General features: G+C 61.9%; 55 protein-coding genes (2 of these 55 cut by a window edge). 31 read left to right on the top strand and 24 right to left on the bottom strand.

Going from position 1 to position 56,795, the window contains the following annotated elements; all coding sequences use genetic code 11:
• The 3 genes from FJ988_RS07480 to FJ988_RS07470 all read left to right on the top strand — a co-directional run.
• Positions 1-786: the 3' end of a VirD2 family relaxase/mobilization nuclease gene (locus FJ988_RS07480; protein ID WP_140816099.1), read on the top strand. 954 nt of this gene lie to the left of the window's left edge; the window shows 786 of its 1,740 coding nt (coding positions 955-1,740); its start codon lies off the left edge, out of view; the stop codon is at positions 784-786.
• 342 nt (positions 787-1,128) lie between these two features.
• Complete coding sequence (locus FJ988_RS07475) at positions 1,129-3,108, top strand: conjugal transfer protein TraG (RefSeq protein WP_140816098.1); 1,980 nt, start codon at positions 1,129-1,131, stop codon at positions 3,106-3,108.
• Positions 3,109-3,113: 5 nt separating this feature from the next.
• Positions 3,114-3,554 (top strand): CopG family transcriptional regulator, encoded by a 441-nt coding sequence (locus FJ988_RS07470; protein ID WP_140816172.1) that lies wholly within the window; start codon positions 3,114-3,116, stop codon positions 3,552-3,554.
• An 80-nt stretch (positions 3,555-3,634) separates the two neighbouring features.
• Here the strand turns inward: FJ988_RS07470 and ehuB are convergent, their stop codons facing one another.
• Positions 3,635-4,561 carry an ectoine/hydroxyectoine ABC transporter substrate-binding protein EhuB gene (gene ehuB / locus FJ988_RS07465; RefSeq protein ID WP_246688459.1) on the bottom strand — a complete coding sequence of 309 codons (927 nt, stop codon included), beginning with the start codon at positions 4,559-4,561 and terminating at the stop codon, positions 3,635-3,637.
• Positions 4,562-4,890: 329 nt separating this feature from the next.
• Entirely contained in the window at positions 4,891-6,294 is a 1,404-nt protein-coding gene (locus FJ988_RS07460; RefSeq protein WP_140816097.1) for a short-chain fatty acyl-CoA regulator family protein, read from the bottom strand.
• Between the two features lie 128 nt (positions 6,295-6,422).
• On the opposite strand from FJ988_RS07460, the gene FJ988_RS07455 reads away from it, so the two are divergent.
• The 3 genes from FJ988_RS07455 to prpB are packed head-to-tail and all read left to right on the top strand — an operon-like array spanning position 6,423 to position 10,023.
• A complete protein-coding gene (locus FJ988_RS07455; RefSeq protein WP_140816096.1) occupies positions 6,423-7,940 on the top strand; it encodes an MmgE/PrpD family protein in 1,518 nt (505 codons plus the stop codon).
• An 11-nt stretch (positions 7,941-7,951) separates the two neighbouring features.
• On the top strand, positions 7,952-9,112 hold the full coding sequence (gene prpC / locus FJ988_RS07450; protein WP_140816095.1) for a 2-methylcitrate synthase: 1,161 nt from the start codon (positions 7,952-7,954) through the stop codon (positions 9,110-9,112).
• Positions 9,113-9,120: 8 nt separating this feature from the next.
• Positions 9,121-10,023: a methylisocitrate lyase gene (gene prpB, locus FJ988_RS07445; protein WP_140816094.1), complete on the top strand. Its 903-nt coding sequence runs from the start codon at positions 9,121-9,123 to the stop codon at positions 10,021-10,023.
• A gap of 60 nt (positions 10,024-10,083) precedes the next feature.
• Here prpB and FJ988_RS07440 read toward each other — a convergent pair whose 3' ends face one another.
• Complete coding sequence (locus FJ988_RS07440) at positions 10,084-10,554, bottom strand: Lrp/AsnC family transcriptional regulator (RefSeq protein ID WP_140816170.1); 471 nt, start codon at positions 10,552-10,554, stop codon at positions 10,084-10,086.
• Positions 10,555-10,681: 127 nt separating this feature from the next.
• Here FJ988_RS07440 and FJ988_RS07435 point away from each other — a divergent pair, with 127 nt between their 5' ends.
• The 3 genes from FJ988_RS07435 (at position 10,682) to FJ988_RS07425 (ending at position 15,221) form a co-directional block, all read left to right on the top strand.
• Positions 10,682-13,078 carry a transketolase gene (locus tag FJ988_RS07435; RefSeq protein WP_140816093.1) on the top strand — a complete coding sequence of 799 codons (2,397 nt, stop codon included), beginning with the start codon at positions 10,682-10,684 and terminating at the stop codon, positions 13,076-13,078.
• A 137-nt stretch (positions 13,079-13,215) separates the two neighbouring features.
• Positions 13,216-14,154, top strand: coding sequence for a kinase (locus tag FJ988_RS07430; protein ID WP_140816092.1), 939 nt, complete (start codon positions 13,216-13,218; stop codon positions 14,152-14,154).
• Complete coding sequence (locus FJ988_RS07425) at positions 14,148-15,221, top strand: PLP-dependent cysteine synthase family protein (protein WP_140816091.1); 1,074 nt, start codon at positions 14,148-14,150, stop codon at positions 15,219-15,221. Before FJ988_RS07430 ends, FJ988_RS07425 begins: the two co-directional genes overlap by 7 nt.
• Here FJ988_RS07425 and FJ988_RS07420 read toward each other — a convergent pair.
• Positions 15,216-16,553: a threonine synthase gene (locus tag FJ988_RS07420; RefSeq protein WP_246688458.1), complete on the bottom strand. Its 1,338-nt coding sequence runs from the start codon at positions 16,551-16,553 to the stop codon at positions 15,216-15,218. The two genes, FJ988_RS07425 and FJ988_RS07420, sit on opposite strands and share 6 nt — an antisense overlap.
• Positions 16,554-16,680: 127 nt before the next feature.
• Between FJ988_RS07420 and FJ988_RS07415 the strand changes: the two genes are divergently transcribed.
• From FJ988_RS07415 to FJ988_RS07400, 4 genes are all read left to right on the top strand, one after another.
• Positions 16,681-16,947 carry a helix-turn-helix domain-containing protein gene (locus FJ988_RS07415; RefSeq protein WP_140816090.1) on the top strand — a complete coding sequence of 89 codons (267 nt, stop codon included), beginning with the start codon at positions 16,681-16,683 and terminating at the stop codon, positions 16,945-16,947.
• 168 nt (positions 16,948-17,115) lie between these two features.
• Positions 17,116-17,844 carry a LuxR family transcriptional regulator gene (locus FJ988_RS07410; protein WP_140816089.1) on the top strand — a complete coding sequence of 243 codons (729 nt, stop codon included), beginning with the start codon at positions 17,116-17,118 and terminating at the stop codon, positions 17,842-17,844.
• 65 nt (positions 17,845-17,909) lie between these two features.
• Positions 17,910-18,518 carry an acyl-homoserine-lactone synthase gene (locus tag FJ988_RS07405; protein ID WP_140816088.1) on the top strand — a complete coding sequence of 203 codons (609 nt, stop codon included), beginning with the start codon at positions 17,910-17,912 and terminating at the stop codon, positions 18,516-18,518.
• A 124-nt stretch (positions 18,519-18,642) separates the two neighbouring features.
• A complete protein-coding gene (locus tag FJ988_RS07400) occupies positions 18,643-19,341 on the top strand; it encodes a response regulator transcription factor (protein WP_140816087.1) in 699 nt (232 codons plus the stop codon).
• A gap of 63 nt (positions 19,342-19,404) precedes the next feature.
• Here the strand turns inward: FJ988_RS07400 and FJ988_RS07395 are convergent, their stop codons facing one another.
• The 6 genes from FJ988_RS07395 to FJ988_RS07370 all read right to left on the bottom strand — a co-directional run bounded on the left by FJ988_RS07395 (position 19,405) and on the right by FJ988_RS07370 (position 25,484).
• Complete coding sequence (locus FJ988_RS07395) at positions 19,405-20,181, bottom strand: amino acid ABC transporter ATP-binding protein (protein WP_140816086.1); 777 nt, start codon at positions 20,179-20,181, stop codon at positions 19,405-19,407.
• Entirely contained in the window at positions 20,181-20,840 is a 660-nt protein-coding gene (locus tag FJ988_RS07390) for an amino acid ABC transporter permease (RefSeq protein WP_140816085.1), read from the bottom strand. The genes FJ988_RS07395 and FJ988_RS07390 overlap by 1 nt, the downstream gene beginning before the upstream one ends.
• 14 nt (positions 20,841-20,854) lie before the next feature.
• Complete coding sequence (locus FJ988_RS07385; RefSeq protein ID WP_140816084.1) at positions 20,855-21,490, bottom strand: amino acid ABC transporter permease; 636 nt, start codon at positions 21,488-21,490, stop codon at positions 20,855-20,857.
• A 430-nt stretch (positions 21,491-21,920) separates the two neighbouring features.
• Positions 21,921-22,754 carry an alpha/beta hydrolase gene (locus FJ988_RS07380; RefSeq protein ID WP_348644302.1) on the bottom strand — a complete coding sequence of 278 codons (834 nt, stop codon included), beginning with the start codon at positions 22,752-22,754 and terminating at the stop codon, positions 21,921-21,923.
• A complete protein-coding gene (locus FJ988_RS07375; protein ID WP_140816083.1) occupies positions 22,754-24,241 on the bottom strand; it encodes an NAD-dependent succinate-semialdehyde dehydrogenase in 1,488 nt (495 codons plus the stop codon). Before FJ988_RS07375 ends, FJ988_RS07380 begins: the two co-directional genes overlap by 1 nt.
• A gap of 25 nt (positions 24,242-24,266) precedes the next feature.
• A complete protein-coding gene (locus FJ988_RS07370; protein ID WP_140816082.1) occupies positions 24,267-25,484 on the bottom strand; it encodes an iron-containing alcohol dehydrogenase in 1,218 nt (405 codons plus the stop codon).
• 162 nt (positions 25,485-25,646) lie between these two features.
• Here FJ988_RS07370 and FJ988_RS07365 point away from each other — a divergent pair, with 162 nt between their 5' ends.
• From FJ988_RS07365 to FJ988_RS07345, 5 genes are all read left to right on the top strand, one after another.
• Positions 25,647-26,345, top strand: coding sequence for a GntR family transcriptional regulator (locus FJ988_RS07365; RefSeq protein ID WP_140816081.1), 699 nt, complete (start codon positions 25,647-25,649; stop codon positions 26,343-26,345).
• 8 nt (positions 26,346-26,353) lie between these two features.
• Positions 26,354-27,910 (top strand): sugar ABC transporter ATP-binding protein, encoded by a 1,557-nt coding sequence (locus FJ988_RS07360; protein ID WP_140816080.1) that lies wholly within the window; start codon positions 26,354-26,356, stop codon positions 27,908-27,910.
• Positions 27,907-28,899, top strand: a complete 993-nt coding sequence (locus tag FJ988_RS07355) for an ABC transporter permease (RefSeq protein WP_140816079.1) — start codon at positions 27,907-27,909, stop codon at positions 28,897-28,899. The genes FJ988_RS07360 and FJ988_RS07355 overlap by 4 nt, the downstream gene beginning before the upstream one ends.
• Before the next feature lie 60 nt (positions 28,900-28,959).
• Positions 28,960-29,910 carry a substrate-binding domain-containing protein gene (locus tag FJ988_RS07350; protein ID WP_140816078.1) on the top strand — a complete coding sequence of 317 codons (951 nt, stop codon included), beginning with the start codon at positions 28,960-28,962 and terminating at the stop codon, positions 29,908-29,910.
• Positions 29,911-29,976: 66 nt separating this feature from the next.
• Positions 29,977-30,570, top strand: coding sequence for a DJ-1/PfpI family protein (locus tag FJ988_RS07345; RefSeq protein WP_140816077.1), 594 nt, complete (start codon positions 29,977-29,979; stop codon positions 30,568-30,570).
• Between the two features lie 153 nt (positions 30,571-30,723).
• Here the strand turns inward: FJ988_RS07345 and FJ988_RS07340 are convergent, their stop codons facing one another.
• The 4 genes from FJ988_RS07340 to FJ988_RS07325 all read right to left on the bottom strand — a co-directional run bounded on the left by FJ988_RS07340 (position 30,724) and on the right by FJ988_RS07325 (position 34,611).
• Positions 30,724-31,749 carry a zinc-binding alcohol dehydrogenase family protein gene (locus FJ988_RS07340; protein WP_140816076.1) on the bottom strand — a complete coding sequence of 342 codons (1,026 nt, stop codon included), beginning with the start codon at positions 31,747-31,749 and terminating at the stop codon, positions 30,724-30,726.
• A gap of 137 nt (positions 31,750-31,886) precedes the next feature.
• Positions 31,887-32,765 (bottom strand): sugar ABC transporter substrate-binding protein, encoded by an 879-nt coding sequence (locus FJ988_RS07335; protein ID WP_140816075.1) that lies wholly within the window; start codon positions 32,763-32,765, stop codon positions 31,887-31,889.
• A gap of 128 nt (positions 32,766-32,893) precedes the next feature.
• Positions 32,894-33,682 (bottom strand): ATP-binding cassette domain-containing protein, encoded by a 789-nt coding sequence (locus FJ988_RS07330; RefSeq protein WP_140816074.1) that lies wholly within the window; start codon positions 33,680-33,682, stop codon positions 32,894-32,896.
• On the bottom strand, positions 33,679-34,611 hold the full coding sequence (locus tag FJ988_RS07325) for an ABC transporter permease (protein ID WP_348644304.1): 933 nt from the start codon (positions 34,609-34,611) through the stop codon (positions 33,679-33,681). Before FJ988_RS07325 ends, FJ988_RS07330 begins: the two co-directional genes overlap by 4 nt.
• Before the next feature lie 282 nt (positions 34,612-34,893).
• Between FJ988_RS07325 and FJ988_RS07320 the strand changes: the two genes are divergently transcribed.
• Positions 34,894-35,802 carry a GntR family transcriptional regulator gene (locus FJ988_RS07320; protein WP_140816073.1) on the top strand — a complete coding sequence of 303 codons (909 nt, stop codon included), beginning with the start codon at positions 34,894-34,896 and terminating at the stop codon, positions 35,800-35,802.
• 23 nt (positions 35,803-35,825) lie between these two features.
• Here FJ988_RS07320 and FJ988_RS07315 read toward each other — a convergent pair whose 3' ends face one another.
• The 6 genes from FJ988_RS07315 to FJ988_RS07290 form a co-directional block, all read right to left on the bottom strand.
• Positions 35,826-36,560, bottom strand: a complete 735-nt coding sequence (locus FJ988_RS07315) for a ribonuclease activity regulator RraA (protein ID WP_140816072.1) — start codon at positions 36,558-36,560, stop codon at positions 35,826-35,828.
• Positions 36,561-36,584: 24 nt separating this feature from the next.
• The gene (locus FJ988_RS07310; RefSeq protein WP_140816071.1) at positions 36,585-37,748 is read right to left on the bottom strand and encodes a mandelate racemase/muconate lactonizing enzyme family protein; all 1,164 of its coding nucleotides are present in this window, start codon (positions 37,746-37,748) and stop codon (positions 36,585-36,587) included.
• Positions 37,749-37,779: 31 nt separating this feature from the next.
• The gene (locus FJ988_RS07305) at positions 37,780-38,877 is read right to left on the bottom strand and encodes an ABC transporter ATP-binding protein (RefSeq protein ID WP_140816070.1); all 1,098 of its coding nucleotides are present in this window, start codon (positions 38,875-38,877) and stop codon (positions 37,780-37,782) included.
• A 9-nt stretch (positions 38,878-38,886) separates the two neighbouring features.
• Positions 38,887-39,777 (bottom strand): carbohydrate ABC transporter permease, encoded by an 891-nt coding sequence (locus FJ988_RS07300; protein WP_140816069.1) that lies wholly within the window; start codon positions 39,775-39,777, stop codon positions 38,887-38,889.
• Entirely contained in the window at positions 39,774-40,730 is a 957-nt protein-coding gene (locus FJ988_RS07295) for a carbohydrate ABC transporter permease (RefSeq protein WP_140816068.1), read from the bottom strand. Before FJ988_RS07295 ends, FJ988_RS07300 begins: the two co-directional genes overlap by 4 nt.
• Positions 40,731-40,807: 77 nt before the next feature.
• Entirely contained in the window at positions 40,808-42,289 is a 1,482-nt protein-coding gene (locus tag FJ988_RS07290; protein WP_140816067.1) for a sugar ABC transporter substrate-binding protein, read from the bottom strand.
• Positions 42,290-42,500: 211 nt separating this feature from the next.
• Here FJ988_RS07290 and FJ988_RS07285 point away from each other — a divergent pair, with 211 nt between their 5' ends.
• The 6 genes from FJ988_RS07285 (at position 42,501) to FJ988_RS30765 (ending at position 47,959) form a co-directional block, all read left to right on the top strand.
• Positions 42,501-43,211 carry a GntR family transcriptional regulator gene (locus FJ988_RS07285; RefSeq protein WP_140816066.1) on the top strand — a complete coding sequence of 237 codons (711 nt, stop codon included), beginning with the start codon at positions 42,501-42,503 and terminating at the stop codon, positions 43,209-43,211.
• 46 nt (positions 43,212-43,257) lie between these two features.
• Positions 43,258-44,424 carry a mandelate racemase/muconate lactonizing enzyme family protein gene (locus tag FJ988_RS07280; RefSeq protein ID WP_140816065.1) on the top strand — a complete coding sequence of 389 codons (1,167 nt, stop codon included), beginning with the start codon at positions 43,258-43,260 and terminating at the stop codon, positions 44,422-44,424.
• A gap of 64 nt (positions 44,425-44,488) precedes the next feature.
• Complete coding sequence (locus FJ988_RS07275; protein ID WP_140816064.1) at positions 44,489-45,847, top strand: mandelate racemase/muconate lactonizing enzyme family protein; 1,359 nt, start codon at positions 44,489-44,491, stop codon at positions 45,845-45,847.
• 103 nt (positions 45,848-45,950) lie between these two features.
• Positions 45,951-46,277, top strand: a complete 327-nt coding sequence (locus FJ988_RS07270; protein WP_140816063.1) for an NIPSNAP family protein — start codon at positions 45,951-45,953, stop codon at positions 46,275-46,277.
• Positions 46,278-46,286: 9 nt separating this feature from the next.
• Complete coding sequence (locus FJ988_RS07265; protein ID WP_140816062.1) at positions 46,287-47,486, top strand: mandelate racemase/muconate lactonizing enzyme family protein; 1,200 nt, start codon at positions 46,287-46,289, stop codon at positions 47,484-47,486.
• 302 nt (positions 47,487-47,788) lie between these two features.
• Positions 47,789-47,959: a hypothetical protein gene (locus FJ988_RS30765; RefSeq protein ID WP_181183449.1), complete on the top strand. Its 171-nt coding sequence runs from the start codon at positions 47,789-47,791 to the stop codon at positions 47,957-47,959.
• A 51-nt stretch (positions 47,960-48,010) separates the two neighbouring features.
• On the opposite strand, the gene FJ988_RS07260 is transcribed toward FJ988_RS30765, so the two are convergent.
• Together FJ988_RS07260 and FJ988_RS07255 are read right to left on the bottom strand one after the other, a co-directional pair.
• Positions 48,011-48,235 (bottom strand): hypothetical protein, encoded by a 225-nt coding sequence (locus FJ988_RS07260; protein ID WP_140816061.1) that lies wholly within the window; start codon positions 48,233-48,235, stop codon positions 48,011-48,013.
• A gap of 81 nt (positions 48,236-48,316) precedes the next feature.
• A complete protein-coding gene (locus FJ988_RS07255) occupies positions 48,317-48,562 on the bottom strand; it encodes a hypothetical protein (protein WP_140816060.1) in 246 nt (81 codons plus the stop codon).
• Positions 48,563-49,167: 605 nt separating this feature from the next.
• On the opposite strand from FJ988_RS07255, the gene FJ988_RS07250 reads away from it, so the two are divergent.
• Positions 49,168-51,255 (top strand): ABC transporter ATP-binding protein/permease, encoded by a 2,088-nt coding sequence (locus tag FJ988_RS07250; protein ID WP_140816059.1) that lies wholly within the window; start codon positions 49,168-49,170, stop codon positions 51,253-51,255.
• Positions 51,256-51,687: 432 nt separating this feature from the next.
• Here the strand turns inward: FJ988_RS07250 and FJ988_RS07245 are convergent, their stop codons facing one another.
• The gene (locus FJ988_RS07245; RefSeq protein ID WP_140816058.1) at positions 51,688-51,912 is read right to left on the bottom strand and encodes a hypothetical protein; all 225 of its coding nucleotides are present in this window, start codon (positions 51,910-51,912) and stop codon (positions 51,688-51,690) included.
• A gap of 184 nt (positions 51,913-52,096) precedes the next feature.
• Positions 52,097-52,477 (bottom strand): 4-fold beta flower protein, encoded by a 381-nt coding sequence (locus FJ988_RS31550; protein ID WP_140816057.1) that lies wholly within the window; start codon positions 52,475-52,477, stop codon positions 52,097-52,099.
• Between the two features lie 162 nt (positions 52,478-52,639).
• On the opposite strand from FJ988_RS31550, the gene FJ988_RS07235 reads away from it, so the two are divergent.
• The 5 genes from FJ988_RS07235 to trbE all read left to right on the top strand — a co-directional run.
• Positions 52,640-52,978 (top strand): hypothetical protein, encoded by a 339-nt coding sequence (locus tag FJ988_RS07235; protein WP_140816056.1) that lies wholly within the window; start codon positions 52,640-52,642, stop codon positions 52,976-52,978.
• 178 nt (positions 52,979-53,156) lie between these two features.
• Positions 53,157-54,140 carry a P-type conjugative transfer ATPase TrbB gene (trbB, locus tag FJ988_RS07230; protein ID WP_140816055.1) on the top strand — a complete coding sequence of 328 codons (984 nt, stop codon included), beginning with the start codon at positions 53,157-53,159 and terminating at the stop codon, positions 54,138-54,140.
• The gene (locus tag FJ988_RS07225; protein WP_140816054.1) at positions 54,137-54,469 is read left to right on the top strand and encodes a TrbC/VirB2 family protein; all 333 of its coding nucleotides are present in this window, start codon (positions 54,137-54,139) and stop codon (positions 54,467-54,469) included. Before trbB ends, FJ988_RS07225 begins: the two co-directional genes overlap by 4 nt.
• Positions 54,469-54,750, top strand: a complete 282-nt coding sequence (locus FJ988_RS07220; protein ID WP_140816053.1) for a VirB3 family type IV secretion system protein — start codon at positions 54,469-54,471, stop codon at positions 54,748-54,750. The genes FJ988_RS07225 and FJ988_RS07220 overlap by 1 nt, the downstream gene beginning before the upstream one ends.
• A 10-nt stretch (positions 54,751-54,760) precedes the next feature.
• On the top strand, positions 54,761-56,795 hold the 5' portion of the coding sequence (gene trbE / locus FJ988_RS07215; protein ID WP_140816052.1) for a conjugal transfer protein TrbE. Its footprint extends 416 nt past the window's final position; only the first 2,035 of its 2,451 coding nucleotides appear in the window; its start codon is at positions 54,761-54,763; its stop codon lies off the right edge, out of view.

Below are 56,795 nucleotides of genomic sequence, written 5' to 3'. Positions count from 1 at the left end.
AAGCGCATGCACCGCGCATTCTCGGCCCGCGACATCGAGCGTGCGAGCACCTGCTATGTGCTGGCCGCGGAGAACCTTGATCAGACGATTGTCGGCCGTCTGATCGAGCGCGGACTGGATGACGAACTCAAGGGCACGGCCTACGCGGTCATCGACGGCGTCGACGGCCGCTGTCATCACGTGAGGCTCTCCGATCTCGAGGCGGCGGGCGACGGCGCGCCGGGCTCGATCGTTGAGCTGCGCAAATTCGAGGACGCTCAGGGACGGCGGCGGCTGGCGCTTGCCGTGCGCTGCGATCTCAACATCGACGCTCAGGTCGTTGCACAGGGAGCGACCTGGCTCGACCGGCAGGCGCTCGCCCGTCCCGCGGCGGTTCTTTCCGATGCCGGCTTCGGCGCCGAGGTGCGCCAGGCGCTTGATCGGCGCGCCGGGCATCTGGTCGGACTGGGATTGGCGGAGCAGCGCCCGGGTAGGACCGTCTTTGCCGGCAACTTGATTGACACGCTCCGCCAAAGGGAACTCGACGCGCTCGGAACCCGCCTCGCGGCCGAGACAGGTCAGCCATTCAACCGTGCCGGTAGAGGCGAGTTCGTGTCGGGCACCTACAGGCAGCGCTTTGCGCTTGCGTCCGGGCGTTTCGCGATGATCGATGACGGCCTCGGTTTCCAGCTCGTTCCATGGACTCCGTCGCTCGAGAAGCATCTCGGCCAACATGTCAGCGGCGGCACTCGCGGCGACGGTGGTGTCGATTGGAGCTTTGCCCGCAAGCGCGGGCTAGGTCTCTAGCCGCTACGAAGCCTTCGTCACGGCGCGCGTATAAATGTAGGTATACGCAAATGCGTATAGAAGACGGATATACGCAATCGCGTATGAAGCGTGCCACTCAGGTTCCAATCCAAGGCAATAGCAAGCGCTGTCCTGCCATTCTCGGATCGAAGCAAGGTGCGGTGCCGTCCTCGCCCTCAAGCCTGACGAGAGCTTGACTGGCATGCGTGCGCTCGCGCACCAGGGATGCTGGGCTGCCGATCCTTTGTCTTCCTCGCCGACAGCGCGACGCAACGCGATCGGTGAGAGCCTGCTGTTGAATCTCGCATCACCTTGCTGGCCTCTCGGCGCGAGGAGATACGAATGTCGGGAACGAAAGTCCTCTGGGGGCAGATCCTCGCTGTCTTCCTGATCGTCCTCCTCACGACCTGGGGATCGACGCAATGGTCGGCGTGGCAGCTGGGATATCAGGTGGGGCTGGGCACGCCTTGGTTCGTCATCGGCGGCATGCCGGTCTATTACCCGCCTGCCATCTTCTGGTGGTGGTATTTCTATGATGCCTATGCGTCTGGCATCTTTGCGCGCGGCGGCCTCATCGCCGCCTCGGGCGGCTTCATCGCGATCGCTGTGGCGATCGGCATGTCGCTGTGGCGTGCCCGCGAGGCGAAGAAGGTCGAGACCTACGGCTCCGCCCGCTGGGCAGACAAGAGTGAAGTGCAGGCGGCTGGCCTGCTCTGCCGCGACGGCGTGGTTCTGGGGCGGTATGGGGCTCACTACCTTCGCCATGATGGGCCTGAGCATGTGCTGTGCTTTGCGCCGACGCGTTCGGGAAAGGGCGTCGGCCTTGTCGTGCCTTCTCTGCTTACCTGGCCTGGCTCTGCGATCGTCCATGACATCAAAGGCGAGAACTGGCGCCTCACCGCCGGTTTCCGTGCCCGCCACGGCCGGATTCTGCTGTTTGATCCGACAAATGCCAGATCGGACGCTTACAACCCTTTGCTTGAGGTTCGCCGCGGGGAATGGGAAGTCCGCGACGTGCAGAATATCGCCGATATCCTGGTTGATCCCGAAGGCTCGCTTGAACGGCGCAACCATTGGGAAAAGACCAGCCACGCGCTCCTGGTCGGCGCGATCTTGCATGTGCTTTATGCCGGAATGGACAAGACCCTTGCCGGCGTCGCGGCATTCCTGTCCGATCCGAGGCGGCCGATCGAATCGACCCTGGCAACGATGATGACAACGCCGCATCTGGGGGAGGGCGGTCCGCACCCGGTCATCGCCAGCGCGGCCCGTGAGTTGTTGAACAAGTCCGACAACGAACGCTCCGGCGTACTCTCGACGGCGATGTCCTTTCTTGGACTTTATCGCGATCCGGTGGTTGCCGAGGTGACCCGCGCCTGCGACTGGCGCATCGCCGATCTGGTCGCCGATTCTCATCCGGCGACGCTTTATCTCGTTATTCCACCCTCCGACATCAGTCGCACCAAGCCACTGATCCGTCTCATTCTCAACCAGATCGGCCGCCGCTTGACCGAGGATCTGCAGGGGAGGGCGGATCGCCATCGATTGCTTCTGATGCTGGATGAGTTTCCGGCGCTCGGACGGCTCGATTTCTTCGAATCCGCGCTCGCTTTCATGGCCGGCTATGGGCTGAAGAGCTTCCTGATCGCTCAGTCTCTCAATCAGATCGAGAAGGCCTACGGGCCGAACAATTCGATTCTCGATAACTGCCATGTGCGCGTCAGTTTCGCGACAAATGACGAGCGCACCGCCAAACGAGTCTCCGACGCGCTTGGTACGGCAACCGAGCTGAAGGCGATGAAGAACTATGCCGGTCACCGGCTCTCGCCTTGGCTCGGGCATCTCATGGTTTCACGCTCGGAGACGGCGCGGCCCTTGCTGACGCCCGGAGAGGTCATGCAGCTGCCGGCTGGCGACGAGATCGTCATGCTGGCCGGCACGCCACCGATCCGGGCGAAGAAGGCGCGCTATTTCGAAGACCCGCGCCTGCGAGAGCGCATCATGCCGCCTCCCGCTCCCAAGGAGCGGACCGATCCGAAACCTGATGATTGGACCGCGCTTCCTCTGCCACTACCGCTGTCCGGGACGGCTGTCGCGACCTGCGGTTCGGTCACCCGGCAGGAATCGACCGAGTCCGAGCTGCGGCGTCAGCCCGAGCTCGATCCCCCGATTGTGGCCGAGCCGCCGCTCATCAACGAATTCGAGATCGACGCGCCTGACGAGACGGATGACCTCGCTGCAAGCAGCAACCGGATGGCTCGCATCGTGCGGGGCGTGGCGCGCCAGATCGCGCTCGATCCCGACGATGGCATGGAGCTGTGACGGCTGTGACGGCACGAAAGAAAAAGGTGCAGATTTCCGTCTATCTCGATCCTGCCGTGATGGCGGCGCTGCTCGAATATGCTGCCCGGCGCGATCACTCACAATCGCTCGTCGCCGAAGCGGCGATCGCGTCGTTCCTCTCGCCCGATGCCGACGCGCATCGCGAGGCGGCGATCTCCAGACGCCTCGACCGGATCGACCGCCGGATCGCTCGACTGGAGCGCGACGTCGGCATCGCGATTGAAACGCTGGCGGTGTTCGTCCGCTTCTGGCTCGCGACCACGCCTGCCTTGCCGGAGCCGATGGCCCAGGCGGCGCGCGCCAAGGCGAGCGAGCGCTACGAGGCCTTCATATCCGCGCTTGGCAGGCGGCTGGCGAAGGGACCAGCCTTGCGGCAGGAAATCCCCGAAGACGTCGTGCCGCCCAGCGATGCGGAGCGGCACTGATCTGCAGTGCGTATCGGTGGATGGAAGGCGCCGCCCCCATTGGCCCGGCACCACCCCCTCTGTCGGCGCGCCCTGCTTGGTCAGTTGGCGGCTCCGCACAGTTGCGACGTCGTCAATCCTGGCGGCACGTTCTCCGTCGCGCCAAATCCGTACTTCGCCATGATGGTGGCGATCGTGCCGTTCGCCATGACCTTCGCCAGACCCTGATTATAGAGGTCGCGCAGATCGCTATCGTCCTTCCTGAACGCGATGGCGATGTAGCTGATCGACGTCTCGCTCGTCGTGAACGGGCTGGCGCGCTCAAGGTCGGGGCTCTTGTTTCCGCTGAGCAGCCCGATCACCGTCGGGGAAGAGAACACCGCGGCGTCGATGCGGCCGGCGCGCAATGCCGCGATGTTGGTTTCGATATCGGGAAACTGCAGGATTCGGTCCTGCGGAACGCCCTCGGTGATGGCATTCTGAATGACGTTGCTGCCGCGGCCGCCGCCCATGATCACGTCGGACTTTTTGGCGAGATCCCCATAGCTGTGTATCGCCTTGGGGTTACCGGCAAGCACGATCGCCGCGTCGTCGGACCTCAGGTCGGGAGCGCCGAAGGCGACCTGCTTGCAACGCGCTGGCGTTATCGACAAGCCGGATGCCACGGCATCGAAGCGGCCGGCCATCAGGCCCGGGATCAAGGCACCAAATTCAGTGACCTCGAAGTCGACCTGCTTGACGCCGAGACCGGCGAACGCGGCTCTCAGGAGATCCGGGTGCCAGCCGAGCAACTCGCCAGTTCCCTCCTTCTTGTAGCCCCATGGCGCACGGTTATGGATGCCGATGACGATCCGGCCTTCCTTCAAGACGCGTTCCTTTGTGGTTTCCGCCGTTGCCGGCAGCACGGTTCCGACAAGTGCAGCATAGGCGATGCATGCAAGGCCAATGGCGGCCGAGCGGGCTCGAAATTTCATCGGTGTAATCCTCCCATGGGATTGAGTTGCGCGCAGGCGTTCCGCCGCAGCCACGCGACGCTAAGGTCGAAAGTACCGGTTCGTCAATATAGATGTACAAAATATGTACTTAATATTGCAATCAAGTAGTTGAGAGGCTCTCACTCGCGGCAACGAGGCGAATACGCCTGTTCGGCTGCCATTGGGTCAACGCGGGTGCCCCGACCTCGCTGCAGAAGTGGCCACGATGAACGCCGGAGAATCCCGGCCGATCAGACGGGCAAGCTGTTGGAGCGCTTGAGCTGGCCAAGCCCCTGTCCTCCTGCCAGTCCAGGATTATGTCACGGCAAAGGGATCGAACGCGCGAGTCCGCCGTTTCGTCGTCCGGCCGGCACTTGGCGTGCTCAGGCGATCTGGTAGGGCACGGCCTCGCGACGCTGCCGGTCGACGGTGATCTTGTGCGTCAGGGGTGGCACGGACCGATGGACGCAATCCGAGCGAATGCAGATCCGGCACGAAATCCCGATCGGATCGAAGCCGGCGCGACTGGTTATGTCGAGCCCGTCGGCATAGACGAAGTCGCCGGCATGGGCAATCTCGCAGCCGAGTGCGATGGCGTAGCGACGCCGTGCGGCGTTGAAGCCGCCGCCAGATTTGGTGAGTTCGGTCGCCACCGACAAATAGCGCACGCCGTCGGGGGTTTCGGCGAGCTGGCGGAGGAAGCGGCCGGGGCTTTCAAAGGCCTGGTGTACATTCCAAAGCGGACAGGCGCCGCCAAACCGCGCAAATTGCAGCTTGGCCGCGCTGTGGCGCTTGGTGATGTTGCCCGCGCGGTCGATGCGGGCAAAGAAGACGGGCACGCCCTTCGAGCCCGGCCGCTGCAACGTGCTCAGCCGATGGGCTACCTGCTCGATGGAGGCGCCGAAGCGCGCGGCGAGCAGTTCAAGATCATGACGCAGTTCCTTGGCGGCCGAAAGGAACCTCTGGTAGGGCAGCGTCAGCGCGCCGGCGAAATAGTTGCAAAGACCGACCCTGCATATCTCGAAAGCGCCGGGCGAACGGAAATCCGCCCGGCCTGCGATGCGATCGGCCTCGTCGCCGGCTTCGATCTCGGCGACCTGGAAGGCGATCTGGAAGTTGCGGGTCGCTGCCGGCAGATAGGGGTTGAGATAGAGCACCTTTGCCATGGGATCGAAGCGCCGAATGAGGTCCGGCTCCGTGGCGCGGGCGATGCGGACGCCATGCTCGCGCTCGAGATGTTGGCTCAAGGCAGCGCCGGTCTCGCGATCGGCAATGCCGATCTTGGCGGCCAGCCGCTCGGCCGCTGTGTCCAGGTCGTGGATGTAGTTGTCGACGAAATGGAAGAAGTCGCGCACTTCCTCATAAGGTGACGGCTCGGCCGCGGCGTGCGCCGCAGAGGCGTCGAAGGAGGCCAACTGCTCGCTGCTTCGGCGATAAGCCTGGTGGCAAGAGATCAGCGCCTTTGCCAGCCCGGGAGCGTTCCCGGCGATCAACTTCATTTCCTGCAAATTGGGCGCATAGCCTTCGAACAGCGGATCGGCCAGGGCTTCAATCAACGCCGACAGCAGCCTGTCTCCCTCGCCTTGCGAGAGCTCGGCCAGGTCGATCTGAAACTTGTCCGCCAAAGCCAGCAGGACGGAAGCGGAAACCGGGCGCTGATTGTTTTCGATCTGGTTGAGATAGCTGGTCGAAATGCCAAGCCGCTCGGCAAACTGAAGCTGCGTCAGCCCGATGGACTGGCGAAGCTCGCGGATCTTGCGGCCGAGATAGAGCTTTGGCAGAGCCATGTTCGCACTTTCGCAAAATGCATTTTGCAAATTCATAACTTACACATCCGCGCCTTTTCAAGCATTCCGGCTGGCCACGTGAACCGCCTAGATAGCCCTCGTGAAACCCAGCCGAGGAATACCGTCCCGTGAATTCGCATAACGTCCGCACCTACAAGTCCGCCGAGAAGCTGGCCCGGGAAGACCAGCTTGCCTGGAAAATCGCGGAGGTCGCGGCCGACGACGTCCCGCTGGACGACGATGTCGTTGAAATGATCGGCAATCGCATCATCGACAACGCGGCCGTGGCTGCCGCTTCGCTCGCCCGTCATCCCGTGGCGAGCGCCAGGGCGCAGGCAATGGCCCATCCGCTTGCGCCGGGAGCAACGGTGTTCGGTCTGGCTTCAGGTAATCGGGTCTCGCCAGAATGGGCCGCCTGGGCAAATGGCGTCGCCGTGCGCGAGCTCGATTTTCACGACACCTTCCTAGCCGCCGACTATTCTCATCCCGCAGACAACATCCCGGCGATCCTCGCCGTGGCGCAGCATTGCGGCCTGTCGGGAGCGCAACTGGCGAAGGGCATCGCCACCGGCTACGAAATCCAGGTCGATCTGGTGAAGGGCATCTGCCTCCACGAACACAAGATCGACCACATCGCGCATCTCGGCCCGGCGGCCGCGGCCGGCATCGGAACGGCGCTCGGCCTGCCGGTCGAAACCATCTATCAGGCCGTGCAGCAGGCGCTGCATGTGACGACCACGACGCGGCAGTCGCGCAAGGGCGAGATCTCGAGCTGGAAGGCTTATGCGCCAGCCTTCGCCGGCAAGATGGCCGTGGAAGCAGTCGACCGCGTCATGCGTGGCGAACGCGCGCCATCGCCGGCCTGGGAGGGCGAGGATGGCTTCATCGCCTGGCTGCTTTCGGGCCCGGCGGCGCAATACACAGTGCCCCTGCCGGCGAAGGGTCAACCGAAGCGGGCGATCATGGACACCTACACCAAGGAGCATTCGGCCGAATATCAGAGCCAGGCCCTGATCGACCTCGCGCGCCGCATGAGCCCAAGGATCGGCGATCTCTCCCTGGTCAGCGATATCGTCATCCAGACCAGCCATCACACCCACCACGTGATCGGCACCGGCGCCAACGATCCGCAAAAACTGGATCCAGGATCGAGCCGCGAAACGCTCGATCATTCGATCATGTACATTTTCGCCGTCGCGCTGGAGGATCGCGGCTGGCACCATGAGGGCTCCTACATGCCGGAGCGCGCGAACCACCCCGAAACGATTGCGCTCTGGCACAAGATCCGGACTGTTGAAGACCCGATCTGGACGCGGCGCTACCACAGCCACGATCCGCGCGAGAAGGCGTTCGGCGGGCGCGTTGTCGTCACGCTCGAAAATGGCAGGGTCATCGAGGACGAACTGGCGATTGCCGATGCGCATCCGCTTGGCGCGCGTCCTTTTGCACGGGCGGACTATATCGGCAAGTTCTGTACCCTTGCCGAGTGCATCGTGACGGCCGCCGAGCAGGAACGCTTCATCGCCGCGGTCGAGCGACTGCCGGCACTGCGGCCGGACGAACTTGCCGGGCTCACATTCGCCGTCGATCCGGCAAGGCTCGGCGAGCGGGCGACGCGCGGTATTTTCGACTGGAAGCGTGGTTGAGGGAGGACGAGATGACCGCACCCAAGAAATCCGTCGCGCTCTCCGGCGTCGTGGCCGGCAACACGGCCCTTTGCACGGTCGGGCGGACCGGCAATGATCTGCATTATCGCGGCTACGATATTCTCGATGTCGCCGACGCCTGCGAATTCGAGGAGATAGCTCATCTCCTGGTGCATGGAACGCTGCCGACCGTGGCCGAGCTCGGCCGCTACAAGGCGAAGCTCAAAGCGCTTCGCGGGCTGCCGCAAGCCGTGAGACAGGTGCTCGAACTGCTACCCGCCGCGACCCATCCCATGGACGTGCTGCGCTCCGGCGTGTCCGCCCTCGGCTGCGTGTTGCCGGAAGCCCGGGAACACGGCCATGCCGGCGCGCGCGACATCGCCGACCGGCTGACAGCCTCGCTCGGCTCGATGCTGCTCTACTGGCATCACTTCGCCCTGAACGGCCGGCGCATCGAGGTCGAGACCGACGACGATTCGATCGGCGGCCACTTCCTTCACCTGCTTCATGGAATTCCACCGAAGGCGGCCCATGTGAAGGCGATGCATGTGTCGCTCATCCTCTATGCCGAACATGAATTCAATGCGTCGACCTTTGCCGCGCGCACGATCGCGAGCACCGGCTCCGACTTCTACTCTTCGATGACCGGCGCGATCGGCGCCTTGCGCGGCCCCAGGCATGGCGGCGCGAACGAGTTCGCCTTCGAGATCCAGAAGCGCTATGCCGATGCGGATGAGGCGGAGGCGGACATCCGTCGCCGCATCGAGGCGAAGGAGGTCGTCATCGGCTTCGGCCACCCGGTCTATACGATGTCCGATCCGCGCAACGAGGTGATCAAGAAGGTGGCCCATTCGCTGTCGGTCGGGACAGGTTCGAGCAGGATGTTCGATATCGCCAAGCGCATCGAGGCGACGATGGCCGAAACGAGGAAGATGTTCGCCAATCTCGACTGGTTCAGCGCCGTCTCCTACCACCTTATGGGTGTGCCGACCGCGATGTTCACGCCGCTGTTCGTCATTGCCCGCAGCTCAGGCTGGGCCGCGCACATCATCGAACAGAGGCAGGACAACAAGATCATCCGTCCATCCGCGAACTATGTCGGCCCCGACAATCTCCAATTCATTCCGATTGAGCGGCGCGGAGATGCATATGCCGTCCATGAGGCTGCTTGAGGAAGACCATGTCGTACCTTTCAGCTTCCGCTCTTCCGGTGACGCCGGCCGGCGAGCGTTTTCGGGCGCTGCTCGAACGTGGAGGGATTCTGCAACTCCCCGGCGCCCACAATGGCATGGCCGCGTTGCAGGCGAAGTCAGCGGGTTTTGACGGACTCTACCTGTCTGGCGCTGCCATGACCGCCTCGATGGGTATTCCCGATCTTGGCATCATTACGGTCGATGAGGTCGCCTTCTTCATCCGCCAGATCGTTCGCGCCTCAGACTTGCCACTGCTCGTCGACGGCGACACCGGCTACGGCGAAGCGCTCAACGTCATGCACATGGTGCGGACCTTCGAGGATGCCGGCGCGGGCGCGGTGCATATCGAGGATCAGCTCCTGCCCAAGAAATGCGGCCACCTCAACGACAAGAAGCTGGCCGACGCGCATGATATGGCCGCCAAGGTGGCGGCGGCCGCGAAGGCGCGGCGGCATCTCTACCTGATCGCGCGCACCGATGCCGCCGCAAGCGAAGGCCTGGACGGCGCGGTGGCCAGGGCGAAGCTCTATATGGCGGCCGGCGCCGATGCGATCTTTCCGGAGGCATTGACGACGGCCGAGATGTTGCGTGCGTTTGCGGCGCGCATCCCGGGCGTTCCGCTGCTGGCCAACATGACGGAATTCGGCCGCACGCCCTTCTTCACCGTGAAAGAGTTCGAGGAGATGGGCTATCATATGGTGATCTGGCCGGTGTCATCGTTGCGGGTTGCCAACAAGGCCCAGGAAAAGCTCTATGCCGCCATCAGGCGCGACGGCGGCACGCAGAACATGGTCGAGGCCATGCAAACGCGGGCGGAGCTCTATGCGACCATCGACCTTAACGGCTACGAGGCGCTCGACGCCTCGATCGTGGCGAGCGTAGTGCCTTAAGCAGGGGCCGTCACGTGCATCTTCTCGGACATGCCATACGCCGCGCCACGCGGCAGCGACCTATTCTATCGGCAGCGGTTGGGCATGCTTGACCTGTCCCAGCGCAAAGCTCGATTCAATCGAGGCGACGCCTTCCAGACGGGTGAGGGTGCGTTTCAGGAAGGCTTCGTAGGCCTCCAGATCCTTGACGACGATGCGCAAGAGATAGTCCCGCTGGCCCGTCATCAGGTAGCATTCGACGATCTCCGGCCAGCGCTGGACCGCCTTGGCGAACCGATCCAGTTCCTCCTCCCGCTGGCGCTCGAGCTTGATCGACGCAAAGACGCTGATCGGCAACCCGACTTTGACCTGGTCGACGACGGCCACATAGCTCATTATCACCCCGGTCGCTTCCAAATTGCGGACCCTGCGGGCGCATGGGGAGGGCGATAATCCCACTTCCTCGCTCAATTGCTCGCTCGTCGCGTGGGCGTTGGACTGGAGGATGGTCAGGATTTTTCGGTCGATGTCGTCGATCGGAGATTTTGACATGCTTGGGCCCAATTCGGCAAATTCTTGGCCCTTATAGCTAAATCAGGTTCACAAAACAGCTCAAATTGAGCGAAATCGCTTCTGGCGATCCTGTACGGTCGTGATGGTCTCAATGAGGACAGCGATCATGGACAGAGAAGAGTTGGAACTGCTGGCAGCGCTGGAGAAGAAGGTGCTGTGGTTGTCGACCTGGACCATCCACAACGCCAATCACATCCGCGCCAACGAGGACGGGCTGAAGGTCGGCGGCCACCAGTCGTCGTCGGCGTCGCTGGCGACGATCATGACAGCGCTCTACTTCTCGATCCTGCGCCCCGAAGACAGGGTGGCGGTCAAGCCGCATGCCAGCCCGGTCTTCCATGCGATCCAATATTTGTTCGGCAATCAGAGCCGCGAAAACCTGCAGAATTTTCGCGGCTACAAGGGCGCGCAATCCTATCCGTCGCGTACCAAGGACGCCGACGACGTCGACTTCTCGACCGGCTCCGTCGGGCTCGGGGTTGCCCAGACGCTGTTTGCCTCGCTTGTCCAGGATTACCTGCACACCAAGGAACTGGCCGCTTCTCTGCCGCACGGAAAGATGATTGCCCTGATCGGCGATGCCGAGATGGATGAGGGCAATATCTTCGAGGCGCTCCTCGAAGGATGGAAGCAAGGCCTGCGCAATACGTGGTGGATCGTCGACTATAACCGGCAAAGCCTCGACGCCGTCGTGCGCGAAGGCTTGTGGGAACGGTTCGAGTCGCTGTTCAGGAATTTCGGCTGGGACGTCGTGGTCGTCAAATATGGCCACCTTCTGCAAGCAGCCTTCTCAGAACCGGGCGGCGAGGCGCTCAGGCAGTGGATCGAAGGCTGTTCAAACCAGCTTTATTCCGCGCTGACCTATCAGGGCGGCGCGGCCTGGAGAAAGCGCCTGCTCGACGACATCGGCGACCAGAGCGCCGTGTCCAGGCTCATCGAAACCCGCAGCGACCAGGAGCTGACGCGGCTGATGACCAATCTGGGCGGCCACGACCTGGCGACGCTGACCGATGCCTTCGAAAAGGCGCGAACGCATGACCGGCCGGTCTGCTTCATTGCCTACACCATCAAGGGCTTCGGCCTGCCGCTCGCGGGCCATAAGGACAATCATGCCGGGCTGATGACGACGGCGCAGGTCGAGGCGTTGCGGGCCGCGCACGGCGTGCGGCCCGGCAAGGAGTGGGAGCCGTTCGAAGGCCTTTCCCAGGCCTCGCGTCTTGCCGACTTTGTTCGCAATGCGCCGTTCAACGTCACGGGCAGAAGGCGCTACGCATCGGGGCATGTCGATGTGCCGGCGGAGTTGAATGTGCCTCTTCAGGCGCAGATGTCGACGCAGCAAGGCTTCGGCCTTGTGATGCACGAGATCGGCAAACAGGATAGCGAATTCGCGCGGCGCGTCGTCACGACCTCGCCGGACGTCACGGTGTCGACCAATCTCGGCGCCTGGGTCAATCGCCGCGGGCTGTTTGCGCGCAGCGAGATGGCGGACCTTTTCCGCAAAGAGCGCATCCCGTCCACCTTCAACTGGGATTTCTCGCCCAAGGGCCAGCACATCGAACTCGGCATCGCCGAAATGAATCTCTTCATCATGCTTTCGGCGCTAGGCCTGTCCCACTCGGTCTTCGGCGAGCGCCTGCTGCCGGTCGGAACGCTCTATGATCCGTTCATCGAGCGAGGGCTCGATGCTTTGAACTACGCCTGCTACCAGGACGCCCGCTTCATCGTCGTCGCGACACCTTCGGGCGTAACGCTGGCGCCGGAAGGCGGCGCCCACCAGTCGATCGCGACGCCGCTGATCGGCATGGCGCAGGACGGGCTGGCGACTTTCGAACCGGCTTTCGTCGACGAACTCGCAACGATCATGCGGTTCTCCTTCGATTATATGCAGCGCTCGGGGGAGACCGAGCCCAACGAAGTGACCTGGCTGCGGGACGCCATGGGCGGTTCGGTCTATCTCAGGCTTTCCACGCGCTCGATCGAACAGCTCAACCGCAAGATCGGACCGCAGCTCTCCCAGGACATTGTCAATGGCGGCTACTGGATGCGCGCGCCCGGCCCGAACGCGGAGGTTGTGGTGGTCTATACCGGCGCCGTCGCTCCGGAGGCGATCGAGGCGGTCGGCCTGATGGGCGAGGACAGGCGCGATGTCGGCCTGCTCGCCGTTACCTCGGCCGATCGGCTCAACGCCGGATGGACTGCGGCCCAGCGCGCGCGGGAGCGCGGCCTGGTCCAGGCAAGAGGCCATATCGAGCGCCTGCTCGAGCAGGTGCCGGCGCATTGCACTTTGATCACGGTGGTGGACGGGCATCCTGCAACGCTGGCGTGGATGGGATCGGTACATGGCCACCGCACCCGAGCGCTTGGTGTCGAACATTTCGGGCAAACCGGCACGATTGCCGATCTATATCGGCACTACGGCATCGATGCTCAGGGTATTGCACGCGCGGCGCAGACGATCTCCGGCGGCAGGCCGATCAGGCATCTGGGGGTTGTGGCCGCGTAAGCGGATTGCCTTGCCGAGGTCGAACTCGTGACGCCGCGGGATCGCAGTCTGGTTGTCAATACCGGAATTCCTTGAGGGTCCCTGCCGATCGTCGGCGCCATCTTCCCGCTTAGCGAGAAAGCGTGGGGGAGGTGGAAATGGCCGAGGCCGGCAATCTCATGAGCCGTGCAGCGTTGCGATCGTCGGTTGGGACGGCGATGGCGATCGCGCATCACGGCGAACTCATCCAGGGCGTCTTCAAAGATAATGACGGGCGCCTCCATCGCGGGCTCGTGACGCTGCCGATTACCGGCTTGCGATCGGAGGCGAGCTTTGCCAGGAGCGACGGCGACGCGGTCGTCGTCCACCCTGATCATAAGGCCAAAGCGTCGGCGGCCGCGCGCCTCACGCTTGATTTCCTGAACGTCGCTGGCGGCGGCGAGCTGACACTTGAAAGCGCAATTCCCGTAGGGCACGGCTACGGGTCATCGACGGCTGACGTCGTCGCTTCCATTCGCGCTGTCGCCGCGGCGGTCGACATCCCTTTGCGGCCCTCGAGCATCGCACGTCTGGCCGTTGCCGCCGAGCGCGCCAGCGACGCGATCGCCTTCGACGAGCATGCAGTGCTGTTCGCGCAGCGGGAAGGCACGGTGATCGAGAATTTCGGCGGCTCGCTGCCGCCGCTGCTTCTGATCGGCTGCAAGGCGAACGGCGGTATCCCGGTCGACACATTGCAACTGCCGCCTGCGCGCTATGACAGCGCCGAGATCCAGGAATTCGGCGTGCTTCGTGCGATGGTCGCGCGCGCGGTTCGCCTTCAGGATCCCTATCTCCTCGGACGCGCCGCCTCTGCCAGTGCAGTGATCAGTCAACGACACTTGCCCAAACACGGCTTCGAGGAGGTTGCCGAAATCGCCCGGCGCGCCGGGGCGTGCGGGGTTCAGGTCGCGCATAGCGGCTCCTTACTCGGCCTGATCTTCGATCTTTTCGCATCGAATCTGAAGCGACGGGCAGCACTTGTCGCGCAGCAGATAAGGCGCGCCGGCTTCAAGGATGTCGAAGTTCATCTGGTCAATGCGGAGGGCTGGACATGGTGACGTTCGACGTGGACTATTTCAGGGACCTTGAGACCCCGCGCCTTGCGCGCCTGGCGCCGAATCTGGTGGCCGCCGCCTTTCCGTTGATGAAACTGATGCCGGCCCGCTTCATCCTGGATCGCGCAGCCGCGAATGGCGAATTGAAGGCAGGTTCACATATTGTCGAGACGACGTCCGGCACATTCGGCATGGCGGTGGCGCTCCTCGCGGCGGCGCGCGGCTATCGCCTGACACTCGTTACCGCTTCGACACTGATCGATGCCAGGTACAAAGCCCGTCTGGAGCGCATCGGCGCCACGGTCATCGCACTCGACGACCCGCGCGGCGACGGCAACCAGCCTGGCCGGCTTGAGCGCCTCCAGGAAATCCTGGTCAAGGAGCCGGACGGGTTTTGGACCCGCCAATACGACAGTCCGGGTAACTGGCTCGCCTATGCACGGCTGGCCGAACTTTTCATCCGGGCATTGGGCAAGGTTGACTGCCTGGTCGGCTGCGTCGGCACCGGCGGCTCGCTATGCGGCACCGCTTCCTTCTTGCGATCTGTCTTTCCGCATCTGACGGTGTTTGCCGTCGATACCCATCGCAGCATTTTGTTCGGGCAGCCTGTCGGCAAGCGCATGCTGCGGGGTCTGGGCAACAGCGTTCTGCCGAAGAACGTCAGGCATCAGCTTGTCGACGAGATTCACTGGGTTGGCGCTTATCCGGCCTATAGGACCGCGCACCGTTTGCTGCGCGAGCACGGTCTCTTCATGGGTCCGACCAGCGGCGCCGCCGCCTTGGTGGCGCGCTGGGTAGCAACGACGCTTCCGGACGCGCAGGTGGCGGTCATCATGCCTGACGAAGGCCATCGCCATGTCGAGACCGTCTACAATAACGAATGGCTCGGCGGGCTGCCTGGCTGGCCCTGCAAGGAAATATCCGAGCCGAGGACGTTGACGACCATTGCACCGGCCGCGGAGACGCAATGGACGCGTTTTCTCTGGTTGCGTCGCAGTCTCGACGATGTGCTGAAAGCCCAAGCCGCAGGTGAGGTGCCATCGGCCGTCGGCGCGGCGGAAAATCTATGACGCGAGGTCCAGCCCGCTCTGGTCGAGCCAGCGCCAGGCGTCGCCCGTCGTCTCGAAGATCTGATCGTGTTCGTTCGAGCCAGCGGACCGATCAAGGTCCTTGAGACCGCTGGCGGTCACGACGGCCACGACCCGGTCGGAGCCACGGACGATACCTTGGTTCTTCAATTTCGATATCGCGATCAGCGGCGTGACCGAGGCCAGCTCGGCAAAGATCCCTTCTTCGCGGGCAAGGCGTTCCTGCATCGCGATCAGACCGTGATTGTTGACGGGAACGGCGTGCCCGCCGGATTCGCGCAGAGCCTTCAGCGCCTGGAAGGTGCTGCGCGGCGTGCCGATGGATACGGCAATGCTGTCGAAGAGCATCTTGCGTTCACTCAAAGAATCGGCGCCGCTGGCCAGTGCTTCCGCCAATGAGCCATGCACCTCCGCCGCGACCAGACGCGGCAGGCGCGCGATCGCCCCTTGCGCGAACAGCTCGCAAAAGCCCGCCCACACGCCGGACAACGCATCGCCATAGCAAACCGGCAGGACGCACCAATCCGGCGCCGCGCCATCCGATTGCTCGACGATCTCGTAGGCGATCGTCTTGTAACCCTCGATGCCGAGTGGATGGCTGCCGACGACCGGACCGTGATAAGGCGAGGCGATGAACCAGTCGTAGCGGGCCGCCGCCTGTTCGAGCAGCGACCATCGATCCATCTTGCTGGCCAAGGGCAGGACGGTCGCGCCATATTTGCGGATCTGCGCCAGCATCGCGCCGGCGGAGCCCGCGAAAGTGGTGACGACGCATTTCAACCCGGCTCGGGCAGCGTAGGCTGCCAGCGAGGCGCCGGCGTTGCCTGAAGAGGCGGTCGCGACGATCCTGGCGCCATTCGCGCGCGCCACGCTGACGGCGACGGTCGAGAAACGGTCCTTGTGTGACCATGTCGGGTTTCGGCCCTCGTCCTTGATTGCAAGGTTCGGAACGCCGAGGAACGCGCCGATACGCGGCGCAGCAAGCAAAGGTGTCAGACCCTCGCCGAGGCTTACCGCCTCCGATTCCGTGCAAGGCAGCATATGTGCAAAGCGCCATAGCGAGCGCGAGCTGGTCGCGCCGGCGAGGGCGAGGAGCTGCGGGGTTGCATAGACCGGCCGAAGATTTGCCGGCGCGATTTCCCGACACCGCGCGCATCCTTTTGAGTCGATGGTGACATCCGCTGGGTAGGAAGTGCTGCATCGAATGCAGGCGAATCCCAGTGGCCGGCTTGTGTCCGTGCCGGGTCGGTTTTGCTCGCCTGATGGATGCGCGGACATGTCCTGCGCGAGGTCGCGAAACGGCCGGCTCGCCATGGCTATTCCTTACCCAGGAAACGATGAAATCGCTGGTTGTTTCAAACAGCCAACAGCCCCGCTGTCAATGCGGAATGTGCACTATAGTGTGTCGCACTAAAGTGAGCGTCGTAGCATCCGTGAGGGGATGAAACTTCGCGGCGTTTTCGGTCTGAACGTGCAGCGGCTTCGGAGGGAGAGAAACCTCTCCCAGGAGCAGTTGTCCTTCGTTTCGGGCCGGTCGCGGGCTTATATCAGCAGCGTCGAAGCCGGACGACGCAACGCCACGCTGGACACAGTCGAAATCCTGGCCAAGGCATTGAATGTCGAGCCGAAAGAGTTGGTCTCGACAAACGCGGCAAACCGGCAAGCTATTCGGGTGACGAAACAGGCCGCGCCCAAGTCGGCCGACTGAAACCAAATCTTGGTGAACGCAGTACTGATGCGATTTTCACTTATCTCGTCTTTGTGATAGGGGATTGACTCCTTCAGTGTACATTCGGAGTTCTGCCTATTGAAGGTGGGGTCTGGACACTCATAGGTTGTCGCGCGGGTAGGGCCTGGCTGTAGTCGAGGTCTGCCAATGGAGAAGGAAGTTGTTCTTGATCTCTTCGCGGCGATCGTGAGGATCGAGGCCGCGCGATCGGCCGATGCAATCCTTCAGGAGTTCCGCTCGGCCCTGGCACGCTATGGATTGCGCAGTTTTCTGATCACGGGCCTGCCGGTGCCGCATGACGCGGACTGGCAGCGTGAGATCCTGGGCGATGGTTGGCCCCCCGAGTGGTATCGTCGCTACGTGTTGCAAGATCACTTTTTGCACGATCCTTGCGTTGCACAATGCCGGCACTCGCCGGAGCCTTTTCTGTGGCGTGAGCTTCCTGCGGCAAAGCTCGTCGCACGCGCGCAACTTGTCATGGACGAGGCCGCCGAGTTCGGGATGAAGGAAGGCATCTGCGTCCCCATTCATGTGCCGCTGGCAGGTCCCAGTGTCGTCACCGCGGCGGGCGACCGAATCGAAGTCCCGCCAAGCGCCATGCCCTTCATCGAGACCCTTTGCGTGCATACGTTTCGCAGTCTCGCGGGGCGGGGTACGCCCAGCGATAGCGATGAGCCGACGCCCTTGACGGCGCGCGAGCGCGAACTCCTAGAATGGAGCGCGCAGGGCAAAAACACCGATGACATTGCCTGTATCCTCGGCGTTACCAGGAATACGGTCGAAAGCCATCAGCGAAACATTCGAGGGAAGCTCGACGCGATCAATGTCGCGCACGCAATCGTCAAGGCGCTGCGACGGCAAGAAATCCAGATTTAGCAATACCTGAATACCGTCATACGTACGGCAAATCCGTTTTCCTACGACCTCCGCATGGAGGCGTCATGGTTCACATGCATTTGGTCACTTGGGATAACAGGAAGCACTACAGGAAGGTTCTGGAGCGCTATTTTCGGATACGATACGACATCTACGTCAAGCAGAGACGATGGCGCGCCGTCGCGCGTCCCATCAACGTCGAGATCGACGCCTTCGACAACGAGCACGCGCTTTATGTTCTGGCGCTTGACACCAATGGAAAAGTCGTTGGCGGATCTCGCCTCGTTCCGACGCTGCAGCCGCATCTTATGAGCGAAGTGTTTCCGGTTCTCGCCGGTGGCAGCCCTCCGAGAGCGGCCGACATTTTCGAATGGACGCGCTTTTTCATCATCCCATCGCTTCGCACCCCGGGTGGCTCATCGCCGGTGGCGGGCTTCGTTCTTTGCGGCCTTCTCGAGACCGCGCAAAGCCTGGGCATCCGACAGATCAGCGTGGTGTGCGAGACATTCTGGCCAAAACGCCTGCGCGCGCTTGGCTGGACACTGACCGAGCTCGGCGACGTTCTCGAACATCCCGACGGCGACATCATCGCGCTGCTGATAGATGTTACGCCCGATGCTGTCGAACTGACGCGCCGCGCTTACGGCATCAGTGGCCCGATACTCGCCGAATAAATCTAGGCTCATAACCGGGCACTTGCGGGAAGCCCGCCGGGCTGTGACCCTCAGGGTATATTGTCATCGCGCCCATTTGCGCGGTAGTCAGCCCTATGATGTGTCGAACCCGGTCGATGGACTCATGAAGCCGCTGGTCCTGATCTCCTCGAAGGAACCGGATTTTTTCCTGGTTTTCGGGCATATACTTTCGGTGGCTGGTTTCGAAACACAGCTGATCACCGCAGACCGGGAGATCGCACGTGCCATCGCCGCGGCAGGCCCGCTTGCCGTAATCGTCGACTGCCATCCAGGCGACCGCGCAGCGGTCAAGCAATGCGCTTGGTTGAAGTCGACCGCCGCCACCAATGGCACGCCGATCGTAAGTCTGGTTGCGCCGCATTCGGGCAAGCTGCATCTGGACCTGATCAAGGCTGGCGTCGACGAGATATTTTCGCGGCCGTTCGCCCCCGAACAGCTTCTGGCCTGGCTGCATGGCAAAGCGGGCCTTGCGAAGCGGTCGCGCGAAACGGAATCGGGCGAGCTGGTTCAGGGGGATTTCCGGCTGGAGCGACAGACCCACCGGGCATTCTTCAAGCAAAAAGAAATCGCGATGCCTCCGATCGAGTTCAAGCTCTTGCGCAGCCTTCTTGCGCAGCCTGGCAAGGTTTTCAGCCGCGAGGAACTCGTCGCGAGCGCATGGCCCGAACATGCCGCCGCGACCGACATACGGGGCGTCGACGTTCATATAGCCAGGTTGCGCAAGAGGCTTCGCGCATCCGTGGGAAGCGATGTGATCCGAACGGTCCGCTCGGCCGGCTACGCGTTCGCGCCCGAGTGGTAACCTGCTCGGCGATGCGGCAACGCGCACCCGCGCGCCGATGGCTGGCGGGACCGACGCATCCGTTCAATGTCTCAGGACAGTATCCAGGAACAATCGGGCGCGTGGGTGAGCGGTCCCAGAGAAAAAGCCCTTGGAAGAGGCCTGCTCGACGATGCGGCCTTCGTCCATGAAAACGATCTCGTCCGCGACTTCGCGTGCGAAACCCATTTCATGCGTCACGCAGACCATGGTCACGCCGGTTCTCGCGAGCGCGATCATGACGTCGAGGACTTCCTTGATCATTTCCGGATCGAGCGCCGAAGTGGGTTCGTCGAACAGCATGACGCGGGGATTGAGGCAAAGGGCGCGTGCGATGGCCACTCTTTGCTGTTGGCCGCCCGAGAGCTGAGCCGGGTAGGCCTTCGCCTTTTCGGGGATGCGCACCGCTGTCAGATGCCGCATGGCGATTTCCTCAGCCTCTCGTGCCGGTTTCAGGAGAACCCGGCGCAGCGCCAGCGTGCAGTTGGCGAGCACGGTCAGGTGCGGAAAGAGATTGAAACCCTGGAACACCATGCCTGTCTGCCGGCGCGCTTTTGCGGTCTCGCGGGTGTTTTTTCCCAAGCTTGTCGCTTCGTATTCGATCTTTCCCTTCTGGAAGGCCTCGAGCCCGTTGATGCAGCGGATCAGGGTCGATTTGCCGGAGCCGGACGGTCCGCAAACGACGATGCGTGCGCCAGCTCTTATCGTCAGGTCGATGTCTTTCAGGACGTGCACCGCGCCGAACCACTTGTTGAGACCGTGGATCCTGACATGAGGCATGCTTTGGTCTGCCGAGAGTGGATGTGGGGCTTGAGCGAGCATCAGCGACGTCCCGCCGCAAGGAGGCGCTGCTCGACGCGCTTCACGCCATAGGCAACGATCAGCGCCAGGCCAAGAAACAGAATGCCGGCGACCGTCAGCGGCTCGGCGTAACGATAGGTCTCGGAGGCGATGTCGAACGCGCGTCCCAGCATTTCGGGGACGGCCAGGATCGCGAGGTAGGGCGTCGCCTTGAGGATCGAAACAAGGTAGTTGCCGAGCGGCGCGGCGACGTTGCGCAACATCTGCGGCGCGATGACGAAAACGACCGTGTCGCGGCGGTTGAGCGACAAGGCTCGCGCTGCTTCCTGCTGGCCCTTCGGAATCGCATCGATGCCCGCTTTGAACACCTCCGCCAGGTAACCGCTGTAGTACAGGCTCAGTCCCAATATGCCGACCGTCATGGCGCCGAGCCGGATCCCGTAGAAGGGCATGACGAAATAGAGGAAATAGAGCCAGGCCAGCACAGGCGTCGAGCGGATGAAATCGATCAGGAAGCGGACGGCGAGGCCGGGCGCACCGCCCCCGCGTCGGATCATCTCCAACGTGAAGCCGAGCGCAGAAGCACCCAGGCAACTCAAGACAGTTGCGAGGAGGGTGGTCCCGAGCGCCTCCATGATGGTCGGGATGGTCGACAGTGCGAAATCGAGATTGAATCCCACGCGGCGCTCCTCTTTCAGGATTGTATCCGCGCCTCGAGCCAGCGGCCGGCGAGCGCGATCGGATAACAGACGACGAAGAACGCGAGCAGCAGCGCCGAATAGATCGCGACCGGGTCGTAGTTGGTCTGCGCGATTTCCTTGGCGCGGAAGGTCATGTCTGTCAGCGTCACCAGCGAGACAAGGGACGTCGCCTTGACCAGCTGGATAAGGTTGTTGATGAAGGTCGGGCCCATGGCGATCAGCGCTTGCGGTAGCTCGATCAGGAGCAGAATTGCCAGGCGCGAGAGGCCGAGCGCCATGCCTGCCTCGCGTTGGCCGGCGGGAAGGGACTGCAGCCCGGCGCGGACCGCCTGGCTGGCGTAGCCACCAGTGTTCAGGCCGAGCACCAATGCGCTGACGGTCAGGGCCGATAGCGTGATCCCCATGACCGGCAGCACGTAGTAGAAGACGAAAAGCAGGACGACAACGGCTGAGCTGCGCCAGAATTCGATAATGGCGGTCACCAGAAAGCGCGTCATGCCGGTGGTCAGGAACTGCGCGACGCCGAAGACGAGCGCGAAGGGAACCGCAAAAACCAGGCCATAAGCCGTGACCTGCGCGGTGGTACCCAGCCCCTGAAGAATACCCAGCCAGATGTTGAATGTGCTCACCGGGCGCCACCCCTCCTAGGAGAGGCGTACGGCGAGGATAGCAGCATCATGTTGCGCCGGGAAATCGCGCTCCCCACGGACCTCATGGCAATTCTCCGCGCCGTGAAACAACTATCGCATGGACAGCCACGCGATCGAGGATTTTTCATAAACCTGGTGGGAGTCGCCTGTCAATAAAGATGTACAAATTATTGCAATAGTTCATGCCTGCAAAACATCTCGGGCTGCCATACGCCTTATTGGCGACTAGCATAATCGTTTTTTTCCAATGTGTTGCGAGGTGATATGCCGAAGTTGGCTCAAGAAGTTGATCTTCGCCGCGAGCCGGCCGCGCCGCATCGGGCTTGCGCGGGAGCGGCTGCGTTGCAGCTGATGCCGGCCTTAGGATCAGCCCAGATCATTCCCGAAGGCTGCGGCATCAACGGCTCGTCTAAACCCTGCCGATACCATGCAGGCTAGACAGCAACGCCTCTGCTTCGGTGCCGACCAACCCGAGGTCACGGACGCTGCTCATGTGGTTGGTCGCCGCGAGGTTGGTGCGAGAGACGACGAGCCCCTGTTGTTCGAGTCTGTCTGCGAAACTTGCAGCTTGGTCGTGAAAGGGTGGCGTTTCCTCGGCCCCGACCGCAAGCTCGACATGCACCGTTGGATCGAAGCTGTGATTGATCGGGGAGAACCGCTCCACCTCTTCGTCGGTGATCGCGATCTCTGGAGCTAGAAACGATGTCTGCAACGGCCTCAGATCGTAAATGCCGCCGAGCAGGAGCGCTCCCTTGATGCCTGATGGTCGGCTCCTATCGTCGAAAAGCATCGTCGCGAGATGCGCGCCGGCTGAATGGCCGCTGACGGTCAACATGCCGGGATCGCCGCCGTGGCTCGCAATGTGTTGATCAACCCAAAGCCTGGCGCGGCGTATCTGGTCGACGATGGCAGCCATCCTCACCGCCGGCATCAGCGCGTAGCCCAGGATGACCGCAATCGCTCCTGCCTTGGTCACAGTCTCGGCGACATAGGAATAATCCTTCCTTGAGAACATGCGCCAGTAGCCGCCGTGAATGAAGACGTGCACCGGCAGGCGATTGCGTTTGCCTTGAGGGAAAAACAGGTCGAGGGTTTCGGTGTGGTCCAGCCCATAGGAGACGTCGGCGATCATCGCAATTCTCTCCCTAGTCTCAGCGCTTCTGCGGCGGATCTCGGCCACAATGTCATCGAATTCGGGCACGTGGTCGCGCGTGCGGAATGGGTCTTTTTCCATCTCTCTCATCAGATCTTCACGGCGATGTATTTCGCCTCCATGAACTCGGCTATGCCGTGCTTCTGGCCGCCCTCACGCCCAAGCCCGCTCTGCTTGACCCCGCCGAAAGGTGCGGCGGGGTCCGACATCAAGCCTCGATTCAGCGCGATCATGCCGGATTCGACCTTGGACGCCACGCGCATGCCCTTTGCAAGGTCGCGCGTGTAGATGTACGCGGCAAGGCCATATTCGGTATCGTTCGCCGTTGCGATGATCTCAGCCTCATGTACGAATCGGCTCACAGGTGCCACGGGGCCGAATATCTCCTCATGCGCCATGTCGGCGTCGGTCGGTACGTCGCTCAGCACCGTCGGCGGATAGAAAAATCCTCTGCCGTCGGCTATGGCGCCGCCGCACAGAACCTTCGCGCCACGGGCAACCGCGTCCTGCACAAGCCGATCGATCTTGGCCACGGCCTTGCTAGTGATCATCGGTCCGCATTCGGTCTCACTGTCCGTGCCTGGGCCGACAGTGAGCGCGGCCATACGTTTACGCAGGCCCTCAACGAACTGATCGTGGATGCCCGCCTGCGCGTAGAGCCGATTGGCGGCCGTGCAGGCCTCGCCGGCGTTGCGCATCTTCGCAACCATGGCGCCGTCGAGCGCCGCTTCCAGATCGGCGTCGTCGAAGACGATGAAAGGCGCGTTGCCGCCAAGCTCCATCGAACAGGAGATGACGTGTTTCGCCGCCTCGGCAAGAAGCATGCGGCCAACGCCGGTCGAGCCGGTGAAGGAGAGCTTGCGCACGCGCGCATCGGCCAGCATGGCTGCTGTCACCGGCCCGGGGCTTGAGGTGGTGATGACGTTGACGACGCCAGGCGGCACACCCGCTTCGTCATAGAGGGCGGCAAGCGCATAGGCAGTCAGCGGCGTTTCGCTGGCGGGCTTCAGGATCACTGTGCAGCCGGCAGCGAGCGCAGGCGCGATCTTGCGCGTCGCCATTGCAGCGGGGAAATTCCACGGCGTTATCAAAACGCAGATGCCGATCGGCTGATAGTCGACCACGATCCGGTTTGTTCCGGACGGCGCAGTGCCAAACTCGCCGCTGATGCGAACCGCTTCCTCCGCGTTCCAGCGGAAGAACTCGGCCGCATAGGCGACTTCGCCGCGCGCATCGCGGAGCGCCTTGCCGTTCTCAAGGGAAATCAACGCTGCCAGTGTCTCTGCTCGCTCGGTCATCAACTCGAAGCAGCGCCGCAGGATCTCGGATCGCCTGCGCGGCGGGGTCTCGCGCCATCCTGTCGCCGCCGACGCTGCCGCCTCGACCGCGGCTGCAGCATCGGCGAGCGTGGCGTCGGGAACGGCGGCGATCACCGCCTCGGTCGATGGGTCGATCACTTCGATGACGCGGCCGTCGGAGGACGGGTGCCATTGTCCGCCGATATAGAGTCCATGCGAAAACGCGGCATATTCAGTCATGTCGGAATCCTGGTCGAATAGGTCTATCGAAATGTTCATGGGCTTGGGCTCCACCCTCACATCGTCACACGGACGTATCGCCGCCATAGGCAGCTCTCACCAGACGCTGCATCGCGGGCAGGTCGAATTGCCGGGGATTGTTCTTGATCAAGCGGTCGATTCCGAGCGCCTGTTCCGCCGTCCAGTCGATCCTGTCCTCGGGAAGGCCGAGGTCTGCCAGCGTCCGCGTGATGCCGATCGCGTTGAACAGCCTCGCGACTTCCCTGATGGTCGCATCTGCCAGTTGATCGGTGGAACGGTCCTGTTGCGGCAGGCCAAGAGCGATCCCGATCTCGGCAATCTCCGGCGTTGCCGAGGGCAAGTTGTAGCGCATCACGTAAGGCAGCATCGTTGCGACGCCCGCGCCATGCGGTGTGTGCGTGAGCGCGCCGACAGGATATTGCACGGCATGGGCAGCCGCTGTTCCCGCGGTTCCAAATGCGCAGCCCGCGGCCAGCGCGCCCATCATGACATCGGCGCGCGCCTGCTCGTTCGACCCGTCGCGATAGGCTGTTTCGAGGCTGCGGCCCAAATGCCTGATGGCAAGCAGCGCGAAATGATCGGTCAGTGCGCTCTTGCCGACAAAGACATGGCGTTGCGGCAGATCGGCATCGGCACCGCGTTTTGCCGCCGTGAAGGCTTCGATCGCGTGCGTCAGCGCGTCGGCGCCGGCGATAGCCGTCAGGGAGGGCGGGCATGTCGCCGTCAAATCAGGGTCGCATAGCGCAACCGCGGCGATGAGATGCGGGCTGGAGATTCCGACCTTGAGCGTCCGTTCCGGGTCGGAGATGACGGCGACGGGGGTTACCTCGGAGCCCGTGCCGGCGGTGGTCGGCACCGCGATGAGAGGAAGGGTAGGGCCGGGCACCTTGAACTCACCATAATAGTCCTGGAGCCTGCCGCCATGGGTGAGCAGCAGCCCGGCGCATTTGGCCATATCGAGGCAACTGCCGCCTCCGATCCCGATCACCATATCAGGCTTGAAACTCTGCGCTTCAGCGACGCAGGCGCCGACACTCTCGCGGGGCACATCGGGCAAGGTTCGGTCGTAGACGAGCGTTTCGACCTGGGCAGCTTTCAGTCCATTTAGGATTTCGATGAACTCCGAGGTCTTGGTGAGGCGCTCGTCGGTGCAGATGAAGGCACGCCGGCCATATCGGGCCGCGATGGCAGGCAGCGCGTGGCGCTGGCCCTTGCCGAAAAGAATTTCACGCGGCAGGCGCGCGGCTGCAAACAGGGTCATGGGTAGAGATCTCTCATCGATTTGCTAGTGCGGGTTGTGTTCGAGCACGGCCTGGGATGTCCTAGGCCAGTTCGTTCGTATCCTCTATAAAATCGTATAGGATATAGTATTGAATTCGCCGGAGCATCGTGTTAGGGCTTGCTCCTGTCAAGAGGCAAAAAGATGCAAGACCCCGATCTGACCTTGGACAACGAAGCCCGCCCTAGCGGCCGCATCCAGCGTGCCAACAGTCTGGCTGGCGATGTGTACGAGGCGATCTTCGCGCAGTTGATGTCTCTGAAGATTCCACCTGGTTCGCGCATAACAGTAGACAATCTGGTTCGCGAATTCGATGTCTCGCACACGCCCATCCGCGAAGCCCTCGGCCGGCTGGAGGGTGAAGGGTTGGTGGTGAAGACTCATCTGATCGGCTACCGGGCAGCACCGCAGATCACGCGACGTCGCTTCGACGAACTTTATGAATTGCGCCTTTTGTTGGAGCCGGCCGCCGCCGCGAAGGCCACGGCGGTGCTGGATGAAGAGCGTCTTGCGACCCTTCGTGAAGCAGCCGGCGTGATGGCGCGGGGCGTGGGCAAAGACGAGCGCCTTCGCTATTCCAACTTCGCGCGACAGGACGCGATCTTTCACGACAAGATCATGGAGTTCGCGCAGAACGAGCTCATCCGCGAGACGCTGAACCATCAGCATACGCACTTCCACATCTTCCGCCTGATGTATCACTCGCGGGTCACCGAAGAAGCGCTGGACGAGCACGAGGCAATCCTCGCCGCTTTCGTTGCCGGCGACGCGCACGCCGCCGATAAGGCGATGCAAGTGCACATTGAGAATTCGCGGGACCGGCTCCTGCCTGCCTTCGAGTAAAGATTTCCATGTCCATCGTCGCTCGCATTGACAGAGAACGCGGTGTTGCGCCGGCCACCCCCGTGCTTCGGGCCGAAGGCGTTTCCAAGCGATACGGTACGGTAACCGTATTGTCGGATGTCACGCTCGACATTCTGCCCGGCGAAATCCATGCGATCATAGGCGAGAACGGAGCCGGCAAGTCGACTTTCATGCGGCTGCTTTCCGGCTATATCGAGCCGACTGAAGGCACGTTGGCCATGGCCGGACATCAGGTGCGGTTCGCCAGGCCGGATCAGGCCCAGGCCGCCGGTATTGCCTTGGTTCACCAGGAAATCCTGCTGGCCGATGCGCTGACCGTCACCGACAATCTATTTCTCGGTCGCGAACTCACAAAGGGCGGCATCGTAGATGATGCCCGCATGCGCCTGGTTGCTGCGGCAAAGCTTGCGGAACTGGGTTGCGAGGTGCCGGCCACTTCTCTGATACGCGACATTTCGCTGGCCGATCGCCAAATGGTGCAGATAGCCCGGGCGCTGCTAGACGAACACCGCGTTGTCATCTTCGACGAGCCGACGGCGGTGCTCACAGGTGGCGAGGTCGAGCGGCTGCTCGCCATCATCTTCGAACTCAAGGCACGTGGCATCGCGGTCCTCTACATCAGCCATCGGCTCGACGAGGTGCAGCGGCTGGCGGATAAGGTCACCGTGCTGCGTGACGGCAAGATGGTTGGCACCCATCCGGGCCACACGCTGAGCCAGATCGACATGGCGCGGCTGATGGTGGGGCGAGAGCTCAACGCACTTTACCCTCAAAAGCAGGCGACGCGCACAAGCGAGCCGATGCTGAGCGTCCTCAACGCCGTGGTTCCGGGCTTTGTCCAGGATGTGTCGTTCACCGTGCACAAAGGCGAGATTCTCGGCTTCGCCGGGATGATCGGTGCCGGACGAACGGAACTGTTCGAGGGGATTCTGGGCCTCCGGCCGGGAATGGCAACGATCGAACTCAACGGGGTTCCGATGCGGGTTCACTCCCAGCGCGAAGCGATGGACGCGGGCATCGGTTACCTGACCGAGGACCGCAAGGGCAAAGGCCTGCTTCTGCAGGAACGACTTGGGCCGAACCTCACTTTGTCAGCGCTCGCCAGCTTCCATCCCGGCCTGGTTCTGAAGCGCGCTCGCGAAGCCGATGCCCTGACGCGGGCGGTCTCCAGCTTTGACATCAGGCTGAAGAGCCTTGCCGCCAAGGCCGGTCAGCTATCCGGTGGCAACCAGCAGAAACTGCTGCTTGCCAAGGTGCTTCTGACCGCTCCGAGCGTCGTCATCATCGACGAGCCGACCCGCGGCATCGACATCGCAAACAAGGCGCAGATCTACGGCTTTATCCAGGATCTCGTGAAGCAGGGAAAAGCCTGCATCGTCATCTCTTCGGAGATGCAGGAGCTTGTGGGCATTTGCGACCGCATCATCGTCATGCGGGAAGGCAGGATCAGCGGCGAAGTCTCGGGCGAAACGATGACCGAGAGCAACATCGCGCTGCTCGCGACCAGCGAGCGGGCGCAGCTCGCCGAAGGAGGAACAAAGTGACAGCGCTTACCCAGTCCACGGCGCCGCGCAGCGAACGGCGCTACCAGTTCTCATGGGCCGATGCGGGTCCGTTCCTCGCACTTGGGGCGCTGCTGGTTCTGGGCTTCCTGATCAATCAGGACTTCCTCTCCGCGACGAACCTCAGCAATGTGATCACGCGCAGTGCCTATGTCGCCATCATCGCCGTCGGCGCCACGTTCGTGATCTCGTCGGGTGGCCTGGACCTGTCCGTGGGCTCGATGGTGGCCTTCATTGCCGGCATCACCATCATGTTCATGAATGTGATGGCGCCAACCCTCGGCCTCTGGGCGATTCCGGCCGGCATGGCCATCGCGGTTCTCGCCGGGTTGTTGTGCGGCCTGGCGAACGGCCTGATCGTTACGGTGGGAAAGATCGAGCCGTTCATCGCCACGCTCGGCACCATGGGCATATTCCGGGCGCTGATCACCTATCTGACCAATGGCGGCACGATCCCCATCGACAAGTCGCTGCGCGAAGCATACCGGCCGGTTTACTTCGGAACCCTGGGCGGTGTTCCCATCCCAATTCTGATTTCCGCCGTCGTCGCAGTGCTTGGCGCCTTCGTTCTCTACAAGACCAAATACGGGCGCAAATGCGCCGCCGTCGGCGCCAACGAGGACGTGGCGCGCTACTCGGGCATTTCCGTCATCAAGACGCGCACCATCGCCTATGTCATTCAGGGAGCGTGCGTCGCCATTGCGGCCATCTGCTACGTACCCCGGCTCGGCGCCGCCACGGTCACGACAGGACAGCTTTGGGAATTGCAGGTCATCACCGCCGTCGTCATCGGCGGAACCGCGCTGCGCGGCGGCAAAGGGCGCATCTGGGGCACGATTGCCGGCGCGGTGATCCTCGAACTTATCGCCAATTTGATGGTGCTGTCGGACTTCGTCTCCGAATACCTCGTCGCCGCTGTGCAGGGCGTGATCATCATCATCGCCATGCTCGTGCAGCGCTTCTCGAAATAGCTCGTCTCTGGACCGGGCGGGCGCCTGTGCTTGATTGGTCCTCATCCCTGGGAGGTTGTAATGTTTAATAGAAAATGGGTTGCGGCTGTGGCCGTCGGCGGCTTGATGGTCGCCGGCCAGGCGCTGGCGGCAGACAAAAAGGTGGTCGCCGTGTCGATCCCGGCGGCAGACCACGGCTGGACGGCTGGCGTGGTCTATCACGCCCAGGCCGCCGCCAAGGAGATCAACGCTGCCTTCCCCGATGTCGAGGTGGTGGTGAAGACGTCCCCGTCCGCGGCCGATCAGGTCAGCGCGCTGGAGGACCTTTCGGCGAGCCGCAAGCTCGATGCTCTGGTCATCCTGCCTTACACCTCCGAGGAACTGACACAGCCGGTCAAAGCCATCAAGGACATGGGCACCTTCATCACCGTCGTCGATCGCGGTCTGACTGATGCCTCCGTCCAGGATCTCTACCTCGCCGGCGACAACATCGCGGTTGGCGCCAACACGGCGAAGTTCATGATCGACAAGCTTGGCGGCAAGGGCGACGTTGTCGTGCTGCGCGGCATTCCGACCGTGATCGACGATGAGCGCATCAAGGGCTTCCAGGACACGATCAAGGGCACCGGCATCAAGGTACTGGACATCCAGTACGCCCATTGGAACAGCGATGAGGCTTTCAAGCTGATGCAGGATTACCTCGCCAAGTATCCGCACATCGATGCTGTCTGGGCCAATGACGACGACATGCTTCTTGGTGTGCTCGAGGCGGTCAAGCAGTCGGGCCGCACCGACATCAAGCTGGCGCTCGGTGGCAACGGCATGAAGGACATCGTCAAGAAGGTGATCGACGGCGACGCCATGACGCCGGTCGAGACGCCTTACCCGCCTTCGATGATCAAGACCGCCATCTACATGACGGTGGCGAACCTGATTGGCCAGGCGCCTGTCCGCGGCCACGTCAAGCTCGACGCGCCGCTGATCACACAGGCCAACGCCAAGGAATACTACTTCCCCGATTCTCCGTTCTGAGAACCGCCATCGAAACAACTGGCGAGGCGTGCTCACGCCTCGCCATCTCAATCGAAAGGACAAGTCATGCCAGCCAAGAAAATACTAATGCTGACCGGTGAGTTCACCGAGGAATACGAGATCTTTGTCTATCAGCAGGCGATGGAGGCCGTCGGCCACACCGTCCATGTGGTCTGCCCCGACAAGAATGCCGGCGACGTGATCAAAACCTCGCTACACGACTTCGAGGGCGACCAGACCTACACCGAGAAGCTCGGTCACTACGCCCTGATCAACAAGACGTTCGCCGATGCGGAGAAGCAGCTCGACCAGTACGACGCCGTCTATTGCGCCGGCGGCCGCGGACCGGAATACATCCGCACCGACAAGCGCATCCAGGCGATGGTGCGCCATTTCCACGAGACCAAGAAGCCGATCTTCACGATCTGCCACGGCGTGCAGATTCTGGTAGCCGTGGACGGCGTGGTGCGCGGCAAGAAGGTCGGTGCGCTGGGCGCTTGTGAGCCGGAAGTGACGCTGGCGGGCGGCACCTATATCGACCTGTCGCCGACGGAGGCCTATGTCGACGGCACGATGGTGTCGGCGAAAGGCTGGACGGCCCTTGCCGCATTCATCCGGGAGTGCCTGAAAGTGCTCGGCACGGAAATCCGGCACGGCTAGAAAGGAGGCGGCGAGTACCTGGAGCGAGCCTAATTCTTGCCGCTCACCAATCCAGGTACAGTCCTATCGCATCGAGACGCTCTTCGCCTTCGATCCAAATCGCCGGGCGGAGAGCGTCGCTGACGACTGGAATGGTCGCCTGCATCCCACTCATCAGGCGTGCCTTTGGATTTCGATGACGGCTTTGATTAAGCCGGTCTTCTCGCGTGACCAGTGGGCGATGTCACGTGGACTGCGGGCGAGCGTCGTGCTGTGCGTCACCAACTTCGTGATCGGTATGGCGCCGTCCCTGATCGACGCGACGACTTGATCGAAATCGGCGTTGACGGCGTTGCGGCTGCCGATCAGCGTCATCTCGCGCTTGTGAAATTCGGGATCCGAGAAGGTGATGTCGTCCTTTACGACACTGACCATGACCAGCGCGCCGCCATGCGCGACATGCGCGAAGGCGGCCTGGATGGACGCCCTGTTTCCGGTGGCGTCGAAGACGACGTCGAAGTTCTCGCCGCTCGAGCGGATCCGCAATGCCTCAGCGACTTCTTTCGAAGAGCCGTCGATGACGGCAAGTCCGAGAGAGCGCGCGGCGAAGTCCAGTCTTTCGCGGTCGACGTCAAGGAGCGCGACATCCTGGCCTGCTATCCGGGCAAACAGCGCGGTGCCGAGGCCGATAGGTCCCGCACCGATGACCAGGCTCCGCTTTCCCTTGCCGGCCATGGAGCGGCGCACGGCATGTGCGCCTATGGCAAGGAATTCGACGGCCGCGGCGTCGCGCAAGGACAGTCCATGAATGGGGTAGAGGTTGCTGGCGGGAACCAGAATCTGCTCGCACATGGCCCCGTCGCGGTGGACGCCAAGAACCTCGATAGCCACGCAGCAGTTCGGCTTGCACTCACGGCAGGCTATGCAGCGGCCGCAGGACAAATAGGGGTTGACGATGACCGGCTGGCCGGCTGCAAATTCGACGCCTTCGCCGGCCGCCATGATGACGCCGGAAAACTCGTGGCCCATCACGCGAGGGTATTCCAAGAATGGATGCTTGCCATCGAAGATGTGATAGTCGGTTCCGCAGATGCCGACATGGCTCACGCCGAGCAAGGCCCAGCCGGGTGGCGGCGGACCGGGCAGAGGCAGTTCTTCGAGAACAAGCCTGCCGGGTGCAAGACAAACTGCCGCTTTCATTGGCCACAAACTCCTCTTGCAGTTGCGCGCGCGCGCCCCAGCGACGACGGGTGCGGTGACACCGATCAGGGACGAACTCAATCGGCAGTATTGGGTGAAACGCCCGGCGGCAATCGAAGCCGCCGGGCGATGTTCGACTATTCGAAGTCCTTGACGTTCGCGAGCGTCACGAGACCGGCGCCGGTGTCGACGTTTGCTTCGACATGCTCGCCACGCACTGCCTTGAGGGCAGTGTCGATGCCGAGTTCGCCCATCTTGGCGGGGAATTGGGCGACGCTGGCGTCTTCAGCTCCCGACTTGATTGCTTCGATCTCACCACAGCAGGCATCGAAGCCGACGAGGATGAATTTGTCGTTGGCAATCCCGGCATTGGCAATCGCTTTCGCCGCGCCCGGGATGGGCGGTCCGCAAGCGGCGTAGATCGCTTTCAGGTCGGGGTTGGCTGTGAGGATGTCCTCGGCGACCGAAGTTCCCAGTTCAAGGGTGCAGTTGGTCGCTCCCTTGCCGACCACCTCCACCTTGAGGTCGCCCAGGCCCTGCATCATGCCGGTTACGCGGTCGTCGAGTGCGGGAACCCCCGGCACGCCCTGCAGGATGCCGATCTTGTCGCCGGGCTTGAGAACGGTTTTAAGATATTCGCCCGCGATCTTTCCGCCATTGAGGTTGTTGGTGGAAACAAGCGCGCTCGAGCCCTTCCAGTTCGGTATGCTGTTATCGACCAGCACCACCTTGATGCCTGCAGCCACAGCCTTGTCGAGCGCTGGCGCCACGGTCGGATCGACAGGCGTGATGGCGAGGCCCTTGACGCCTTGCGTGACCATCGATTCGATCAGGGCGATCTGCCCTTCGATATCCGTCGCCGATTGTCCCTGTCCGGTCACCAGCTCGACCTCGGGATGGGCGGCTGCATATTTCTTGGCCGCTTCCTCCATCGTCGAATAGAACGGAACGGGGAATTTTGTGATCAGGCCGATCTTGATCTTATCGGCTGCGTGGGAAGGTGCGGCGAAAGCCATTGCGATCGCCAGTCCTGCGAAAAGTCTTGCCTGCCAGTGCATGTCTATTTCCTCCCTTTTCTTGGGCTCCTTCCAGAGGAAGGTGACCCTGCTTTGCCGACTGACGCGCAGCCGCCAAATCCGTGTCGTCATGCTCCGACGATCATGGCGACGAGTTGCTGCTTGTTGTGCGCAGTGGGGATGAGTTCGCCAACCTTGCGGCCCTGCCGCAGCACGACGGCACGATTCGCGAGCTCAATGACATGTTCCATATTGTGCGTAATCAGGATGACTGCGTTGCCCTGATCCCGGAGCCTCGCCACCAGATCCAGAACCTGCCGGGATTCCCGCAGACCCAGCGCTGCGGTGGGCTCGTCGAGGATGACCACCTTGCGCGCGAAAACCGTTGATCGCGCAACGGCGATGGCCTGCCTCTGTCCGCCCGACATCATCGCCACGACGGCGTCGTTTCGAGGCAGTGTCACCTTGAGGCCGGCAAGCAGGGATGCCGCCTCGCAATCCATTTGTCGTTGCCTGAGGAAGCGCAGTCCACGCGGAAGCCACTTCGGTCCTGCTATCTCGCGACCGGCAAAGAAATTCTGTGCCGGCGTCAGATTGTCGAAAAGGGCAAGGTCCTGATAGACCGTCTCGATGCCGGCCGAACGCGCTTCCGCCGGCGATCGGATTGCGGTGGTCTGCCCGTCGATCACGATTGTTCCGGAGTCCAGGCGATGCACGCCGCTGATGCATTTGATGAGCGTGGACTTTCCGGCGCCGTTGTCGCCAAGAAGGCACAGGATTTCTCCGCGCCGCACCGCGATGTCGATCTCGCTGAGCGCCAGGACGGGGCCGAACCGCTTGGTCGCGCCGGTGATGGTAAGCACCGGTCGATCGGCTTCGCCGGCGTCGCCATGGGAAGCGGAGATGCTCGCGCTCATGGCTCTTTCCCCGCCTGAAGCACCCGCACGCGCCCCTCTAGGTGATTGCGAAGGACGTCGCCTTCGACCGCGATCACGATCACGACGCCAATAACGATGAGTTGGAAGAAGATGTTGACGTTGAGCAGGTTGAGCGCGTTGCGGATGACGCCGATCATCAGAGCGCCGATCAGCGCGTTGCCCAGATGTCCGCGGCCGCCGAGAAAGCTCGCGCCGCCGATGATGACCGCTGCGATCGTGTCAAGCTCGAGCAGATTGCCGAATAGCGGCGAGCCGGCGTCGGTCCTGCCGGCCAGAATTACCGCGCCGATGCCGGCGCAGGTGCCTGACACGACATAGGTAGAAACCAGCACCCACGACACCGGTATGCCCATGCGCAGAGCGGCATCGGGCCGGCCGCCCACGGCGTAGATCCAGCGGCCCCAGACCATCGTCCTCGTAACCACGAAGAAGACTGCCGCTACCGCGAGCACGACGAACACCGAGCCCGGCAACCCGCCAAGCGCATCCGTGCCGAGCGCGCTGATCGCCGGCGGCATGCCTGGAATGGCGCGGCCGTCGGCAAGCTGCAGCGCCAGTCCCTTGGCGATGCTCAAGGTAGCAAGCGTGATGATGAAAGGGTGCGGCAACCGGCCGAAGACGTAAAAGCCGCCATTGATCGCCCCAACGGCGGCGCCGGATGCAATCATCACCGCGATCACCAGAGGCGCCGGTGCTCCCGCATGAAATGACAAGGCCCCCAGAACCGACGCCAGCGCCAGGTTCGAACCGACGGAGAGGTCGATGCCGCGCGTCAGTATCACCAGCTGTTGCCCCATGGCGACGACGGAGATCACGGCCGTCTGCGCGAGTATGTTGCTAACGTTACGCGGAGTAAGAAAGTAGGAAGACGTCAGGCTTAAAACAATTATGAGCAGAAAAAGGATCAGGGATGGACCAAAATTCAATACTTTTAAGAATAATGATAACGTATTCGCTCGCGCAGAGGGGAAGGATTGCGCAATATTAATCCCGGTTCTTCTTGTGGTTTCCATCGCTTCAGGCAAATAATTCCCCGATCTGGGAGTGATGTACTCGCCAGTCTATATGTTCGTTACTGTATTTTTCTCTTCCTCTTATCGATAAAAATCAATATTCTTCGCCTCTGCGTCAAGTTGTTTTTTATGGATAAAAATTCACTAGAAAGGACAAGCCTGGGGAGGATTGGCCTTATGAAAACCGACACAGTCTTCAAAAAAGCCTTCAATCGCACGCTCGATCTCATGGTCCGAGGCGATATCAAAGATGCGCTACCCTCGGAGAACGAGGTCAGGCGAAGACTGGGAGTGAGCCGCACCACGATACGCAAGGTGCTGGCGGAGCTTGTTCACCGCGGCGTCATCACTACCGACAGGCGTCGCGTCGGGGACCGGCAAATCAACCCGGTCGACTACTTTCCCGACATAGAGACGCTGCCGCGCAATCTGCATGTCGAGCAGCAGTTCATGGAATGGATGCTGCGCGGCGACACCAAACCGGGAACATTGATCAACGAGCTCGATCTGGCGCGTCAGTTCGGCGTTGCTACAAACGGAATTCGTGAGTTCCTGATCCGCTTCAGCCGGTTCGGCCTGCTTGAGAAGCGGCCGAACTCCGGTTGGATCTTCGAGGGGTTCACGGAGGATTTCGCGCTTGAGCTTTTCGAGATACGGGTGATGTTCGAGTTGCGATCGGCGCGGCTGTTCGCCAAGCAGCCGGACCAATCACCGCTTTGGCCTAAGCTGGAGGCGCTGAAACGTGCGCATCTCGATCTGCTTGAGGAGATAGAGCACCGATTCCACGATTTTTCCAGCCTCGACAACCGGTTTCACCGGCTGATCAACGAAGCTTCCCCAAATCGCTTCATCAACGACTTCTACGATATCATCACCTTCATTTTCCATTACCACTACCAATGGAACAAACGTGACGAAAAGCAGCGCAACCACGCAGCGCTGATCGAACATCTGGCCTATATCGACGCGCTGTTAAGTCATGACCCCGTCGGCGTGGAACTGGCCGCGAATGCTCATCTGTCATCGGCGAAGGAAACGCTTATGCGCTCGCTTGTGAGGATGGGACGAACGGATGGTTGCGCATAACTGTGTGCGCTGCCCTGCACCCGCTAAGGCCTTGTCTTGCGCCACTCCTCGTACTCTCCACGGGCGTCATCGTGCAGAGGATAGTAGCGTTGTAGCGGTGCGCCCTGCATGAGCTTCTCTCGTGAGAACTCTTCCCAGTCGTGATGCTTCTGCGCCTCGTCAATTACCATACGGGCCATCGACACGGGGACCACCACGGCCCCATCATCGTCGGCGACGATGATGTCGCCGGGGATGACGGTGACCCCGCCGCAGGCGATCGGAACGTTGACGGCATTGGGATAGATGCTGGTCTGCACATGATAGTTGGGCGTCCAGCCACGCAGCCATAGAGGCAGATCGAGCTTCTCGACATTGGGCCGGTCGCGCATGCATCCGTCGATGACGATGCCGGCGCCGCCTCTGCCCTTGAAATAGGTCGACATCATATCGCCGAAGACGCCCGATCTCATGTCGCCGCGCGCGTCCACCACGACCACGTCGCCCTCCTGCGCGTGGTAGAGCACGTGGCGATGCAGTTGCGTTTCCGGATCGGCATACTCGCCTTCGTTGAAGAGGTCCGGCCGTTGCGGCAGGAACTGCAGCGTCAACGCCGGTCCGACGATCGACTTGCCATGGTTCTGCGCCACCGGACCGACCATATGCGGACTGCGAAAGCCCATATGACCGAGCGTGCCGGCAACCGTCGCGGCGCCGATCTCCTTCAGCGCGTCGATCAGGTCCCTGGGCGGCCGCGGAATGTCGGGGGTATGCGTCATTGTCGGACTCCGAATGAGATGGAACTACCAGTTGGTGACGGAACCGTCGCGGCGCTTGAGATGCGGCGCTTCCCAGAAGCGAAAACTCTGCGCCTGGATCGCCGCCTCGTTGACCTCGACGCCGAGCCCCGGCAGATCGCCGACCGGGTAATCGGTGCCGTCAAGCCTTGGCTGGACAGGGAAGAAGTCTGAATTGTCGAAGCCCAGCTTCCTTTCTGGCGCTCTGGTCTCGAGCCAGGCAAAGTTGGGCACTGCCGCGCCGAGATGGATGGTCGCGGCCGTGCACACCGGACCCAGCGGATTGTGCGGCATCAGGTCGACATAATGCGCCTCGCTCCAGCCGGAGACCTTCATCGCCTCGGTGAGCCCGCCGACATTGCAGACGTCGAGCCGGTTGAACTGATGGATGCCACGCTCGACGTAGGGCAGGAACTGCCACTTGCTGGCAAATTCCTCGCCGATGGCGAAGGGAATGTCGGTCATCCTACGCAGGCTCTCATAAGCCTCCGGTGTCTCGTCGCGGATCGGCTCCTCGAGGAAATCGAGCACGCCGCGACCGAGCTTGTTGCAGAAGCTCGCCGCCTCGGCCACCGATAGCCGATGATGATAGTCGATGCCGAGCACAACTTCGCAGCCTAGCGCCTCGCGCGCCTTGTTCAGCATGGTCGCCGTAGGGCCGATCGACTGGCGCGGCTCAAAAATGTCCTTGCTGCTTTGCCCGGCGGGAAAGAAGCGGATCGCCTGCCACCCTTGTGCGCAGAGTTCCTTGGCCCGTTCAATGGCGGCATCGCCCTCGGCCTCGTCTCCGGTCGAGGCGAAGGTGGGAATGCGGTCGCGCTGCTTGCCGCCGAGCAGCTCGTAGACCGGCACGCCCAACGCCTTGCCTTTGATGTCGTGAAGGGCGATGTCGATGGCGGAGATCGCCGCCTGCAGCACCCGACCGCCCTCGAAATACTGGCTGCGATAAAGCTCCTGCCAGATCCGGCCGATCTGCATGGCGTCGCGGCCGATGAGAAACTCGCGATAGTGCTCGACCGCTCCGGCCACCGCCTTCTCGCGGCCGCTCAAGCCGCTTTCGCCCCAGCCGAAAATCCCCTGGTCGGTCTCGACTTTGACGAGCATCTGGTTACGAGTCCCGACCCAAACCGGATACGGCTCGATCGCGATGATCTTAAGCTTCGCAGTCATTCAAGCCGCCCACGCTTCCCATGCATTTGTTTCATTCAGCCTTGAGGGCCATTTCGGTTTCGCTGTCGAACAGATGCACGCGCTCCTGGTCGAATTCGAGCCAGATCTGTTCATCGGGTTTGACGGCGACGTCGGGGGACACGCTGATGTTGACGATGGCGCCCGAAAGAAACGCCTGCACGAAGGTGACATCTCCGGTCGGTTCCACCGTGTAGGCCTTGGCCGGGACGCTGCCTGGCACCGCGCTCTTGTGGAGCTTGATCGTCGAATGCCGGGCGCCGAGCACGATCTTCCTGGTGCTCGCGCTCTCGACCTTGCGCATGTTGCGTGGCGACAGCGCAAGGCTCCAGCCCTCGGCGCTGGTCAAGACGGTGTTGCCGTTTGCCGTCGATGCCTCGAGCGGAATAAGGCTCATGGCCGGGCTGCCGACGAAGCTGGCGACGAACATGTTCACCGGATGGGCGAAGACCTGTGCCGGCGTATCGTATTGCTGCAGGTAGCCGCCGTTCATCACCGCCATCTTGTCAGCCATGGTCACGGCTTCGAGCTGGTCATGCGTGACATAGATGATCGTCGCCTTGAGATCCTGATGAAAGCGCTTGATCTCCGAGCGCATCTGCACGCGCAGTTTGGCGTCAAGGTTAGAAAGCGGCTCGTCCATCAGGAACACTGCAGGGTCGCGCACAAGGGCGCGGCCGAGGGCGACGCGCTGCTGCTGCCCGCCTGAGAGTTCGCGCGGCTTGCGCTCGAGCAAATGGGTCATGTCGAGCACGCGGGCCGCGTCCTTGACCTTCCTGTCGATCTCGTCCTTGCGCAGCTTGCGCATCTGCAGCGGGAAGGCGAGGTTCATATAGACCGACTTCTGCGGATAGAGCGCGTAGTTCTGGAACACCATTGCAATATCGCGGTCCTTGGGGTCGAGGTCGTTCACCACCTGGTCGCCGATGAAGATGTCGCCCGATGTGACCGAGGTCAGGCCCGCGACGAGATTGAGCGTAGTCGTCTTGCCGCAGCCGGAGGGGCCGACCAGCGCGACGAACTCGCCGTCATTCACAGTCAGCGAAACCTCGTTGACGGCTTTGAAGCTGCCATAGGTCTTGACGAGATCTTTGAGGACCACATGGGCCATGGGCAGCTCCTAGTGCTTGACCGCGCCCTCGGTCAGGGCGCGCACGAAGTATCGTTGCAGGAGGAGGAACAGCACCACGACGGGCACGCTCATCATGAAGCTGGCGGCCATCAGGCCGGGAAAGTCGGTCGTATTCTCGGAGAAGAAGCGCTGGATGCCGACGGGCAGCGTCAGCTGTTCGTTCTTGGAGAGGAAGGTGTAGGCGTAGATGTACTCGTTCCACGCGCCGATGAAGGAATAGATCGCCGTGGCGATGATGCCCGGCGTAGAGAGCGGCATCACGATCAGGACGAAGGCCTGGAACCGCGTCGCGCCATCGATGCGCGCCGCCTGCTCGAGCTGCACCGGAATGTTGTCGTAGAATCCCTTGAGGAGCCAGATCGCTAGCGGCAGGCCGAAAGTGAGATAGGTCAGCACAAGCGATCCATGCGTGTTCACCAGTCCAATCGCGCGCATCAGGATGAAGAGCGGCACCAGGAAGATCACCGCCGGAAACATGTTGCGCAGCAGCACCGCGAAGAACAGGAAGTTCCGCCCAGGGAACCTGAAGCGCGAAAACGCGTAGGCGGCGGGTACCGCCACGATCACCGAAAGGACGGTCGTGGCGGTGGAGACGATAAGGCTGTTCCAGAAGAAGCGTAGAAAGTCCTGGCCGACGCTGTTCTGCGGATCGAGCAGCTTCTGGTAGGCAGCCAGAGTCGGTTGGTCGGGCCACAATTGCGGCGGGAACTGCATCGCCGCGAAGCCGGACTTGATCGAGGTGCTCAGCATCCAGACCATCGGTAGCGCGGTGTAGAGCAGCATGAAGACGAGGAAGATGCGCCCGCCCCACCGCCATCCGTCGATGCGCCGGCCGCGACGGGGCTGGCCGCGAGGGGCTGTCTCGGCAGCGATGCTCATGCGTTCCCTTCCTTCCGCTCGTTGCCGCTCAGCGCGCGGACATAGAAATAGCCGAGCGTCATCAGGATCAGGAAAAGCAGCACGGAATAGGCCGACGCCACGCCCCAACGCTGTCGGCCGAAGGCCAGCTCATAGATGTGGGTGATCCAGATATGCGACGCGTTGGACGGGCCGCCGCCGGTCATTATCCAGGGGATGATGAAGGAATTGAAGTTGGCGACCGCCAAGAGCAGGATCGTCACCGTCGAGACATTCCTCAAATGCGGGAAGGTGACATGCCAGAAGCGCTGCCATGCATTCGCCCCGTCGACTTTGGCGGCACGCAACAACTGTTCGGGAACAGTCTGCAGGCCGGCCATCATCATGATCATGGCGAACGGAAACTCGCGCCAGATGTTGACGACGATCAGCGAGGGCAGCACCGTTGAGACGTTGTCGATGAAATTGGGCGGCCGGCTGGTCAAGCCGAGCTCGACCAGCACCGCGCCGATGATGCCGAAATCCGAATGGTAGATCCATTTCCAGATGTAGGAGGCCGCGACCGCGCTGATGACCCAGGGAATGATCAGGATCGCCCGCAGGATACCCCGGCCGATGAAGTCGCGGTGGAGCGCCAGCGCGGCGGCAAAGCCCAGGACAAACGAGATCAAGGTGGATCCTATCGTCCAGATCAAGGTGTTGAACGTGACCTGCCAGAAGACGTCGCTGGTCAGGATCGCCGTGTAGTTGTTGAAGCCGACGAAGATCTTGTCGCGCAGCTGCAGGCCGGGCGGCGTGTTGAAGAAGGACAGCTCGATCGTGTAGTAGATCGGATAAGCGATGACGATGAGCATCACGGCTATCGCGGGGAGCACATAGGCGTAGTCGGCGCGATGCTCCCAAATCTTGCGCGGCACACTGGAGCCAGCGGGTTGCGCTCTTCGGCGAGCCTCGTTGCCGGTCACGATCGTCACTTTGGTGTGCCCTTGTTTCGGGAAGAACCGGCTGCGCGATCTAGGCGCAGCCGGTCGGATCGCAGCTCAAGCCTGCACTAAAGACCGCCGCCCATCAGATCTTTCACCTTCTTGGCAGCGTCGTCCGCCGCCTGGTCAACGGTCATCGCTCCGGTAAGGGCGTTCTGCATCATGTCCGGGACGATGATATTCATGATCTCGGGCGACTGCGGCAGCGCCGGGAAGGGGATGCCATATGGCAGCATCGAGGTCGTGACATCGAGGAACTTGATGCTGTCCAGGCGTTCCTTCATCCATTTGGTCTTGAAGCCGTTGAGATTGCCCGGGTTCGAGCCGGCATAGGCCATCTTCAGCGACCATTCTGGGCTCGTCCACATGCAGATGATGGCCTTTGCCGCCGGCTCGTCCACCTTGCCGCCCTCGACATATTCAGGCTTCAGGATGTGAATGTTCGAGCCGCCGAACACGACGGCGCGCTTGCCGTCGGGGCCGGTCGGGATCAGGCCGTAGCGCATGTTGTCGATGACGGTCTGCGCCTTGTCCTTGTCGGTTCCCGTCGCCTTCTTCTGCAGGTCGAGCATGACGTTGTAGTCGGACGGATGCGAGATCATCATGCCGAGCTGGCCGGCAAGGAACAGAGGCTGGTTGTCGGCCTGCTGGTTGGTGAGCGCCGAAACCGGCACCGACTTGTCGCGAACATACATGTCGTATGAGGCCTGCAGCGCCGCCTTGCTCTGCGCGCTGTTGAGCTCGATATCCTTGTAGGTGGGGTTCGCTGCCGCTTCGTCGAAGACACCGCCGCCATAGGCCCACAGCTGCGGCATGAAGCGGTAGGGCGTGTTGCCGGCATTCTTGCGCGCCACCAGGCCGTAACCGGCAATGCCAAGCTTATCGTGGATCTGCTTGGAATATTTGACGACGTCGTCCCAGGTTGCCGGCGGCTTGTTCGGATCGAGCCCCGCCCGCTTGAAGACGTCGGCGTTCCAGATGAACGCCATCGTCTCGTTGTTGGTCGGAATGCCATAGGTCACGCCGTCCCAGGTCACGGCCTTCATGGCGCCCGGCCAGAAATCCTCGGTCGAATAGCCGACATCTTCTGGCTTGAGCGGCTGCAGATAGCCTTTCGAAGCGAACTCGGTGCCGCCGAGAATTTGCAGGCGGACCGCCATCGGCGCCGCATTGCCGAGCAGCGCGGTGCGGAACTTGTCGAGCAGGTCGTTGTAGGTGAGGGCCTGTTCCTCGAGCTGGATGTTTGGATAGGTCTTGCGGAAGGTCTCGAAGAAATCCTTGTAGTATTGGCGCAGGAGATCGGGATCGCCCTCGAACACCCCCTGATACCAAAATGTCAGTCGCCCCTTGTAGTCGAGCGGGGTGACCTTGCCGCAATCGGCCGCCGTGTCGAAATCCTGCGTGCCGGCAATCGAGCGCACATATTCAGGCGACCACTTGCTCAGGTCGACCGGCGGCGCGGCAAGCGCCGGCGCCGACATCAAAGATGCCATTAAAGCAGTGGAGACAGTGCCGCGCAGAACGGCACCGCCGAGCGTACTCCTCGTCATAGGTCTCCTCCTTGTTTCTCTCCCGTGCCGCTCTGCGATTAGGTAAGCGGTCCTTGCTCTTTCCATCCGCGGGACATGTTTCTGTGTATCCCTTCGAGCATTTTATACGTTTTCAGATCACAGATTGTCTGTCAACGCACGAAATCGTACATTGTTTTGTCAAAGATGAGCGTGATATAGGGCAGTGTGTGTATTGACTTGGGGGACTGCCTTGGCCGAAACGAAGAATTTCAAAGCGGAGCCGCCCGAGGGGATCGACGCCCTCGGAGCCTCGAGCGAGGGCGCCTCGCTTTATGAGCAGATCAGGGAAGACATTATCGAAGGACGGCTGGCGGCCAACGAACGGCTTGTGGTCGCCGATCTCGCCCGGCGTCACGGCACCTCGACCAATCCCGTGCGCGAGGCCCTGCAACTCCTGCGCGGAGAAGGCTTCGTCACCTTTCTCCCCAATCGCGGGGCGCGCGTGCGGCCCATTGATCAGGATTTCGTCCGCGACATCTACGAGATCGGCGTTTTGATCGAGCCCGCCCTGACGCGCTGGTTTGTCGGCATGGCGACCGACGAGGACATCGCCGAGCTCGAACGTCTCCAGGGCCTGATCGAAGAGAACAATTTCTCCGACACGTTCAGGCACAGCGAGCTGGATACGGCCTTCCACACCGTGATGTACCAGCGGCACTACAATCGCCATGCCGCCGAGCTTTGGTGGAAGCATCGCGAGGTGCTGCGAGCGGTCAGCCGGCGTTTCAATTTCACGCTGGCCCGGCGCGCCGCGATCATCCGCGAGCACCGCGAGCTCATCGCGCATGTCAAGGCGGGAAACGCCGACGCGGCGGCCGAACTCATTTCGCGCCATGTCGAGGGGTCCGGCCGGCATGTCCTCGAACACATGCGCGCGCGCAACGCCGCCCGGGCCGGATAGCCAATCCGGACAATCAGCCTGGCCATTTCAGAAAAGGGTAGTTGAGATGAAAATCACGAGTATTCGGCCGTGGCTGATCAAGTCCGATGCATCTTATTGGGGAGAGTACCTGTTCGTCGAAGTGACGACCGACGAGGGGGTCAGCGGCTGGGGCGAGATCACCACCACGACAAAGCTCGCCAATCGCGCGCTCTGCACCATCCTGCGGCAGATCGGTGTCGCCGTGGCAGGCGAGGATCCGGCGCGCATCGAGCATCTCTGGCACAAGATTTTCCGCAGGTTCACCTATATGGGCAGCCGCGGCGCGGCCGTCGAATGCGTAAGCGCCATCGACATCGCGCTTTGGGATATCCGCGGCAAAGTCCTGGGCAAGCCGATCTATGAGCTGCTGGGCGGGCCGGTGCGCGATGAGATCGCGCTTTACACCCACCCCAACCAGACCAAATTCACCAGCAAGGAAGCGGTGGTCCGCGAAATTCGCGACATCGTGGAATCCGGCCACACCGGGCTTAAATTCGACCCGTTTCCCCACCAGGGCCCTATCGTCGACGGCGTGGCCCGCGAGAGGCGGGACGGCTATCTCGACGGCGGCATGACCCGCAAGGATGAGCGCGAAGCCGCCGAATTGACGGCTTTGATCCGCGAAACGGCGGGTCCCGATGTCGACATCCTCATCGACGCGCATGGCCGCTTCGACGTCCCTACCGCTATCCGCCTCTGCCGCAGCCTCGAGGAGGCCGGCCAGATCGACTGGTTCGAGGAGCCCTGTCCGCCCGAGAGCCTCAATGCGCTCAAACAGGTGCGCGACAAGGTCAGCGCCGCCATCTCCTGGGGCGAGCGCGGTCACACGAAATGGGATTTCGTGCCTGTTCTCGAGAACAAGCTCGCCGACTACATCATGCCGGACGTCACCTGGACGGGCGGCATCACCGAGCTCAAGAAGATCTCCGCCCTGTGCGAAGCCTACTACGTCCCGGTCTCGCCGCATGACGCCGCGGGCCCGATCAACGTGGTTGCGGGAGCGCAGGTGATGATGACGGTTCCCAACTTCTACAAGCTCGAAACCTCGGAGTGGGACCTCTCCAAATACGATCACCTCATCGACAAATCGCTCGACGTTTCCAACGGCAATCTCAAGCTGACGTCGAAGCCCGGCCTCGGCGTCGAGATGAACCGCGACTATCTGCAGGCGCACGAGATCGAGCTGGCCTAGCACTGTCTGTGCTGTCGCCGTTGTGCCGGACGACCAGTTCCGCCGATCAGAACGAGGACAAGTCATGCCAAAAACGGATGGAGCCGACGAGGCTCTCAATCGGGTCAACACCAGTTCCAGGCCGTCCGACCTTCGCATCACCGACATGCGGGTGGCCGAAATCGTCGGCGCACCATTCACTTCGGCGCTGCTCAAGATCTACACCAACCAGGGCATCGTCGGCCTCGGCGAGGTGCGCGACGGCGCCAGCGCCACTTTTGCGCTGATGTTGAAGAGCCGGCTGCTCGGCGAGAATCCTTGCGACATCGACCGCCTGTTCCGTCGCATCAAGCAGTTCGGCGGGCATGGGCGGCAGGGCGGCGGCGTGTCGGCGGTCGAGATCGCGCTCTGGGACCTCGCCGGCAAGGCCTATGGCGTGCCGATCTATCAGATGCTCGGCGGCAAGTTTCGCAATCGCGTGCGCGTCTATTGCGATACCGACGCGGAGAAGCCGAGCGGCACCGAAACCGGCAAGCGCCTCAAGGCGCGCATGGAACGCGGCTTCACCTTCCTCAAGATGGATTTGGGCCTGATGCAGATAGCCCACATTCCGGGCGCCGTGACAGCGCCCGCCGGCGCGCTCGATGGGTTTCACGGCAATCCGCGCGGGCGCGGCGGCACGCTGGAGGAGCGCAAGGCCCGCAATCTCGCCTACGATGCGCAGAACGTGCAACACCCGTTCACTGGCCTGCATTTCACGGAGAAGGGGATCGACCTGCTCGAGCAATATATCCACGAGGTCCGCGAGGTCATCGGCTACGAGATCCCATTAGCCATCGACCATGTCGGCCATATCTCGCTGCAGGACGGCATTCGCTTGTCGCGCCGTATCGAGAAATACGTCCCTGCCTGGCTCGAGGATGTGATCCCCTGGCAATACACCGAGCAGTACCGGCAACTGCAGGAGGCCACGACGGTGCCGATCTGCACCGGCGAGGACATCTACCTCAAGGAGGGCTTCGAGCCTCTTCTGAGGAGCGGCGGCCTCTCTATTGTCCACCCGGACCTTCTCACCAGCGGCGGCATCCTCGAGACCAAGAAGATCGGCGACATGGCGCAGGATCACGGTGTCGCCATGGCAATCCACATGGCGGAAAGCCCGATTGCCGCGATGGCCGCGGCGCATGTCGCGACCGCGAGCGAGAACTTCATGGCGCTCGAATACCATTCCGCCGATGTCGTCTGGTGGGACGACATCGTCACCGGACTTCCCAAGCCGCTTGTGAAGGACGGCTTCATCACCGTTACGGACAAACCGGGGCTGGGCATAGATGATGTGGTCGACGAGGTGATCAGCCAGCATCTGCAGCCCGGTGTCGCCGAAATATGGCAGTCCACCGAGCATTGGGACAATGAATATAGCTGGGACCGGACTTGGAGTTAGCCCAGACCCCCTGCCATCATTCCCCCAGGCTCATAGGGCCAACGACCGACCATTCATGTCGACCTTCCCTAAGGGAGAGTCGAAGAGAGAAACGGACCAAACCATGATCTACGAACTGCGTATCTATGACTGCCTGCCCGGCAGGCTGCCGGCTTTGCTCAAGCGCTTTTCCGAACAAACGCTGGCCATCTGGGAGAGGCATGGCATCCGCCAGGCCGGGTTTTTCACCACGGTGATCGGCGAAAACAACAATCGTCTCACCTATTTTCTCGCCTGGGAATCGCTGGCCGAGCGGGAGACGAAATGGACGGCTTTTGTCACCGATCCGGCATGGCACAAGGCAGTCGACGAGTCTCAGCGCGACGGGCAGATCATTGCCAATATCAGCAGTCAGCTGCTCACGCCGACAGCTTTCTCGTCTGTGAAATAGGACTGCGCCATGAAGATCACCGACCTGCGCTGCGCCGTCATCGGCAAGCATCCGATCGTCCGTATCGTCACCGATGAGGGGCTCCATGGCCTTGGCGAGGTCGAGTACACCAAGACCTACCTGAAACCGTTTGTGCTTCACTTCCGCGAGGCGCTGATCGGCGAGGACCCGACCGACGTCGAGCGGGTGATGCTGAAGATCCGCCAGCGCGGTTCGTTCAAGCCCTATGGCGCGGCGGTGAGCGCCATCGAACATGCGCTGTGGGACATTGCCGGCAAGGCCGCGGGCGTGCCGGTTTACAAACTGCTCGGCGGCAAGGTGCGCGACAAGGTCCGCGTCTATAACGGCTCGATCCGCCGCAAGCGCACGGGCGACCGGCCAGAGGATTACGCCGCCGATGTCAAATGGATGATGGAGCAGCCACAGAATTTCTTCATGGTCAAGCAGGGGATCTCGTTCCACTCCAACATGAAGGACTCTATCGAGGGCTTCCATTACGGCGTGACGCAAAAGAAGGCCGGCTATCACGGCGCCATGGATCAGGGCGTGATCAGCGAGCGCGGTTTCAATCACATGCTCGACTGCGTGGCGGCGATGAAGGAGGTGCTGGGCGACAAGGTCAGCCTGGCGCTCGACTGCGGCCCGGGCTGGATGCTGCCCGACGCGATCAAATTCGCCCGGGCGGTCGAGAAATACAATCTGATGTGGCTGGAGGACATGCTGACGGGCGACTATGTGCCGTGGGTCAATCCTCAGGCCTATCGCGAACTGACCACCTCCACCTCGACGCCGATCCATACCGGCGAGCAGATCTACCTCAGGCACAATTTCAAGGAACTGATCGAGACGCAGGCGGTTCGCGTCATCGGGCCCGATCCGGCCGATATCGGCGGCATCGCCGAGCTTAAATGGGTCGCCGAGCACGCCTACATGCACTCGATCCTGATGGCGCCGCACGGCACCGCAAACGGCCTGCTCGGCCTCGGCGCGCTGATCAATGTCTGCGCCACCTTGCCCGCCAACTATATCGCATTCGAATATCCGAGTGCCTCCGACGCGTGGTGGGAGGATCTGGTCATCGGTCTGCCGAAACAGATCGTCAAAGACAGCATGGTGGACTTGCTGGAAGCGCCGGGGTTGGGCCTCGATATCGACCCGGAAGCGGCCCGGAAATATCTCAGCGAAGAGGATGTGGGCTTCTTCGACTGAGCTCGGCGAGCAGCGAGCCCGGCGGCCTCGACATCCTTCCCAACAATGCCGCCTACCAGCAGTCCGAAATCGATCCACGAAATTACCCAAAATTCGACAGGACGGCCAATCCCAATCTCTATGCGATGTTCTTGATCGCCAAGGCGGCGCTGGGTACATGAGGCCACGAGCGGCCACCATCAATACCGCCTCAAACTCCTTCAAACCTGGCGAGGAGCTTCTGGACTATGCCACGACGAAGGGCGGCACAGCGATCTTCATCAAGGGATGGGCAAAGCAACTGGGCCAAGAAGGGAACGCGCATGAACGCCGTCGCGCCCGACCCGGTGCAGGACGCCGCTCCAGGCCAGGACACGCCGCTCGGCCGGGCCGGCCAGCCTTCGGAGGTTGGCTGGATGTGCTTGCCCTCAAACGATCTCAGCTTCGCCCATGGCAGCGTCTTCGACGCCAATGGCGGGACCGGCGTCATTTAAGTCCAGGTTCGCCGTAAAATTGTACCTTGTGCCTAGTGGGACGTGTCGGCTTCAGCGACCGGCGTTTTTCTTCGCCGCGGTCTTGGACTGGCCAGATTTTCCCTCTGCAGCGCTATCCTTCGAGTGAGATGCCATCGCGGGCGCAGCTCCAGTCTTCTTGACGGCGGTGGTCGCCTTTTTGGGCTGCGCCTTGCTGGAAGCCGCCTTCTTCGCAGGAGCCTTCTTTGGCTCTTCCTTCGCGGAAAAAATGCCGGTGATGCTATCGATGATAGACATGGGTGCCCTCGGGTTAAGAACGCTCATGCATGCGCTGCGGTCGACAAGGTTCCAATGAGTTCCTAGCCGAGCGTTAGCCGGTCAGCGTGAGAGACGTTTCCTGTTGGCGCTGATCTTGTTTCCATATAAGCGAGCAATCCGCTCTGCGGAGGCCCCCATCAACATCATGGCTCCGGCGCGACCCATAGCTTCAATTTTTTCGCTCATCATGCGCTTGGCCTCCAGCTCGGCCCGCTTGCCACCTTGGGCAAGTCGTATCGTTCGAAGCAAAATGACCTGCTGGGCCTCGAGTATGGAAAGGGACAGATCGATCCACGGGTTGAACATAGAATTGCTCCAGATTGGCCCATGGAAACGGGGGCCTTCATTTTGTGTTCCACGAGAGGAGCGGCAATCTGAACTCCAGTGGCGTCCACGGTGTTCTTGTTGATCGACGTTTGCAAGAAGCGTGATGGCGCCGCCGCGCGGTTTGGAAAGGCTTATTGAAGGCGGATCCGCCTCCTGCAGCGTCAGGCTGGTTGGCGCGACCAGCGAGGCAGGTGGGGTTCCTTTCCGGACTCTTGATCATGCATACGGCTTCCGGTCAAAAGCGCGTATGTCTCGAAGAGACAGCGACACCGTAGGCTATCAGGTCGCGCAGGATTACTTCCTCGAGACCGACCCTGACGAGATGGGAAGTTGGAACTCACATCGCAGCACACCCTCGATATCGGCCGCTTCGTCCCAATAGCCGACATCTACACCCGTTACCTGGAAAAGCCATATTATCTATCCCCATGATCGTGCGGCGGTCGAGGCCTTCACCGTGCTGGGGGAGGCGATGGCTAAGAAGCGGGTCGCGGCCAGGTCCTGCGTCGTGCTCTACCAGAGCGGAGGCGAGGTCGTGATCCGACGTCGCTGAAACCTTTTCATTGCTCGCCCGTTGTCGCGCGATGTCCAAAGCCCATGCAAAGCCGACCCCTCCCACAACCGCCAGGACCCGCAATTCCGGGGCGCCGCGGGGAACGCTCACAAGGAGCAGCAAAAAGAAGTCAAACGAGGAAGCGCAGGAGGCGGAAAAGACTGGTGCACTGACCCCTGCATCCCTTGATGAGCCTGAAGTCGAAGCCGGCCCCGAGGCGATTGGCGAGGACGTGCCACCGCCTCCTGCGGAGGTGGAGCCAAGCCCTGAACTGACGGCGGACGAAGCAGAGCAGGCGCGTAATAAGTATCTGTTCAAGCGGTTCTGGATAAGCGCGCGCGGCTATTGGGCATTTCGCGGTGACAGGTTGGCGTGGCCGCTTACGATCGGACTGCTGGTGTTGATCTGCATCAACATCGGCTTCCAGTACGGCATCAATGTCTGGAACCGTTCAATCTTCGATGCCATCGAACAGCGCAATGCACGCACCGTCTACTTTCTCAGCGCGATCTTTGTGCCACTCGTCATCGCGAGCGGCAGCATAGTCGTCGCGCAGGTTTACCTACGCATGACGATTCAACGCCGCTGGCGCTCGTGGCTCACAACGGCACTCATCGCGCGCTGGCTTGCGAATGGCCGATACTATCAGTTGAACCTGGTCAGCGGCGATCATCAAAATCCAGAAGCTCGCATGACCGAAGATCTGCGGATCGCCACGGAGTCACCAGTCGATTTCATGTCCGGTGTCCTCAATGCGTTCCTGTCGGCATCGACCTTCATCGTGGTCTTGTGGACGATCGGCGGTGCGCTGACCCTGACTGCCGGCGGCTCGACCGTGACAATACCCGGATTCTTGGTCATCACGGCGGTGATCTACGCCGCCATCACATCGACCGCGATGGTCGCCATTGGCCGCAACTTCGTTCAACTCTCCGAGCAGAAGAACCAGGCCGAGGCTGACCTCCGCTATACGCTTACTCGCGTCCATGAGAACGGCGAGAGCATTGCATTGCTGGGCGGTGAGGAAGAGGAGCGCAGCGGCATCGACCGCTCGCTTGCAGGAGTGCTCGGACGGTGGGCGCGGCTCACCGGCCAACACATGCGCACGACCTTGGTCTCGCAAGGCTCAAGCCTTTTTGCGCCGGTCGTGCCGGTGCTGTTGTGCGCCCCCAAGTTCCTGGACGGTTCGATGACGCTTGGCCAAGTGATGCAGGCGGCCTCTGCCTTCGCCATCGTGCAAGGGGCGTTTGGCTGGCTTGTCGACAATTACCCGCGCCTTGCCGACTGGAATGCTTCGGCACGTCGCGTCGCTTCCTTGATGATGTCGCTCGATGGGCTTGAGCGAGCCGAGCAGAGCGACGCGCTCGGCCGCATCAACCACAGCAAGACCAAGGGGGACGTCATGCTCAGCCTAAACGACCTATCCGTGTCGCTCGACGACGGAACGGCTGTGGTCCGCGAGACTGAGGTCGCCATAGAGCCAGGAGAGCGCGTGCTCGTCTCGGGCGAATCCGGATCCGGCAAGTCAACGCTGGTGCGTGCGATCGCGGGGCTGTGGCCCTGGGGCACGGGCAACGTCAACTTCCATCCTGACAAACGCCTGTTCATGCTGCCGCAGCGCCCCTACGTTCCCACAGGAACATTGCGCCGCGCCGTTGCCTATCCGGGCGCGGCTGACGAGTGGTCGCCGAAAGAGATCGGAGCGGCTTTGGAAAAGGTTGGCCTTGGCCATCTCAAGGACAGCATCGAGGAAGAAGCTCCTTGGGATCAGACCCTGTCAGGCGGCGAAAGGCAGCGCCTAGCATTCGCGCGCCTATTGCTGCACCGACCAGACATCATTGTCCTTGATGAAGCAACGGCCGCCTTGGACGAGAAGAGCCAGGATGTGATGATGGAAACCGTCATCCGTGAGCTGCCGAAGGTCACCATCATCAGCGTCGCGCATCGCGCCGAGCTGGAGGCTTACCACAGCCGCAAGATTACATTGGAGCGACGAAAAGGTGGCGCCAAGCTCGTCAGCGATATTGACCTGATACCTCGCAAAGGCCGGCGCAACTTACTCCAGCGGGCTCTATGGGGAAATGGCAGGTCAAGCAGCGTTAAGGGGTCTGGAAGCTAGGGTGCACTGGCGCGACGCCCGCCTTCTCTGTCCTCAAGATTGGACGCCAGCGTTCCTCTAGGGAATGGAAGGGCACGCCAAGAACTGCCGACATCCGACTAGCCAAGTTCGACGCGGGATAGAGCCTTGAGGGCTGTAGCGATCGGAGCCTTCGCGACCAGAAGCTGCCAGTGCCTCAATCCGGATTTTCGCCGCTCCTTAGCTTTTAGCCTAAACCAGGCGTGTCGGCTCCCTCGTGTATTTGGTATGACTGAGGCCACGTCCGTATATGGAGCGCCGGCGCATTTCGCTGACGCTTTTGTTCAACCAGGTCGTGGACAAACCAGCATCTCGCGCCCGACAGGGAAGGCGCGAGTTTCAGCGTACGGTGATTCTATCAACAAGCGCAGATGATTACGCAGCTGCAGGCGCTGGCATAGCGGCTGGCGGCGGTTACCGCGGCGATACAGGTGCAGCAGCGGGACCTTGATGAGCGGATGAGGCTGGAGCGACTGTCTGCTCGAATTGGATTTCCCTGATGCGATCACCCGCTTCCAGGTACGCCATGTCGATCAGGTACGTTAGCAATTCCTCGCCTGCTGCCTTTGTTTGCTGTCGGATTTCACGCAGCATCGAGAAGGCAAACTGGAGATTTTCCAATTTCATGCTGTGCAACATCTGAGCCTCCACGCGTCGCTAGGGTCACAGTATTACCCCAATGGCAGCACGCCTGATACTAATGAGTTGGGGCTTCAGACTTCAGTCGCAAGAGACCGTTAGTTACAACCTGGTGAGGTAACAATCATCGGTTGATTGTGCGCTGCACTCTCCACCTCTTTCACGGATGCCTGCCCGGCGGCTGTCAGCTTCCGGGCCCATACGATCGAAGGTACTGGTCAAAGTCCAAAGTTGACCACCCGCCGAGTGGAACCGGGGGCGGCAAAGGCGTAAGTGGTAGCAGAGGTCTGAGAGGCCGCAGCGGCTTCAAGGGTCTCAGCGGCTGCACCGGCTGCAAAGGAGCCAGCCGGCCTTTCGGCGGGTATCCGTTGCCGAACGCAACCGGTAGTCCAGTCCGGTCCATCAATGTCGTATAGTCGACCGGTCCCAGCCAAGCTACATCCGAGGCCTTGAAGACGTTCCCGCCTCGCACGAGCGCAACGAACACCAAATCCTGATCGAAGATGTTCCCGCTGTCGTGCAGCCAGGCGACGAGCCCGCAGTCCCGGCCGAAAAGAGCAATCATCTCGAATTCTATCCCCACGAAAATCCTCGCAGGAAATAGCCTGTCATGCAATCGCCGACGCGAAACGATTGAGTCTCAGCTTTGAAACTCTGGCGCCGAGGGATCGGGTTTAAAGCCAGAGCGTTGACGCCCTATGCTTTACCGCAAATCAAAAGGAATAGCATGAAGGCACATGAGGCGATGATAGCTTGGAGCGGGCTGGACGATGATACGCCAGCACGCGGCCATGTCGCGATAGGTCGCATGTTTGGCGAAGGCCAGATTGATTGGGTCATTGGCTATGCCACTGCCGGCGGTCATCGCATTACTGCGAAGCGCCACATGCGCGGTGCGCACAGCCTTGTTGGTCTGTTCAAGGATTTTCACTATCTGGTCGTCGATGAACGTCTGGACCCTGAGAAGGTCCACAAGGCATTTCTCGCCATTGATGAGTACGCAGATCTGTTCGGCGAAACCGTCAGCCCACCGGACCAAAAAGCTAAAAACGCCCGGCCGACGTGATCGGGAATGCGGCTCGCACCCTGCGCTAGGAAAGGGAAAGCCTCTCGCCACCCGCCGGTAATTGCACGCTACGCTACGACGACGGCTGACAGCTGTTGAATCGAACTGCTGCACGGTTTTCTTGATCGCCCCTAACCGGGGTGTTGTTCGACGCACTCCTGGTCCGAACGGGGACAGGATGGCTATCTCGCACAGCGATACCGAAGGACGCGCGCGCAGTTCGCGCATGCTGCGCACCGCGCTGGGACCCGCCATCGCCCGGTTTCTCGACGACCCCAGGATCGTCGAAGTCATGCTGAACCCGGATGGTCGCATCTGGGTGGACCGGCTTTCGGAAGGTCTGGCCGATACGGGGGAAATGCTGGCGCCTGCCGCTGGCGAGCGGATCGTGCGCCTGGTCGCCCACCATGTCGGCGCCGAAGTCCATTCCCGCTCGCCGCGCGTCTCGGCCGAGTTGCCGCAAACCGGCGAGCGTTTCGAAGGCCTGCTGCCGCCTGTCGTCGCAGCACCGGCCTTCGCGATCCGCAAGCCCGCGGTTGCGGTGTTCACGCTCGATGATTACGTCGCTGGGGGCACCATGACTTCCGGTCAGGCCGCGATCTTGCGCGCGGCTGTTGCCGGCCGCGCAAACATCCTTGTCGCCGGCGGCACGTCGACGGGCAAGACGACCTTGACCAACGCTCTGCTCGCCGAAGTGGCGAAAGGAATGGACCGTGTCGTCATCATCGAGGACACTCGCGAACTGCAATGCGCAGCTCCCAATCTCGTCGCGATGCGCACGAAGGATGGCGTCGCCACGCTTTCCGACCTGGTTCGCTCGTCGTTACGCCTTCGACCTGACCGCATCCCGATCGGCGAGGTGCGCGGCGCCGAAGCCCTGGACCTCTTGAAGGCATGGGGAACGGGCCATCCCGGTGGCATTGGCACCCTTCATGCCGGCTCCGGCATCGGCGCACTGCGCCGTCTTGAGCAGCTCATCCAGGAAGCTGTCGTCACCGTTCCGCGTGCGCTGATCGCCGACACGATCGACCTTATCGCCGTCTTGTCTGGGCGTGGCGCTGCGCGCCGGCTTAGCGAACTCGTCCGGGTCGAGGGGCTCGGCCCTGACGGTGATTATCGCACCGTTGAGGCCATACAGACCAACACAGGAGAAACCTCATGAAACGACTCATTTCATGCTGTCGCGGCCACCTGGCCGCAGGTGCCGCCGCCCTTTCAGTCAATTTCCTGGTTGCGTCGAGCGCCTATGCGTCGGGCTCCTCGATGCCGTGGGAACAGCCCCTCGAAAAAATCCTGGAGTCGGTCGAGGGACCGGTCTCCAAGATCATGGCCGTCATCATCATTATCGTCACCGGCCTGACGCTGGCCTTCGGCGACAGCGCGGGTGGCTTCCGGCGGCTGATCCAGATCGTTTTCGGTCTCTCGATCGCCTTTGCGGCTTCAAGTTTCTTCTTGTCCTTCTTCTCGTTCGGCGGCGGAGCGTTGATCTGATGTCAAATGCTTTCGAGCAACTCGACGCGGTGCCGGGCTGGACGGTTCCTGTCCACAGGGCGCTCACCGAGCAGATCCTGCTCGGGGGCGCGCCGCGCGGGATCGCAATCCTGAACGGCACGCTGGCCGGCGCGATCGGCCTGGGGCTGCGGCTCTGGCTGGCCGGTCTTCTGATCTGGGCGATCGGACATTTCACGGCTGTATGGGCCGCCAGGCGCGATCCGCTGTTTTTCGAGGTCGGACGCAGGCACCTGCGGCTGCCCGGGCATCTGTCGATGTGAGGACGTTGCCGTGATGAGCCTTGCCGAATACCGGCGGACCGCTGCCCGCCTTGCCGACTATCTGCCTTGGGCGGCGCTCGTGGCGCCGGGCGTCGTGCTCAACAAGGATGGAAGTTTTCAGCGCAGCGCAAGGTTTCGCGGGCCTGACCTCGACTCCGCCGTCGCGGCGGAGCTTGTCGCGGTGGCATCGCGCATCAGCAATGCCTTTCGACGCCTTGGCTCGGGCTGGAGCATCTTCGTGGAAGCACAGCGGCACGAGGCGGCCGCCTACCCCGAAAGCCAGTTTCCGAACGCCGCCGCCGGCCTGCTCGATGCCGAGCGCAAAGCCGACTTCGACGAAGAGGGGGCTCACTTCGTCTCGAGCTACTTTCTCACATTCCTCTTCCTGCCACCGCCCGAAGACGCCACACGAGCCGAGGGCTGGCTTTACGAGGGTCGCGACCGGTCGGGCGCGGATCCGGGCGAGATCGTGCGCGCCTTTGTCGACCGGACAGAGCGCGTGCTGGCCCTGCTCGACGGGTTCATGCCCGAATGCCACTGGCTCGATGACGGCGAAACGCTGACCTACCTGCATTCGACGATCTCGACCAAACGGCATTCGGTGCGCGTCCCCGAGACGCCGATCTATCTCGATGCTCTGCTCTCCGACGAGCCGCTCGCCGGCGGGCTTGAGCCGCGGCTTGGCAACAAGCATCTTCGCGTGCTTACGATTGTCGGCTTCCCGACCGCAACGACGCCCGGCCTGCTCGATGACCTCAATCGGCTGGCCTTCCCCTACCGCTGGTCGACTCGCGCCATCCTGCTCGACAAGGTCGACGCCGTCCGCCTGCTGACCAGGATACGGCGCCAATGGTTCGCCAAGCGCAAGAGCATCGCTTCGATCCTGAAAGAGGTGATGACCAACGAGGCATCGGCGCTGCTTGACACCGACGCCGCCAACAAGGCGGCCGACGCCGACACCGCGCTGCAGGAGCTCGGCGCCGACATGGCGGGCATGGCCTACGTCACCGCGACCGTCGTGGTCTGGGATTCGGACCCCCGCGTGGCGGACGAAAAATTGCGGCTCGTCGAAAAGGTCGTCCAGGGCCGCGACTTCACGGCGATTGTCGAGACCGTCAACGCCGTCGACGCCTGGCTCGGCTCCTTGCCAGGGCATGCCTACGCTAATGTCCGTCAGCCTGCCATTTCTACGCTCAATCTTGCCCACATGGTCCCCCTCTCGGCCGTGTGGGCGGGGCCGGAACGGGACGAGCATCTGGTCAGTCCTCCCTTGCTTTACGGCAAGACCGAAGGCTCGACCCCGTTCCGGTTGGTTCTCCATGTCGGCGATGTCGGCCACACCCTGGTCGTCGGCCCGACAGGCGCCGGCAAATCGGTGCTTCTAGCGCTTATGGCGCTGCAGTTTTGCCGCTACCGCAACGCTCAGATCTTCACCTTCGACTTCGGCGGCTCGATCCGCGCGGCGACACTCGCCATGGGTGGCGACTGGCACGACCTCGGCGGGCAGGTCACTGGAGGCACGGACGTCTCAGTAGCGTTGCAGCCGCTCGCCGGTATTCATGACACTTACGAGCGCGCCTGGGCGGCGGACTGGATCGTCGCGATCCTGCTGCGCGAGGGAATCCGGATTACGCCGGACGCCAAGGAGCATATCTGGGCGGCGCTCACGTCTCTTGCCTCGGCGCCCGTCGAGGAGCGCACCATCACCGGGCTTAGCGTGCTCTTGCAAGCCAGCGACCTGAAGCAGGCGCTTCGTCCCTACTGCATCGGCGGTCCCCACGGCCGATTGCTCGACGCCGAGACCGAACATCTCGGCCAGTCGTGCGTACAGGCATTCGAGATCGAAGGGCTGGTGGGCACGCAAGCCGCGCCGGCCGTGCTGTCCTACCTGTTTCATCGTATCGGCGACCGGCTCGACGGCCGTCCGACACTGCTCATAATCGACGAAGGCTGGCTTGCGCTGGACGATGACGGGTTCGCCGGGCAGTTGCGCGAGTGGTTGAAGACCCTGCGCAAGAAGAATGCCAGCGTCGTCTTCGCCACCC

Origin of the sequence: Mesorhizobium sp. CU3, assembly GCF_006442965.1 — a bacterium.
Lineage (GTDB): Bacteria > Pseudomonadota > Alphaproteobacteria > Rhizobiales > Rhizobiaceae > Mesorhizobium.
This window is presented reverse-complemented; position numbering and strand designations above follow the sequence as displayed.

Coding starts and splice junctions, on each gene's coding strand:
- FJ988_RS07475 (WP_140816098.1), top strand. CDS start 1,129: ATGTCGGGAACGAAAGTCCTCTGGGGGCAGATCCTCGCTGTCTTCCTG.
- FJ988_RS07460 (WP_140816097.1), bottom strand. CDS start 6,294: ATGGCTCTGCCAAAGCTCTATCTCGGCCGCAAGATCCGCGAGCTTCGC.
- prpC (WP_140816095.1), top strand. CDS start 7,952: ATGACCGCACCCAAGAAATCCGTCGCGCTCTCCGGCGTCGTGGCCGGC.
- prpB (WP_140816094.1), top strand. CDS start 9,121: ATGTCGTACCTTTCAGCTTCCGCTCTTCCGGTGACGCCGGCCGGCGAG.
- FJ988_RS07440 (WP_140816170.1), bottom strand. CDS start 10,554: ATGTCAAAATCTCCGATCGACGACATCGACCGAAAAATCCTGACCATC.
- FJ988_RS07435 (WP_140816093.1), top strand. CDS start 10,682: ATGGACAGAGAAGAGTTGGAACTGCTGGCAGCGCTGGAGAAGAAGGTG.
- FJ988_RS07430 (WP_140816092.1), top strand. CDS start 13,216: ATGGCCGAGGCCGGCAATCTCATGAGCCGTGCAGCGTTGCGATCGTCG.
- FJ988_RS07425 (WP_140816091.1), top strand. CDS start 14,148: ATGGTGACGTTCGACGTGGACTATTTCAGGGACCTTGAGACCCCGCGC.
- FJ988_RS07420 (WP_246688458.1), bottom strand. CDS start 16,553: ATGGCGAGCCGGCCGTTTCGCGACCTCGCGCAGGACATGTCCGCGCAT.
- FJ988_RS07415 (WP_140816090.1), top strand. CDS start 16,681: ATGAAACTTCGCGGCGTTTTCGGTCTGAACGTGCAGCGGCTTCGGAGG.
- FJ988_RS07410 (WP_140816089.1), top strand. CDS start 17,116: ATGGAGAAGGAAGTTGTTCTTGATCTCTTCGCGGCGATCGTGAGGATC.
- FJ988_RS07405 (WP_140816088.1), top strand. CDS start 17,910: ATGGTTCACATGCATTTGGTCACTTGGGATAACAGGAAGCACTACAGG.
- FJ988_RS07400 (WP_140816087.1), top strand. CDS start 18,643: ATGAAGCCGCTGGTCCTGATCTCCTCGAAGGAACCGGATTTTTTCCTG.
- FJ988_RS07395 (WP_140816086.1), bottom strand. CDS start 20,181: ATGCTCGCTCAAGCCCCACATCCACTCTCGGCAGACCAAAGCATGCCT.
- FJ988_RS07380 (WP_348644302.1), bottom strand. CDS start 22,754: ATGAGAGAGATGGAAAAAGACCCATTCCGCACGCGCGACCACGTGCCC.
- FJ988_RS07375 (WP_140816083.1), bottom strand. CDS start 24,241: ATGAACATTTCGATAGACCTATTCGACCAGGATTCCGACATGACTGAA.
- FJ988_RS07370 (WP_140816082.1), bottom strand. CDS start 25,484: ATGACCCTGTTTGCAGCCGCGCGCCTGCCGCGTGAAATTCTTTTCGGC.
- FJ988_RS07365 (WP_140816081.1), top strand. CDS start 25,647: ATGCAAGACCCCGATCTGACCTTGGACAACGAAGCCCGCCCTAGCGGC.
- FJ988_RS07360 (WP_140816080.1), top strand. CDS start 26,354: ATGTCCATCGTCGCTCGCATTGACAGAGAACGCGGTGTTGCGCCGGCC.
- FJ988_RS07350 (WP_140816078.1), top strand. CDS start 28,960: ATGTTTAATAGAAAATGGGTTGCGGCTGTGGCCGTCGGCGGCTTGATG.
- FJ988_RS07345 (WP_140816077.1), top strand. CDS start 29,977: ATGCCAGCCAAGAAAATACTAATGCTGACCGGTGAGTTCACCGAGGAA.
- FJ988_RS07340 (WP_140816076.1), bottom strand. CDS start 31,749: ATGAAAGCGGCAGTTTGTCTTGCACCCGGCAGGCTTGTTCTCGAAGAA.
- FJ988_RS07335 (WP_140816075.1), bottom strand. CDS start 32,765: ATGGCTTTCGCCGCACCTTCCCACGCAGCCGATAAGATCAAGATCGGC.
- FJ988_RS07330 (WP_140816074.1), bottom strand. CDS start 33,682: ATGAGCGCGAGCATCTCCGCTTCCCATGGCGACGCCGGCGAAGCCGAT.
- FJ988_RS07320 (WP_140816073.1), top strand. CDS start 34,894: ATGAAAACCGACACAGTCTTCAAAAAAGCCTTCAATCGCACGCTCGAT.
- FJ988_RS07315 (WP_140816072.1), bottom strand. CDS start 36,560: ATGACGCATACCCCCGACATTCCGCGGCCGCCCAGGGACCTGATCGAC.
- FJ988_RS07310 (WP_140816071.1), bottom strand. CDS start 37,748: ATGACTGCGAAGCTTAAGATCATCGCGATCGAGCCGTATCCGGTTTGG.
- FJ988_RS07305 (WP_140816070.1), bottom strand. CDS start 38,877: ATGGCCCATGTGGTCCTCAAAGATCTCGTCAAGACCTATGGCAGCTTC.
- FJ988_RS07300 (WP_140816069.1), bottom strand. CDS start 39,777: ATGAGCATCGCTGCCGAGACAGCCCCTCGCGGCCAGCCCCGTCGCGGC.
- FJ988_RS07290 (WP_140816067.1), bottom strand. CDS start 42,289: ATGACGAGGAGTACGCTCGGCGGTGCCGTTCTGCGCGGCACTGTCTCC.
- FJ988_RS07280 (WP_140816065.1), top strand. CDS start 43,258: ATGAAAATCACGAGTATTCGGCCGTGGCTGATCAAGTCCGATGCATCT.
- FJ988_RS07275 (WP_140816064.1), top strand. CDS start 44,489: ATGCCAAAAACGGATGGAGCCGACGAGGCTCTCAATCGGGTCAACACC.
- FJ988_RS07270 (WP_140816063.1), top strand. CDS start 45,951: ATGATCTACGAACTGCGTATCTATGACTGCCTGCCCGGCAGGCTGCCG.
- FJ988_RS07265 (WP_140816062.1), top strand. CDS start 46,287: ATGAAGATCACCGACCTGCGCTGCGCCGTCATCGGCAAGCATCCGATC.
- FJ988_RS30765 (WP_181183449.1), top strand. CDS start 47,789: ATGAACGCCGTCGCGCCCGACCCGGTGCAGGACGCCGCTCCAGGCCAG.
- FJ988_RS07260 (WP_140816061.1), bottom strand. CDS start 48,235: ATGTCTATCATCGATAGCATCACCGGCATTTTTTCCGCGAAGGAAGAG.
- FJ988_RS07255 (WP_140816060.1), bottom strand. CDS start 48,562: ATGTTCAACCCGTGGATCGATCTGTCCCTTTCCATACTCGAGGCCCAG.
- FJ988_RS07250 (WP_140816059.1), top strand. CDS start 49,168: ATGTCCAAAGCCCATGCAAAGCCGACCCCTCCCACAACCGCCAGGACC.
- FJ988_RS07245 (WP_140816058.1), bottom strand. CDS start 51,912: ATGTTGCACAGCATGAAATTGGAAAATCTCCAGTTTGCCTTCTCGATG.
- FJ988_RS31550 (WP_140816057.1), bottom strand. CDS start 52,477: ATGATTGCTCTTTTCGGCCGGGACTGCGGGCTCGTCGCCTGGCTGCAC.
- FJ988_RS07235 (WP_140816056.1), top strand. CDS start 52,640: ATGAAGGCACATGAGGCGATGATAGCTTGGAGCGGGCTGGACGATGAT.
- trbB (WP_140816055.1), top strand. CDS start 53,157: ATGGCTATCTCGCACAGCGATACCGAAGGACGCGCGCGCAGTTCGCGC.
- FJ988_RS07225 (WP_140816054.1), top strand. CDS start 54,137: ATGAAACGACTCATTTCATGCTGTCGCGGCCACCTGGCCGCAGGTGCC.
- FJ988_RS07220 (WP_140816053.1), top strand. CDS start 54,469: ATGTCAAATGCTTTCGAGCAACTCGACGCGGTGCCGGGCTGGACGGTT.